The organism is Clostridium phoceensis (genome assembly GCF_001244495.1).
Lineage (GTDB): Bacteria > Bacillota > Clostridia > Oscillospirales > Oscillospiraceae > Lawsonibacter > Lawsonibacter asaccharolyticus.
Genome location: NZ_LN866274.1, coordinates 861,463 through 919,133, shown reverse-complemented (window position 1 = coordinate 919,133; position 57,671 = coordinate 861,463). Strand labels below are relative to the sequence as shown.

Here is a 57,671-nt window from a genome sequence, read left to right as displayed (position 1 = left end):
CCTCAATATCCTTGCCGTTGGAGCCCTCATAAGTCACCTCGCCGCTGCCATTACCGACCTTAACGGAGGTGGCAGCAGCCAGTTCCAGGTCCGCGCTCACAGTTCCGGTGGTGAAAGCGGTAGTGGCAAACTTGTTGTTGCCCTTGACCTCAATGACACTGGTCCCGGCGCCGGTGGCCACGGTCGCAGTCAGGGTCTGACCGTCAGCCACATAGGCCCCGATAGCCTTGCCGCTGATCGTCGCGGTCACATCGGTCAGCTCGACCTTCCAAGCGCCGTTCAGAACGACATCGTCCTTAGTCACAACGTAGGTAGTGATGGCGTCGCCAGTTGTACCCACAACAACACCAGACTTGCCGGCGGCAGTGACCTTCAGCTCAGTACCCAGTGCAACATAGTTGCCGTCATTGACAGCTGTGTTGCTCGTGCCATAGGTGGCAGCAGCACCCTGCTTCAGCTCGACCTTGGACGCGGCGTACACGGCTGTGTCAGCGGTAACAGTGACCTTGTTGGTGTCAGCAACACCAGTAGCATCAGCCACCTTGTCCTGGAGATAGTAACCAGTCTCAGACTCCACGGTCACCTGAGTTCCGCTGGCCACAGGACCAGTGATCTCGTTGCCGTCAGCGTCCTTCAGGACGATACCTTCGCCAGCGGTAAGAGTAAACACCGCAGCTCCCGTAGTAGGCGCGCCAGTCAGGGTCAGATTATCACTCATGGTGAAAGTCAGCTCGCCAGCATCGGTATCGATCAGGATACCGTTAATGCGCACAGTGCCCACATCAGTAATGTCACTATCCATGATGGTCACAGTGGCGTTCTCAGGGATCTTATACTCCATGGCGGTAACCTTACCGAACTCCTTGATCGGGGTGCCCTCGATCTCGGTGCTGGCATCAGTCCAGACAGTGGCAAGTGTGGGATCGATCAGGTTGCCCTTCAGAGTCAGGGTACGGGTCTCAGGAGCCGCAGGCTCATTCTTCAGGGTAATGGCGATGTCGGTCTTGTCCTTCACCTTGAAGCTGATGGCGACAGACTTCCCGTCCGCGGCTACGGTGTAGTCAGCGGCGGCGATGCCGGCCACGGTGTCGATCAGCTTGCCATCGGGGGCGGTGTAGGTGTAGGAGTAGGTCTCGCCAGCCTTCAGGGTGGCGGCGGCGGCGCTCACGGCGGTGCCGTCAACGGTCAGGGAGATGGCCTTGTACTCGGACTTCTCCTGCTTGACGATGTACACCAGCTCGGCGGGGTCATCGCTGTCGTCGGGCTTGGCAACATAGGCATAGGTGTAGTAGTCGTCGTCCTCTTCCATGTCCTTCAGGTCGCCAACGCGCACGTCAGCGGAGCTCTTCAGGTCCTTGCCGTTGTTCTTCAGCTCATAGGTGGCCACAACGAAGATGGTCTCGCTGTTGGCGGTCCACTGGTCGGCGTTGCTGTCGCCCAGGGAGAAGGCTCTGGAGCCCACCACCTCGGGGACCGCGCTGACCGCGATCTTGTCCGCGTCGGTGACCACGCCGGAGCCGTTGGTGCGGTTGACCACATACAGGCCGGACTTGCCGGTGGTGATCTCCTGGTGGGCATCGGCGGTGAAGATCAGAGTGGTCTTCTCGCCGTCCACATACACGGTGGCTTCCTTGTACATCTTGTTCTTGTCATAGGACTCATAGGCTTCCCAATCAGCCACATAGAAGTAGGTCTTGTTGCTGTTGGAGGCCTCGCCGGAGTAGACGAAGACCACGTCCAGGGCGCCGTCGCTGTTCTTGTCGATGGCCCAGAACTTCACAGGATCGGTGGCATCGTTGTCCACGTAGTCGGGGACGTTCTCGAAGCCGGTGTACAGGACCTTCTCATCGGTGTCGATGAAGGCGGTCTTCTCGTCCACGATGTACTTAGTGCCGTTCACATAGATGAAGGCCTTATCGCTGTTGATGGCGGCGGTGTTGTTTCCGTTGCCGACAGCGTGGTCCTCGGTATCCTTGTAGTTGTTGTCCTCATAGAGGTCGCCGTCATCGCGGTCGTTCACGTTCGCGTAGGGCAGGATCTGACGCAGGGTGTAGACGTCATCGGACACGGTCCAGGCGAAGACGTGCTCCTCCAGCATGGCCTGGACAGTATCCTGGTCCATGGTGAAGTCCTGTCTGTCGGAGTGCAGGTCGATGTACTCGTCATCGATCTCCACGGTCTTGGCGGTGCCGTCGGTGAAGACGACTTTGGCGGTGATGGTCTTCAGGGACACGTCAACGGCGTCCACATACAGATAGTTGGCATAGTAGTCATCCAGGGCGATGAAGCCGATGACATAGCCGTTGGGGTCCAGGAACAGGCGGTAGCCGATATCCAGGGTGGGGTGCTTCTCGTTGATGCCGTCCACATCACCCTCGGTCCACTTGGAGTAGTTGTACTGGTTGCCGTCGTCCAGCTTGACGTAGTTGCCCTGATCCTCCTCAGGATCGGCGTCCTTCTTGACGCGGGTCACAGTGCCCTCGGCGGTGGCGGGATCGTTGATGGTGGCCACGAAGGCGTCGCCGTCCTCGTCCACATCCACAGTGACGACAACATAGTCGTCCTCAGCGAAGCCCTTGCAGTAGATCTTCCGGGTGTCCACGGAGTCGCCCAGGGGGTCCTGGGTGCCCAGCATGCGGACGGTGGCGAACTCGCCGTCATCGTCGGAGCGGATATCGGTGATCTCGGCCAGGTAGTAGTTGATCTTCACCACGGTGACGGTCTCGTTGACCTCGTCAACATAGATCTCGGTGGTGGCACCCTTGTCGGTGTACTCGTAGGTGGGGTCCTTTTCGTTCTCGGGCCGGCCGGCAACCTCCTGCTCGGCGCCGTCCACATAGGCGACCCAGTCATAGACATAGTCGCCCTTCTCGGTGCCCTCGACGACCGTCTTGCCCAGGTCCTTATAGATCACGTTCTCCTTGGTCCCGGCAGTGTAGACATAGTCGGGGGTGTCGGCCACGGTGATGATCTCGTCATCGGAGGTCATCTTCACGTTCTCGGGCTTCAGGCTGCCGTCCTCGTTGAGGCCGTAGGAGTCATTGCCCTCGGTGGTGGCGGAGGTGCCCCGGTAGGAGCCGGTGCCCCAGGTGGTGCCGGGACGGCCGTAATCGGTGTTCTCGTTGGTCTTGTAGACCAGGTCGAAGTTCTTGTAGCCCAGGGTATCGGTGTAGTAGAAGGTCAGGGAGTAGATGATACCCTTGTTCTCGTTGTAGTACACGCCCAGCAGCTCGTTGTACTGAACGGGCACGGCCTTGGTCAGGGCGTTGAACACCAGCTCAGCCACGTTGTCGCGGGTCAGGCCCTCGTTGGCGGTCAGCTTCAGGTCGCCGTACAGGCCCAGAGCGGTGCCCTTGGCGGTGGCGGCCAGCATCCAGTTGTCGCCGAAGTCAGCGGCGTTCTGGAAATAGCCCAGGGCGCGGCACAGCATCAGCACGGCCTGCGCGGTGGTCACGGTGGCGTTGGGGTCAAACTTGCCGTCGCCCACGCCGGCCACGATGCCCAGGCTGGAGCACAGGTTCACATAGCCCTGCGCCCAGGCAGGGACGTCGGTGAACACATTGGTCTCCGCGAACTGGTTGACGTTCACGCCGGCGCCGTACAGCATGGTGCTGATGATAACGGCCATCTCGGCGCGGGTGACTACGTTCTCGGGGCCGAAGGACCCGTCCTCGTAGCCGTCAAAGAGGCCGATGGCAGAGGTGACCGCCACGGCGTCCTTGTTGACGATCTCAGCGTTGTCGCTGAAGTCGTCAAGGNGCTGGAGCCCACGACCATCATGCCCAGGAGCATAACGGAAGCCAGAGCCAGGCTGAGAGCACGCTTCAGGTTTCTCATTGGATATTCCTCCTTTTTATATTGACAAAAGTCGCTGTTTTCTGACAAACCGGGCCTTTTCTAGAACATTTCGGCCCACTATGCCTGTACAACACTTCTGACACAGGAGGAATTGGTTATAAAAAGGGGGAGATCAAGGGAAAAATCCCCGAGATTACGCCTAAAAAGTTTCCCTGGTAGACATTTGGTAGACACATGAAAACAGAAGGGGCAGCAAGGCCCTGAAACTCCAGGCCACCGCCGCCCTTTTTTGGTAGACTTTTGGTAGACATCGCGCTTTTTGTCAAGAATATGATTGGATCTCTTACAATTATAATATGCTGTTTTTCATTTGCAAGGGACCTCAATCTCCTTCTGCCATGCGGTAACCCACACCTACCTCAGTAAAAATATACTGGGGTTTCGCCGGGTTCTTTTCTAGTTTGCGACGGATCTTTGCCATATTGGCCCGCAGATTTTGAGTATCTCCTACAGCATTCGGCCCCCAGATCTCTCGAATGATAAAATCATATGTCAAAACTTTTCCGGCATATTGGGTCAACAGAGCAACGATCCTATACTCACTCTGAGTCAGATGCACGTTCTCTTCTCCCAGCCATACCAGATGGCTGTCAAAATCGACTCGCAGCCGGCCACACCGGTAGATCCCTGTACGCGCCAATCCAGGATCGGCGGCTTGCGTCCTGGTATGGCGCAGAGCGGTGCGGATACGCGCCAGCAGTTCTCCTCCGCCGAAAGGTTTGGTCAGATAGTCGTCCGCGCCAAGATCCAATGCTTCGATCTTGTCTCGTTCTCTGGTCCTGGCAGATACCACTATAATTGGAACAACGCTCCACCCTCGAATACGTCGGATGATATCCACTCCATCCATATCTGGGAGCCCCAGATCCAGAATAATCAAGTCAGGGCAGTAGGCGTCAAGCATCTGACACGCCTCTGTTCCGGTATAGGCCTTGATGACATCATATCCATTGGCTGTCAGGACCGTTCCGATCAGATAGTTGATACTTTTTTCATCTTCGATCACTAAAATTTTATCCTTTATGACCGCCATACTGCCGTTCCTCCTTTAAGGGAAGCGTGAACCAAAACTCCGTGCCTCCCTCCAGCTGATTTCTGCCTTCAAAATTTCCTCCGTGCACCTTGATAATATCGCGGCAGACGATCAGCCCAATGCCCATATTGTGTTTTTTATCTCCAGAACTGGTATCTGCCAATTCCATATAGTCCCCGCATAGATGCTCCAACTTTTCCTGCGGGATCCCCGCCCCGTCGTCACTGACAGAAAAACGGACCCAGTGCTTTCCCGCATCTATCCGAATCCGGATCTTCTCCGCCATCCCATGGATCACCGCATTTTCCATCAGGTTGTATAGCACCTGCTCGATCAGCATCGCATCCATAGGCACTTCCAGCAGGACGTCAGGCACCTCTACTTCCACTGTGGTATTGGGGAAGTGCTTTTGGAATTTTTCCATTACCTCACCCACTACTTCCTCTGGCATCTCCGGACTCTTTTTCAAGTGGTAAGACGCCCCGCCTACACGGGTGATAGACAATAAATTTTCTACCATACGGATCATCCACTCTGCTTCACTGCACACATTGCGGAGCAGGGTCCTGTTCTCCTCATCGCTCAGACAATTTCCCGGACTGAGGATCGCCTCTGCTGATCCGATGATGGAAGTCAGCGGAGTCCGCAGGTCATGCCCCACTGCCCGGAGCAGATTGGCGCGCAGTCGCTCCCGCTCCGCCTCGATCTGGGCCTCCTCCTGCTCTTTGATATGGGTAGTAAGCGCGCTGGTCACGATAGAGACACTAAACAGTGTGACAAATGTGAATGGGTAACCAGCCCCCCGCAGCTCAAACCGGTAATAGGGTTCCATAAAGGCATAATTCACGACCACTGCGGCGATCAGGCTCGCCGTCATCCCATAAAAATATCCATTGGTAGAACGGGCCACCACCAAGACACCTGTCACAAAAAGCAAGGCTGCATGGCAGTCATCCGCCCCTACGGGCTGGAGCAGCAGACCCAGGTCCAATACCACCGCCATGGTCACCACTAAAATCACGCTGTCCTGCCAGCAGAGGGGACACATCCGCCTTATCTTACCGAGCACAGGCCCACCTCCCCCCTTTCTAACCGGGTCAAAGTCAGTATATCATGGAACGCTGAAGCGTTCAAGCCGGACGTATAAGTGCAAAAATGCCAGACAGCCCCCGATCAGGGGCTGTCTGGACATTGGCCGCGCCTCACAGCGTGGGGATCCCTGTATCAAATTTGGGGCAGCGGACCCGGACTGTCTTCAAATCATTGACTACCTGACTGATCTGAATGTCACAAGTCGCACTTAGCAAACGGTATGCATCCGGAAAATCCAGTTCCAGTTTTTTCTCCAGAAAGGCAACTGTATCAGATACCGCCAATCGAATAGCATCGTCCAAAGTCACAGCGGATGCTGTAAAATAGAGGGCTTCCACTGTCTCGATGACCGGTCTGCTCACCGGCCGGTCCTTGTAAAGCGTGGTTTTGAGACAGATCCGGCCGGGTGTCTCGATCCCGGTCCCGCTTAATTCCCCGTCACCCATACAGGCGTGCAGGTCCCCCACTGCCAGGCCGGCTCCTGGGACCGACACAGGAAGATAGACACGGGCCCCCGCCTTCACCATCTTCGTATCCATATTAGAGCCGTGATCCCCCGGCACTGCACAGTGGATATCCAGCCCAGGTCTGGGGGCTACCCCGCACACGCCCACCATTGGGGTCAATGGGAGACGGATCTTGTCAGAAAAGCAGGCAAATCCATCCTCAATGGGAATCACCTTAGTGTCAGCCTCTGTAATCCGGTCCCCCAGTACGCCCAATCCCTTTGAGGTCACCATAACCCCCTGTCTGCCGAGCTCAATGGCCAGGATCTCCACACACAGGGTATCTCCCGGCTTGGCACCCCGCACCTCGATCGGCCCAACAGAGCAGTCCATGATCGTGATATCGATATCCGGACGCTTTACCGAGGCGTCTGTGATCTGGCCGCTGTAACAGTCATCTGTCTCCACCCAGAAGGTCTCCCCATCCTCGACGCTATATTGACAGGGATGCTCCGCATTGAAGCTGAAGATCACTTTGTCTTTGGGAATGACACGCATTGCATTTTCCTCCCTCTTTTACCAGCCTGAGGGCAGGATCCCCACCAGATCCAAAACCGCATAGAGGGCTGCCGCACAGAAGAGCGTGATGATGAGCACCTGGACCCACCGCGCAGAGTACCAGCCGCACTTCCAGGGCGGCTCCATGTCGCCGTTTTTCCGGGCACTGTTTACCATCAGCGCAGGCAGAATGGACATAATGACACCACCGAAGGTCCCAGCCAGGTAAATGGCGTCTACAAAGCTGACCAAGCCGCTGTAAGCTAAAATGAATGGAGGCAGAGCCACACATGCCAGCGAGATCAGGCGGGTCGGCACATGATTCTCGCTCTTGAACTTGAACATGTCCACAATGTTCGTCAGCATAGAGCCGCCCACTGCCCAGTAAGAGGTCATCATGGCGCACAGGGCAAAAATGTTGGCTACAAACATTGCCCAGCTGCCCAGCGCCTGGCCCCAGGCGAGCGTCGCTACCTCCGTGACATTGTCCGCTCCAGTAAGGGAAATGACAGCCAGAGGGACCAGTGCCAGCAGTATCCCGGTGATCAGCATGCCGATGGTGACCGCTTTGGGCAGTGCGCGAGCATTATGCCGCAGGCCGCGGGCCAGTTCAGGGACTGCATACTGGGCGATATAGCAGAAGATCGCCACGTTGAACACAGGCACCGCATAGGTCCAGTTGGTGTAGATCGCCTGGCTGATATCCGCTTTCCCAGATAAGAAGGAGACCCCGATAATAACGGCCAGCAAAACGATCATGCCGGTACTGATAAATTTTTCTGCCAGGCCGGTTGCTTTCAGTCCCAGCCACACTACTACTACGGCCGGCACAGTAAAGATCAGGCTTCCAAGTGTGGGGGAGATCCCCAGCAGCTCAGCCAAAATTTCTCCGCTGCCGCTGGTATAGGAGATCATGCAGCCAATGGAGTTGGCGCACACAGAAATAAAGACCAGTACCGCCCCCAATTTTCCCACATATCGTTCTGCCAGCCCCGGCAGCTGCATGGGCTTTTTCGTGCGGAGGGTAGTCTCAGCCACATACAGCATGGAGACCGTCGTAAATACCCCCGCGATAATAAGCCACATCAGCAGGATAGGCCATCCGGCCTTCCGGGAGGAATAAGCCAGTCCTAAAATACCGGCTCCGATATTTGCACCCACGATGATCATAGCTGCTTCCCAGAAGGTCAGCTTCTTCACGCTGAGTGCTCCTTCCTCTGTAATGACAACATTACTTTTTTCTTCGCCCATGTTCATCTCTCCTCAGCTTTTATTTTTTGCCGGAGTGGTATGATCTCATTATAGAAAGTCGGGCTCCAAAATTCAATTGATTTAGTTCACAATATTTTCACTAATTTTTATATAATAGCAACATAATCGCAACATTCATTTTCTGCTTTTTGTCTCCTTACAGGCCGCAGGCATAAAAAGCGCCCCTTAAGAGGCCCGAAAAGGGGAGAGATCCCAAACTTTTCAGGGCCCCTTAAGGGGCTGTCTGCTTGCATTTCTTTCAGGTCCTCTGGGCCCTGGCCGGGTCTCCGGCCCTCTTGGGAGGAAGCCCCGCCCATGCTGGGGACCAGCCAGACGCGGACCGGTGACGGCGGGACGGGTCATTCTGCTGTTCAGCACTCACCGGCCGCCAAATCCGCCGCCGCGGCCACCGCCGCCGCCAAAGCCACCTCCGAATCCTCCGCCGCGGCCACCGAAGCTTCCGCCACGACCGCCGAAGCTCCCACCAAAGCCTCCGCCGCGGGAACCGCCGAAGCCTCCGCCGCGGCTGCCGCCGAAGGAGCCTCCGAAACCACCGCTGCCGCCAAATCCGCCGCCACGTGATCCTCCGCTCCGCGGACGGCTGCCGCCGCCGATCCCGCCAAATCCACCGGGGTCACCTGGTCCTCTGGGCCCTCTCGGACCTCCGGGCGGTGGCGGCGGAGGACGGTGCCAATGGCGCCGGTACCAGCCGTATCCCGGACCATGCCAGAAGAGGATAGGCCGGAACACATAGGGTGGGGAGGCCACCCCATAAAAACGTGCCCGGTAGCTGTTGTAGCGCGCCCGGTCGATGGCGGAGAGCACCATCAGGGCCGCCACCAGAAGGACCAGCAGGGAGATCACCCCCATGGTCCGCTCATTGACCTGGTAGCTCCCTCCCCCTCCGGCGTTGCCCAGTCCGAAGTTGTCTATATATACCTGGTTCATCTCCGCAAAGAAGGACAGCACACCCTCTTCAAAGCGCTGGGCACCGAAGTTGCTGGAAAGCATCCCATCCAGCCGGGAAGTCACACTGCTGGTCAGGATGGTGGAGAAGTCGTTGCCTGTAGCCACGTAATAGAGCTCGTCATCCACCGCAGCCACCAGCAGGGCGTCGCCCTGGCCCAGGCCGATCTGGGTCCCCTGGTCGTAAGCATAGCTTTCGATGTCCTGCCCATCCAGGCTGTCCACCATCAGTACGGCGATCAGGCTGTTGTACCGATAGTCCCAGTTGGCGTTATAGAGGCTGATCTGCTCCTCTGCGGAGGAGGACAGCACCCCGGCCTGATCTGAGATCCAGGTGTCATACTCCGACGTGGACAGGGAGGTGTCCAGCGCGCCGGAGGCACTGTTGGATGTGTCTGTGGGCAGTCCGGGGGCGGGAGCCCGCAGCTGACCCACGCCGATAGCCGCCACGACCATGATCACAGTCAGCGCTATGGCCACCCAAGTCTTTTTCAAAAAGTTCATCGTTTCACCTCACGCAGCGGGACAGGACCGCCGGCCTCAGCCTCTCAGCTCCAGCAGCTTCTGCTTCAGCTCGCCCTCAATGCGGCCCAGCTCCAGCTCGGCCTCCTTCCGCTTCTGACTGCCCTCCTGCTGGATCTTCATCACCTCGTCCAGGGTGGAAATCAGCTGCTGGTTGGTGTGCTGGAGGGTCTGGATATCCACCACGGAGCGCTCAGATTCCCGGGCGGTCTCGATAGTGCCCATCTTCAGCAGGTCCGCGTTCTTCTGGAGCAGCTGGTTGGTCATGTCGGTAACTGCAGACTGGGCGGCCGTGGCCTGGCGGCTGTGCTCCAGCCCCAGGGCCAGCACCATCTGGCTCTTCCACAGGGGGATGGTGTTGACCAGGGAGGACTGGATCTTCTCCAGCATCAGGGTGTCGTTGTTCTGGATCAGCCGAGTCTGAGGGCCCATCTGGATGGAGATCATCCGGGTGAGCTCCAAATCGTGGAGCTTCTTCTCAAAGCGGTTACACAGGTTGGCATAGTCGTTGTATTTCTGTGCGTCCTCCTGGGCCCCGGTCTCGGCGGCCTTCTTCTTCAGCTCCTCCAAGTCGTGGGCCCGGACATGCTCCAGCCGCTTTTTCCCCGCGATGATATACATAGTCAGCTCTTTGTAGTATTTGGTGTTGAGGTCATACATCTGGTCCAACATGGCGATGTCCTTCATCAGCACCACCTGGTGGTTCTCCAGCACCCGCACGATCTTGTCCACGTTGACCTCGGCCTTGGCGTAGCTCGTCTTCATGGCCTCCAGTTTATCCCGCTTCTTCTTGAAGAAGCCCAGGAAGCCGCCCTCGTCTTCCTCCTTGCCGAAGCCCTTCAGTTCCACCACTAGAGAGGACAGGGCCTCCCCTACCTCGCCCAGATCCTTGGTCCGCACGTTGTTCAGTGCGTTTTCCGAGAAGCCGGCGATGTTCTTCTGGGCGGCGGCGCCGTACTGGAGCACCACGCTGGAGTCGGTGATGTCGATCTTCTGGGAGAACTCATCCACCATCTTCCGTTCCGCCTCCGTGAGCTGGCTCTCATCCAGCTTGACGGCGTGAGCGTCCCGCTCCTTCTGGGCGGCCGCAGCGTCAGCCGGGTCCGCCGCCGCGGGCTCCAGGGTCAGGGCGGGTGCCTCCGGGGCGGCCGGTGCCGCGGCCGCAGCGGTGTCCGCCTCCGGCGTCAGAGTCAGCTGAGGGGTCATATCCAGATTGTCGCTCATTGTCGTTTCCTCCTGTATCGTCACGTTTCTGATCTCATTGTCCTAGATATCACGGGACCTCGGTCCCCGCTTTCCAGAAGTCATATCCCGTCAGCACGGCCATCTCCATCGCCCCATGATCAGTTTCTCCACCTGTTCCACGGTCTCCCCCACTCTTCTCGGCTCACAGCTCCAGGGTCACGCCTCCGTCTCCGTCCTTCTTCTGGCCACCCAGCCCCTCCCGCTGGAGCATCTGCTCCATGACGGTGATATCGGTAGAGATGTCCAGTGCCTCATCCCCGAACAGGGCGTCCAGCTGCCTGTCAAAAGCCTGGGAGATGGTAGCCATCATCTGCTCTACCTTCTTCTTGGTGGCGTCGATATTTTCCCCCGAGATGCCGGCCGCATCCATACGGTCATAGGCATTCAGGATCTTCAGGGTGGTGGGCAGATAGTAATCCAGAAACCGGCGGATCTGGGGCAGCTTTTTAGGCTGCTTCACCACCAGGTCGATGATCTTCCGGGTGACCTCCTCCAGATGATCGATCTGGGCGGAGATCTCCTCGTCCTCGATGCTGTCGTTGAGGCGGCGCATCTCACCCACCGCCCGGTCCCGCTCTTTGATGAGGGCGTCGATCTCCGGATCTCCGGTACTTTTAGGAGGTTCCTTCTTCTCGGGCTCCTCCTGTTTGTTCTCCTCCGGCTCTCCGGGCACCTCATACACCTTATTGGGGAAGAGTCCCTTCCCCACGATGAAGGCCGCCGCCGACAGCGCCCCGCACAGCAGGTAATGGACCGGCTGGTACAGTGGGAACAGCAGCGCATAGGCCAGCCAGACCGCACCCACCAGATAGATGGGGACCACCGACCGCTTTACATGTTTTGCCATATCTGAACTTCCTCCACTTCCGCAGGCCGGCCCCTTCCCCGGTCCGGCCTGCAAAGCTGCCTTCATATGTCCTGTTGTGAGATATTGTACCCCCACGGAGATGGGGTGTCAAGGAAATTAGCCGCAACTTCCGGCCGTCCAATCTGGGTCTCAATTTTTTACATTCTCTGCGCCCTTTTCTAGAAAGACGAGAAATGCCGCCCCAAGTGGGGCGGCATTTCTCTGAAAAAACACACACAAGAAGGAAGTGCGGGGCAAACTTAGGCGTTGTGGGACTTGGAGTGGCTGGGGGCGACGTACTGGCCGTTCTCCTTCTTGACCAGCTTGCCCTCCTTGACCAGCTCGTTGGGGCTGTAAATGTCGTTGATGTTCCAGCAGCCGGGGGTGGGCACCACGATGTTCTCCATGGGGGCCTCCACCAGGAAGGGCTTGCCGGCCTTGTTGGCCTCGATGGCCTTCTCCAGGGCGGGCTTGAACTCGTCAGCGGTAGAGCAGCGGATGGAGTCCACACCGTAGGCCTTGGCCACGTCGGCCCAGCAGGGGCTGTAGGACTCCCCATCGGGAGTGTGGAACACGGTGCCGAACTTGGTCTTGTAGTTGGCGTTCTCCAGACCGGCGATGGTGCCGAAAGCGGAGTTGTTCATGACCACCCAGGTGCAGGCGATACCCTTCTCCACGGCGGTAGCCATGCAGGTGGGGTTGACGCCGAAGCCGCCGTCGCCGGTGAGGGTCAGCACGATCTTATCGGGGGCAGCCAGCTTGCCGCCCAGGACGGCGGAAGCGCCGAAGCCCATGGTGGCCAGACCGGAAGAGTGGTGGATGGTGCCAGGAACGGTGATGTCGAACTCCTGGGCCACGCCGTTCTTGTTCCAGCCCACATCGGTGAAGATGATGGCGTCCTCGGGGATGACCTCCTTCACGTCCTTCAGGATGCGCTGGGGAGTCATGGGGAAGCGGCCGTCGTTGGAGATGGCCTCGTTGCTGGCCTTGAACGCGGCCTTGGCGGCAGCAATCTGCTCACGCAGCTCGGGGTTGCTCTTACCCTCGGGGCAGATCTTCTTCACTTCCTCCAGGATCTGGGCCAGGCCGATCTTCAGGTCGCCGATGGCGCCGATCTCCACAGCGTAGTTGCGGCCGATCTCGTTGGGGTCGATGTCGATCTGCAGGAAGGTGGTCTTATCGGGATCGAAGGTGACGCCCTGATACCAGCTGGAGCTGTCGGCCTCGCCGAAGCGGGTGCCCAGGCCCAGGATCACGTCGGCATTGGTGGTCAGGGAGTGGGTGAACTCCAGGCCCCAGAAGCCGGTCTGGCCCACCATCAGGGGGTGCTGGTCGGACAGGCAGCCCTGGCCGGCCAGAGTGCGGGACACGGGGATGTCCAGGAACTCGGCCAGAGCAGCCAGCTCCTCGGAGGCCTGAGCCAGCAGGATGCCGCCGCCGGCGTGGAGGACGGGGTTCTTGGCCTCCACCAGCTTCTTGGCGATGGCCTTGGCGGCAGCGGGGTCCAGGGCGGGCTTCATGGTCACATGGCTGTCCTTGTAGGTGCGGGCCCACAGTTCCTCCTCCATCTCACGGGAGAACATGTCCATGGGCACGTCTACCAGGACGGGGCCGGGACGGCCGGCCTCAGCCAGACGGAATGCCTTGTCCAGGATGTAGGGCAGGGCCTCCACGTCGTCCACGCGCCAGCTGCGCTTGCACACGGGCTTGAGCATGCTGTACTGGTCGCCGTCCTCATGCATCTGGATCTCCTGATGGGGGTGACGGCCGAAGTAGTAGCTGGGCACATCGCCCGCGATGACCACCATGGGGATGGAGTCCAGGGAGGCGTTGGCCACGCCGGTGAGCACGTTGGTCAGGCCGGGGCCCAGGTGGCACATGACCACGGAGGCCTTGTGGGTGATGCGGGCGTAGCCGTCAGCCGCGGTGGAAGCCACGGCCTCATGCCGGGTGCCGATGTACTCGATCTTCTTACTGCGGGAAAGGGCGTCCAGCATGCCGATGACGGTGTGGCCGCACAGTCCGAACAGCTTGGTGACGCCCCGGCGCTCCAGGTAGTCTACCAACAGGTCAGATACCAGTTTCTTGCTCATTGTGTGAAATCCTCCATATCATTTTTTTGGATCAGCAATCTCTTATCAGGCTTTCGCCCGCTTCTCCCAAACAGTGTCTCTGCCCGGCGGTCTCTCCCCATTTCCTATGGAATCGATTCATAGATCAAGGGGATTTTTTGGTCCTTCCGCTTTGGCTATTTTCCAGCAACAGCCACAGGGCATCTCTCTTTTTTCTGTCTACTACTACCATACAAAGAATAGTATATTCCCTCTTATTTGTCAAATAGCTAGTTTTCATTCATTGTTCAAATTCCTGCATGGGATGTGCCAAAAAAGGCCGGCCTGCCCGAGGTGGGACAGGCCGGCCAAGTCTTTTGTCCGGTCATTTCGCTTCAGGAGCCCTCTTTCAGATTGTGCCGCTCCAAGAAGTGGTTGAAGATCAGGCCGCTGCGGATAATAAAATCCCGGAAATATTCGGCGGCGGGGGGCATATACTGCTCCTTGTTCCATTGGATATACAGCTTCCGCGCGGGGATCTCGTTTTCGATGGGCAGCACCTTCACATTGTAGGGGGTCCCGCCCAGGGGCCTGGGAACGATAGCGACGCCGTGATTGGCGGCTACCATTCCGTACATGATAACGTCTTGGGCTGTCTCCATGGTGATCTTGGGCTGGATGCCCAGGCTCCGGAACAGCTCGTCGGTGACGGAGCGCAGCTGGCAGTTGTTGTCGAAAGAGATGAAGGGCTCCCCGTCCAGCTCCCGCAGGTCCACCGACTCCCGCTGAGCCAGCCGGTGGCTCTCCGGGACCAGCAGGACGATCTGGTGCTCACCGATGAGGGCCCCTTCCACCCGGGGGTCGTCGATTTTAGTACAGAAGAGCAGGTCGATCTCCCCGGCCAGCAGCTTGTCCCGCAGCTGCATGAAGGTGGCCTCCTGGTTGAACTGGAGGCGCACCCCCACCCGGTTGGTCTCGGATAAATAGCGCACGATCAGCTCAGGCGCGAACTCCGCCAGGGAGGGAAAGCAGGCCATTACCACCGTGCCGCTGTTTGGGTTGATATAATCCTGGAGTCGGGCCACTCCGGTGTCCAGCAGGTTCAGGGCCTGGGAAACATAGGGGAGGAACAGCTCCCCATATTTGGTCAGTTTGATGTTGCGTCCCTTTCGAACAAAAAATTCCACATTCAGCTCGTCCTCCAGCTCCTGAATGGAGTGGCTCAGGTTGGACTGACTGACATACAGCTTTTCCGCCGCCCGGGTGTAGTGCTCCAGCTCGGCGATGGTCTTGAAATATTGCAGCTGCCGTAAATTCATACGGCGCTCCCCCTTTCTGTCCCGGATCTTAATATATTGATTCAATTATGCCATAATTCGATGAAAAAATCAAATATATTTTTCAGTTCGGGACAGAAAAAGCATATCTTATCGGTCTGACCCGGCCTGCGCCTGCTTTGCCAGCTTGCGGGTCTCCAGGGTGCTGAGGATGACATCAGCGGAGATGAGCACCAATCCCACCAGGAAGGAGGGGGTGAAAGTCTCGTTCAGCAGCAGTATGCCCAGCAGGGCAGAGAACATGGGCTGGAGAGGGTAAAAGAGGGAGCAGGTGCTGGCAGGCAGCTCGGCCAGACTGGCCGTCCAGGTGTACTGGGCCAGCCCGGAGCCCACCAGCCCCAGATAGAGCACCACCAGGATGTTGGCGGAGCTCAGGCCGGTGCCCCCTGCCTGCACCGCGGCCGCCACCCCCGTGGGGATGTGGAAGATCAGACTGATGACCATGCCGTAGGCTGTGACCAGAATGGGGGGATACTTGGCGGTGAGCTGGCGCATGAAGACAGAGGCCACGCTCCAGGTGACCACTGCCGCCAGCACCACCAGGATGCCCGCCATCTCCCCCTGGCCGGTGGCGCCGGTGGTGATGACGAAGGTGCCCACCAGTGCCAGCACCAGACACAGCACCTTGGTGGGGGTGATCTTTTCCTTCAGGTGGAGGGCAGCGAAGATGGTGACCCCCACTGGTGTCACCGAGTTGACCAGGGAGGCCATGGAGGCCCCGGTGAGGGAGATCCCCAGCTGGATGAGGAAGATGGTGAGGAAATAGCCCATGACCCCCACCCCGGCAAAGTATTTCCAGTCCGCCCGGTCGATCTTCACGCCGAAGTGCTTCCGGGCCATGAGCATCAGGGGAAATGAGGCCACAAAACACCGCAGGCAGCCCAGCAGGGGGGCGGGCACATCGTCAGAGATCAGCTTCCCCCCCACGTACACGCTCCCCCAGAAGAAGAAGGTGACAAACAGAAGCAGAAATGCCCGGCTTTTCTTCAGCAGCTCCATAGAAACGCTCCTCTCCAAAACACAGCAGTCTTTCAGCGGATCAGATCTGGCTGGACGCATGGGACCGCCTCCGGAATATTTCTCTGCCGGGAGCAGACCCACGGGGCCACCCAAAGGAAGAAACGGACCGGCGCCGCTGGGGCGCCGGCCCGTTTGAAATTCATGGGTACGCGCTTGTCCGCAGCTGGGGATCAGGCCCCGGCAACAGCGGCCAGCTCGTCCTGCAGGATGGTACCCAGACCGTCGACCTCGCCGTCGATCTTGGTGTACAGGTCCTTCACGCCCTGCAGGTTCAGGATCTCGTCATAGAACTCGGGAGCGTACTCCACCATCTCCATGCCGCCGGCAGCCAGAGTGTCCTTGCTGCTCTTATCCAGCTCGGTCAGAGCGGGACGCAGCTCAGCAATGGCTTCCTCCACGGCCTGAGTCAGGGCATCCTGATACAGGGGGTCCAGGCTGTTGAACTTGTCATTGTTGATGATGATCTGGTTCAGGTACAGGATGTGGTTGGTGAAGTTCAGATACTTCTGGACCTCCTGGAAGTTGGAGGTCATGCAGGTATCAGCGGCGTTCTCCTGAGCGTCGATGGTGCCGTTCTGCAGGGAGATGTACACCTCAGGCCAGGCCAGAGGAGTGGGGGCAGCGCCCAGAGCAGACCAGAAAGCCATGTGGTTCTGGTTCTCCATGGTGCGAATCTGCAGGCCCTTGAACGCATCCAGAGTGTCCAGCTTCACATTGGAAGTGGTCAGACGGTAAGTGGCGTTCTGCAGGTAGCCCAGGATCTTCATGTTCTTCTCTTCATACTTGGGGGCAATGGCCTTCAGGAACTCGCTGTCATCGCCGTTCAGCACCTGGTCGATGGTGTCGCCGTCATACTGAGCGAAGACCATGGGCAGATCGAACACGGCCACGGCGGGCACGAAGGAGACGGTGGGAGCGGTCTGCAGCACCACATAGTCCAGGGTGCCGTCCAGCATCTGCTGCTGGATATCCATGTCGCCGCCCATCTCGCTGTTGGGATAGTACTCAACGGTCAGCTGGCCGCCAGTGATGGCGTCCACCTTCTCGGCAACCAGCTCACCCAGCTGCTGGGCAGCGGCGCCCACGCCGGCGGAGTCAGCGCCGCGCAGGACCACGGGGTCCAGGCTGGCGTAGTCAGAACCGGTGCTAGCAGCGGGGGTGCTGGTAGCAGGGGTGCTGGCATCGGGGGTGGAGCTGGCGGCGGGGGTGCTGGTGTTGCCGCCGCCGCAGGCGGCCAGGCCCAGAGTCATGGCGCCAGCCAGGACAAGAGCTGCAAATTTCTTCATGTTTGTTTCCTCCTCTTAAATGGTATGTTTTATTTGTTCACTTGCCCGGCCGGCCAAGGGCCGGTCGGGTCAAGGGTGAACCGAAGTCAGTGGTCAGCGGCCCAACAGCGCCAGGCTGACCGGCTCCACATAAGTGATGAGAGCCAGGGCCAGCAGGAAGGAGATGATGAAGGGGACCGCCCGCTTGGCCACAGCCATGGGCGGCTCCTCCGCCAGGTTTCCGGCCACGAACAGGTCCAGGCCGAAGGGAGGCGTGGCCAGGCCGATGGACAGACAGCACACCAGGATGACGCCGAAGTGGACGGAGTCCACGCCCAGGGCCTGCACAGCGGGCAGCAGGATGGGGGCCAGGATGACGATGGCGGGGCCGGTATCCATGACCATGCCCAGGATCAGGAACAGGATGACCAGGACAGACAGGACGCTCCAGGAAGTGGTGAAGTTGCCCACGATGAAGTCCTCGATCACCTTGGTGGCGCGGGTCAGGGACAGCACGCGGCCGAAAGCGGTGGCAAAAGCCAGCACGAAAGCCAGGCCGCCGTAAGTCTTGACAGAGCTGGCCAGGAAGGGGATCAGGTCCTTCAAAGAGATGGAGCGGTACACCACCAGGGAGACGAACAGAGCGTAGAACACGGACACGCAGGCCGCCTCAGTGGGGGTGACAATGCCGGAGTAGATGCCGCCCAGCACGATGATGGGGCACAGCAGGGCGAAGAAGCTGTCAGCAAACAGCTTCAGGAAGCCGTTGCCCCGCAGCTCGGACATCTTGGCGCGGATGCGCTGCTTGTCCTCGCCCTTGGTGATGCAGAAGATCACCGCATAGGCCATCATGAACAGGCCAATCAGGATGCCGGGGATGACGCCGGCCAGGAACAGGTCGCCGGTGGAAACGCCGGTGGCCAGGGAGTAGAGCACGAAGGGGATGGAGGGCGGAATGATGACGCCCAGGCCGCCGGCCACGGCGATCAGGCCGGCGCTCCAGCGCTTCTCATAGCCCATTTCCACCATGAAGGGGATGCACATGGAGCCGACGGCGGCGGTGGTGGCCGGGCCGGAACCGGAGATGGCACCGTAGAACAGGCAGGTCAGGATGGCCGCGCAGGGCACACCGCCGGGGATGTTTCCTACGAAGTAGGAGAAGAAGTTGAACAGCCGGCGGGAGATGCCGCCCTCTGCCATGATGACGCCGCCCAGGATGAACAGAGGCACCGCCAGGATGGGAGTGGAGTCAGCGCCGGACAGTGTGAAGTTGATCAGCTGGTCCACCGGTGCTCCGGCGTTCATAAAATACTGGGGGAACAGGGTACCCAGGCACATGGCCACGCCAATGGGCACGGACACGGCGATCGCGATCAGAAATACGATAAATACCATTAATGCTGCCATTAGTTCGCGCCTCCTTCCAGATCACCCTTGGCCGCGGCGGCTTCCTCGGCGGCGTCCGCCATAGCCTGCTCCAGAGTGGTCAGTTCCTTCTTATTGAAGTTCATGACATGAAGCACGATCTGCTGGATGCCGCGGATGAAGCCCAGGCCGAAGCCGATCAGCAGGCAGATGTACACAGCGGCCATGGGCAGCTCCATGGCGGGAGAGGTACGACCGCTGTTCAGGGCGTTTTGGATCACGGTGATGGATCCGTTGAAAAACAGCGCCATCACCACGGTGTTGATGAGATCGATCACGATGTTGATCGCGTTGCGGGCCTTGGTGGGCAGCAGGTCCACCAGCACGTTCACGCGCAGCATGTTGCCCTTGCGCATGGTGTAGGGCAGGGAAATGAACACGCTCCAGATCCAGCAGTAGCGGCAGAACTCCTCCGGCCAGGAAAGGGCGGCGAAGAAGGTTCTAGCGATGATCTGCAGCATGGTGATGCAGGAGATGAGGACCAGGAAAAAGACCAGGAAGGTCTCTTCAAAGTGCTCATCCAGCCATTTGATGACTTTCATGTTTTACCTCCTCTTTACTACTTACAACGTCTTTCACCGGGCTGTTCCCGGCGGCAGACATGTCCGGCGGGGGGCCGGACTGCTCCGCATCCCGATCTCTTCTCCCCCCGGAACGCGGAAATACCCCAATGCGTGGTTTCCTCCTCTCTCTCTTCTTGTCTTCTCATTCAAAACAGCGCACAGCGCAGATGGGGGGTCCTTACTTGCTCTCCGCCAGGATGTCCATGAGCTCCTTGCGCATGGCTTCCACAGGGGCTTTCTCGCCAGTCCACAGTTCGATCTGTGCGGCGCCCTGATACAGGGACATGCCCAGACCGTTGAGCACCTGGCAGCCCTTCTCCTCCGCGTTGAGCAGGAACTGGGTCTTGTCGGGGTTGTAGCAGGCGTCAAAATAGAACTGACCGGGCTGGATGTGCTCCACGGGCATGGGAGTCTGGCCGATGGTGGAGCCCATGCCGATGCCGCTGGCGTTCATAACCACGTTGCACTCAGCGATCTTGGCGTAGTCGCCGTGGTGGACCAGCTCAGCCACAGGGGCAAAGTTCTCGTTGATGTCCATGACCAGGGACTCAGCGCAGGGCTCATAGAAATCGGTGATATAGATCTTCTTGGCTCCGTGATAGGCCAGCACGCTGCACATAGCACGGCCGGCGCCGCCGGCACCGAAGCAGAAGAAGGTGGACTCCTCCACGTTGATCTTGCCCTCTTCCACCAGGGAGGTGTAGAAGCCAACGCCGTCGGTATTGTAGCCGATCAGCTTGCCCTCGGGGGTCTTGACCACGGTGTTGCTGGCGCCCATCTTCTTGCACAGGGGGTCCAGCTCGTCCAGGTAGCGCAGCACGCGGACCTTGTTGGGCTTGGTCACGGCGAAGCCGGCAAAGTTCATGTAGCGCAGGCCGTTGACCACATCGCCCAAGTGGTCCTTGTCCACCTCGGTGTAGAAGTAAAGCATGTTCAGACCGGCGGCCTCATAACCGGCGTTCTGCATCCGGGCGGCGAAAGACTGGCCCAGAGGTTTGCCCAGCAGGGTGATCATTTTGGTGTTGATGTCGATCTTCATAACGATCCCTCTCTCATTCTCTTCAAAAAAGTTTTATTGCGGTGATATCAGACGGCAGGACTCAGTCGATGCCGTGCTCCTTAAAGTAAGCCTTGGCAGTATCCAGGCAGCGCTTGGCATGGCCGGCCACACCCAGCTCCTCGATCCGCTTCAGGTTGGGCAGCTCGATGGACAGGGGGATCTCGGGCATCCCCTTCACCATGCCGGCGATGTCCATGGCACCCTCTCCGGGGTACAGGCGGCCCTCACGTGCGGTGAAGAGCATCAGCTCGTCCTTGATGTTGTCCAGGACGGGGTCTCCGTCGGGCCCGGCGGGGCCGTCGCACAGGTGGATGAAGTTGAAGTATTTGGGATCGGTGCGGGCCAGCTCGGCACCGGTGACACCGGCGCGGCCGGCATGGAGGGTGTCCACCATGATGTACAGGTTGTCCGCCTTCACAGTGTCCACCAGCGTGATGGCCTCCTGGAGGTTGCGGACACCGGCCCAGGGCAGGAACTCCACGTTATACTTCAGGCCGTACTTCTTGGCCATCTCGGCGATCTTGGCCACCTGATCGATGTAGTAGGCCTTGTCCCGGGTCCAGATGCTGCCCAGCACGTCGGTGGCGCCCAGCTCGGCTGCCTTCTCAAACGCGGGGTCATACTCGTTGATGTCCAGGTCGGGGCGGACGCGGGCCAGCTCGATGTCCATCACGGGCATGTCGTACTCCTTCAGAGCCTGGCGGGTCTCCTCGAACAGCTTGGCGTCCTTGTGGAGCAGGAACTCCGGCTCTCCGGGCAGGTGCATCGGGATGGTGCGCAGGCTGACGAAGTCATACCCCGCCTCCTTGGCGATGCGGATCTGGTCCACAGGGGCGGTACCGGGGATGGTCAAATAGGCCAACGAAAACTTTCTGGACATACTGCATTCCTCCGAATTCTAATATCATATTGTATTCGGTCCCGCAGGGGCCGTTTCCCGGCCTTTGAGCTGGAGGCGGCGGGAACATCCGTCCCCCCTGCCCGTCCGGGCCGGCACGCCGATGGCTGCCATAAAAATAAACAATCCCGGCGGCAAACATGAGGAGAGGGCACTGGAAATATCACCCTTGTGGCACTATCACCAATTCCCTCTTTTCGTTGTCTCCCATTTTATTTCAAAACTACAAATTCGTCTACTGCGAACTCTTCATAATTTCATCAATACTTCGCATGCTTTACCCGCTTCTCATCCCAATTTATTGTTCCATTTGTATAGTTTTACCCTATCAAAATTGTGCACCCATACAGGAACCTTGGTTTTTTTAAGGATTTGGACATGCAAATTTTTCGATTGTGCAAATCGCTCAACTTTATTTAAGCTCCCCTATTTCTCCATGATGTCTGACGATTTTCCCCCTTTGGGGCCCTCCAAGCCCCTCCCGGTCCCGCTTCCAGGCCGCCGGCAGCCCCAGGGCAAGGGGCGCGGAGCTCTTTGACGGTCCGCCGCCGCGCCTCAACCATCGAAATTTTCCATAGTTTAATGTAAAACTTATATTGGAATAATGGAGACCAATACAGTATGATAATCGTATAAGATGCTAATGAATGTTCCGGCATCCGGCAGGCGTTTCGCACATTTTCCACAAAACCCCGCCGCCGTGCCGGCATTATCAAGGAGGTTTCCCCAGCTATGATGAATCTACCCTCTGAAATCACCATCTGTGAGGTGGGCCTGCGCGACGGCCTCCAGAACGAAAAGACCATCGTCTCCACCGAGGATAAGCTCTCCCTTCTGCGGGACTTGGTGGACGCCGGCTTCCCCGTGATCGAGGTCGGCTCCTTCATGCACCCCAAAAAGGTGCCCCAGATGGCAGATACGGATGACCTGTTCAAGGCTCTGGTCAATGAATTCCCCGGCGTGGAGTTTCGCGCTCTGATCCCCAATCTGCGGGGCGTCCAGCGCGCCGCGGACTGCGGCTGCAAAAAGGTGAAGCTGAATGTCTCCGCCAGCCGTGAGCACAACCTGAAGAATCTGAATATGACTCCTGAGGAGAGTGTAGCCGGTTTTGCCGACTGTGTCAAGGCCGCCGCGGAGCACGGGATCGAGGTCTCCGGCTCCATTTCCATGCCCTTCGGCTCCCCCTGGGACGGCCGCATCCCTCAGTCCGAGATCGACTCCATCATCGATGCATATCTGGACGTGGGCATCACCGAGATCTCCCTGTCCGATACCTCTGGCATGGGCGTCCCCAACCAGGTCTATGAGATGTGTTCCCATGTCCACACCAAATTCCCCACTGTCTCTTGGTGGCTCCACTTCCACAACACCCGCGGCGTTGCCATGGCCAATATCATGGCCGCCATGGAGGCCGGCATGACCCGTTTTGACACCTCCTTTGGCGGTCTTGGCGGCTGTCCCTTTGTCCCCGGTGCTGCCGGCAACATCTCCTCTGAAGATGTGATTCACATGTGCGACGAGTCCGGTATCACCACCGGCATCGACGTGCGCAAGGTGATGGCCATCTCCAGAAAGGTGCAGACCATTCTGGGCCACACCACTGACAGCTACCTCCTGCGGGCAGGCTGCTCCAGCGACCTGCTCCAGACGGTCAAGTAAGGGGACCCCTGTTACTTTCGCTTCCTGTCTTCTTATTCTCTTCTCCACAACGCCCGGCCTGTGTAAACAGGCCGGGCGCTGTGGTTCCAGCCCATTTCCGGAACAAAACAGCGCGCCCCGGGGAAACTCCCCCCGGCGCGCGCTGTTTTTTGTGTCAGGCCAACGGATTTCCAGGTGCCTCCTGAATGTTGTGCTTCTTGGCATATCCAGTGAGCATCAGGGTCAGCGCCCCGTCTCCGGTGATGTTGCAGGCGGTGCCAAAGCTGTCCTGAAGCGCAAAGATGGTCATCATCAGGCCGGTGCCGTCATTGTCGAAGCCCACTACGCTGATGATCAGGCCCAGGGAGGCCATCACCGTGCCGCCGGGCACGCCGGGCGCCCCCACCGCAAAGACACCCAGCAGGAAGCAGAAGAGGATCATTGTGGGCAGGGAGGGCAGCTCACCGTAGAGCACCTTGGACACCGTCATCACGAAGAACACCTCGGTGAGCACTGAGCCGCACAGGTGGATGTTGGCAAACAGGGGGATGCCGAAGTCCACCATGTCCCGGCGCAGCACCTTGGATTTCCGTGCTCCCTCCAGGGCCACGGCCAGGGTGGCCGCGGAGGACATAGTGCCCACCGCGGTGAGGTAGGCGGGCCCGTAGTGGCGCAGGACCTCCCAGGGCTTCTCCCCGGAGTAGAGCCCCGCCAGCAGATACAGAACTGCCAGCCAGAGGTAGTGTCCCACCATCACGATCAGGATCACGATGAGGAAGACGGGCAGCTGGCGGGTGATGCTGCCCTCATAGGCCAGCCCGCAGAAGGTGCCCGCGATAAAGAAGGGCAGGATGGGGATCACCACCCGGGAGACCACCGCCAGCACCACCCGCTGGAACTCCTCCAGCACCTGGGTGATGACCTTGGCCCTGGTCCAGGTGGCCGCCAGGCCCACCAGCACAGAAAAGACCAGCGCGGACATCACCGACATGACGGGCGCGATGTCCAGGTTGAACAGCAGCTCCGGCGCCTCCCTCAGCCCCTCCGCCGCCGACTGGATGGACAGGCCGGGGATGATGGCGTAGCCGGCCCCCATTGACATCAGTGCGGCGCATACTGAGGAGGTATAGGCCAGTGCCAGCGCCAGGACCAGCATCCGGGAGGCATTGCTCCGCAGACGGGTGATAGACGGGGCAATAAAGCCGATGATGATCAGCGGGACACAGAAATTGATCAGTGAGCCCAGCAGGTTTTTCAGCGTCAGTACCACCTGCATGATCGTGCCGCCCACGTCGGTGCCTCCGATCCACAGGTCCGCAGAGCCCAGACCGATGATGATGCCGATCACCACGCCGATGATCAGACGGACGGGAAGACTGCTCAGTATTTTTTTCATACTCTCCACACTCCATTTCCCAGTTCAGAAGCCGCCCCGCCTTCACACAGCACGCGGAGCGCCGCTGTCAGGACCACTATACCACATTATGCTTCCCTGTACAAGAATGGAGCCTGTCTTTCTCTCCCCTCAGCCAAGGAACCCCAGATGCTCCAGCAGGATCTTGCTCCCCATTAGGACCAGGATCACCCCGCCGGCAAGCTCCGCTTTGCCCTGGAAGCGGTCCCCAAAAGCTCCGCCGATATACACGCCCGCCGCCGACAGCAGGAAGGTGATGACACCGATGCAGGAAACGGCCGGCCCGATCTCCACCCGTAGAAAGGCGAAGGTCACTCCCACCGCCAGTGCGTCGATGCTGGTGGCCACCGCCAGGGGCAGCATGGACCGGGGGCGGAAGGAGCTGTCCACGTGCTCTTCCCCGCCCCGGGACTCCCGGATCATATTCGCTCCGATCAGCCCCAGCAGGAGGAAGGCGATCCAGTGGTCGACTCCTGCGATGATCTCTTGAAAGCGCACCCCCAGCAGATAGCCCAGAAGAGGCATCAGCATCTGAAAGCCGCCGAAATAGATTCCTGCCGTCACGGCGTGGCTTCCCCTGACCCGCCCCACCGAAAGTCCCTTGCATATGGCCACTGCAAAGGCGTCCATAGACAGTCCTACCGCAATAACAAACAATTCCCACAGGCTCATATTGTGGTTCCTCCTCACACGCAGCCGGTCCTCCCCGACCCTGGAACGGGCAAAAGAAAAGACCTATCTGTCCCCACGACAGATAAGTCTCATCGTTTCATGCAGAGCCAGGAGGACTTTCCTCCAGTTTGTTGACTCTGCCGCGCGGCGCGCCGACTACTCCCTTATATGTTTATCTAGCTTACCACGCGGGACCACGCTCTGTCAATCATTTTTATTGTACTGCTCCTCTCTTTATGCACCCATCTTTTTTCATTTCGGCTGACGTTTTTCCGCAAAAAGTGTTGACAGCAGGACCAAGTTATGCTAATATATCACCTGCACTGAGCGTTTTCTGTGTGCCGCCAATATGCGCGAGTGGTGGAATTGGCAGACTCGCTAGATTCAGGTTCTAGTGTGCATTACGCACGTGCGGGTTCAAGTCCCGCCTCGCGCACCAAAAAGAAAGACACGACTTTTGTCGTGTCTTTCTTTTTGGGTGCCGCTCCCTTTGGCATTTCGATGCCCTGTCGGTCAAAGCCCTCCCTGCGCAATTGTTTAGTCCTGCGGACCTGCGAATTTACGGCGCATCAGCGCCGCCGGTCAGAAGACCGGTCTGACATCTCTATAGCCCAGATTTTAACCGGCCCCTCCACGTCGGAGCAAGTTTTGTATCGCTTGCTCCGACTTATTTTATAAGTCAGGGTACGCTCGTTTTGCTGTCCTTTCTTTCCCACTGCATCCCGCTTCGTCGGGCTCGCAGTGGGCGGGGCCGGCCTGCGGGCGGTATTCCCCGACTGTCTCATCAAGAAGGAAGGTATCTGCGTCCACAGATGCCTCCCTTTTTGCGGGGTCCGATGTCCTCATCGGGCCGTATCCCAGCACTCCCCTCAAAAAATGCCCGTGAGCCCTGCACAGGCGGGGCAAAATGAGCACAGTTTTGCTTTGCTTCCATAATTTGTATTGAAACGTCTCACAAAATAACTTTTCCCTCCGGTTTTGAGCAGGTCCGGATCTGCCGGGCCCAGTCAAGACAGGAGGGAATTTTTATGGCAAGGGGACAAACGCAGTATTATGGACTGAATCAATGGGAGGCTGCGGACCAGGTGCTCCAGACGGAGTTTAACGCGGATAATCAAAAGATCGACGGGGCGCTGAAAGCCATGCGAGATCTGATCGTCAGCCCCAGTGTTCTCAATGTGGTGCTGGATAAGCTGCGCGCCGACATCAACGCCCTGTCTTCCCGGGGGGAGAAGCTGGAGGGGAAGTGAGAGAGCCCCCCGGAGCATTTGCTCCGGGGGGCCGTCAATTGCACTTTACAAGATAGTTATCTAATTATGATTAGAAACCAATCGTAAAGCCCTCGCCCTCTACCTTCATGGCAATAGACGCACTGGCACAGTAAATATTTTTTATATTGTCAGGGCCATTGAAGGTGCAGCCCTCAACGGTCAGGACACCGGACAGGCCATCAACATTCATAGCATTCATAGTGCCAGAATAGGTGAACTCACAGTTCTTGACGCTGCCCTCGCCACCATTGAACCAGATACCGGAGTACAGATCATCGAACACGCAGTTCTCAATCACAACCTCGCTGCTACCGTTTACGGTCAGACCATGCTGGCTTGCGGTCTTACTGCCCTTAAAGGTGATGTTCTTGATAGTCACCTCTCCACCGGCAATCAGCAGGCTATCCTGGCTTGAACCATCAGCAGCGAACATCCGGGTGTTCTCAGAGCCGATGATGGTCAAATCACGATTGATCTGATTGTTGCTAGTGGTCAGCTGGTAGTTGCCATCGGCCAGATAGATGGTGTCCACATCAGTGTCGGCCAGAGCGGCGGCCAGTTCATCGCTGGTGGTGACTTCGGTCGCACCGGCGGCCACCTCGACCTTAACAACGACGGTGTTCTTGGACTTGCCGTCCTCGGCAGTGATCACAGCCTTCAGATAGAAGGTGCCCCAGCCGGCGACAGACTCAGTCTTTGTGTTGTCATAGGCGGTCCAATCGTCATCAGCAAACTGGGTGGCATTTCCAACGTACAGAGCAACGGAGGCATTGGGATTGTTGGCGGTCACATCAAAGACCACTTTGCTGCTGGCCGCAACAGTGCTGGACAGGCTGATCTCATAGTCTACGCCGTCCTCAGAAGACGCCTCGGTAACAGGCTTTTCTTTGACCTTAATGGACTTCACAGAAGCGTCATCAGAGAAGACAGGGGCCTTCTCCAGCCAGATGTAGACCAGCTCGGCGTACTCCTCATCCTCCTCGATGACAGAGACATAGGAGATCATGCCGTCGTCGTCCACACCCTCAAACATGTCGTTGATGTCGCCGTCGTCGATGACCAGCTTATCCTCATCGCCGTTCTTCTTATAGGTCTGCTCCACCACGACAAAGATGGTCTCGCCGTCGGTGTCGTACTTGACCTGTTTGTCCTCGGCGTAGTTGTGATTGTCGGTGATCCAGAAGGCGTCATGGGCGACCTCGGTCACAAACTCGTTGTCCAGCTTCACGGGCCGGATGGCGGTGAAGTAGCCGTCGTCGTTGCTCTTGACTGCCTTGTACAGCACGCCGACCTCCAGGACCTTGTTCACCTTGCTGGTATCCTTGACCCACTCGCTCTTGGCAGCATCCCACATCTGGACCGCGTCATAGGCCACGGTGATGGTCTGCTTCTGGCCGTTCACATAGGCCTTGCTGTACTCCCAGAAGTCCTCGTCCTTGTTCAGGGACTCACGGGTCTTATCGGTGAGCATGAAGTAGGTGCTGTTCTCGTCGTAGATCTCGCCATTGACGATGAAGACCACCTCGGCGGTGCGGCCGTCCTTGACATAGGCGATGTCGGCGTCATCCACGTTGGGGACCTCATCATAGCCGGTGTAAGCCACGTTGTTGTCTACGTCCACGAAGATGGTATCCCGGTCCACGATGATGCTGTTGGCACCGGTCTCGATGTAGGCCTTGCCGTTGTGGATCTGGACACCGGTCACGGTAGTCTGAGTATCCACGGTGTCATAGCAGAGATGATCGGCCTCGGTGAGGGTGTACAGGCCGGCGTCATTGACGGTGTAGGCGAAGACATGCTTGTCGATGTTGGTGCGGACCTTCTGGATCTGGTCGCTGGGACCGTAGTCGGTACCGTCGTCCTTCACCCACTTGATGTCGTAGTCACCGTTATCAGACTTGACGTAGTCGTTCTTCAGCTCCACCTTGGAGGAGGTGCCGTCCTCCAGGACCACCTTAGCGACCCAGTCGCCCAGCTCCTCGTCGGAGTCCTCCACGTACAGGTACTGGTCGGGGGACTGGTCAGCCAGAGCATAACCCAGAATGTATCCCTCGGGAGTCAGGTACAGAGTGTAGTTCTCGTTCAGAACGGGGTGAACATTCTTTCCCTCGTCCAGATCATAGACGTTGTGGTTCTTGCTGGCGTAGGAGTATTTGTTGCCGTCGATGCGGACATAGCTGTCGTCGTTGTCGTTGTTGGCGCTGTTGGATTCAGCGTCTTTATCCACGCGGGTGACCTCACCGCTGACAGTCTCGGGGGCCATCAGCTCGCAGATGTAGAAGTCCTCGTCGTCGTTGTAGTCCACGGTGAAGACAACATAGTCGTCCTCCTCGAAGTCAGCGGTAGCAAAGGTGCGGTCGTCCAGCTTAGCCTCGGAAGACAGAGCACGGACATTGATGGTGCCCTCGTCTCCGTCCACCTTGGAGACCTCGCCCAGGTAGTAGTTGATCTCCACCACGGTCACGTCCAGGGTGTAGTCATCGATGTACACCTCTACGACAGCGCCCTTATCGGTGTAGACCCACTTGTCGTCCTCGTTCTCAGTAGGAATGACAGCTTCATCCTGCTCCTCACCGTTGATGAAGGCAGTCCAGGTGTACTTGTCGTCGCCCTTGGTGTCGTTGCAGACGGTAGAGCCCAGATCGTCGTACACGGCCTCTTCCTTGGTGTTGGCGGTATAGACATAGTCGGGAGTGTTAGGGACAGTGATGATTTCGTTCTTATCCAGCATCCGGACCTTGTCGGCGATCAGGCCGCCGTTCTCAGTCAGATACTCGTCCTTCTGAGTGGTGCCGGCGTTGGTGGGCACGTTGTAGGAGCCAGTGCCCCAGGTAGTGCCGGGACGGCCATAGATGGTCTCGGTGTCGGTGCGGTACACCAGGTCGAAGTTCTTGTAGCCCAGGGTCTGCAGGTAGTTGAACTCCAGGGAGTAGATGATGCCCTGGTTCTCGTTGTAGTACACACCCAGCAGCTCGTTGTACTGGACAGGCACAGTCTTGGTCAGGGCGTTGAACACCAGCTCAGCCACGTTGTCGCGGGTCAGCCCGGCGTTGGCGGTGAGCTTCAGGTCGCCGTACAGGCCCAGAGCGGTGCCCTTAGCGGTGGCGGCCAGCATCCAGTCATTGCCGAAGTCAGCGGCACTCTGGAAGTAGCCCAGGGCGCGGCACAGCATCAGCACGGCCTGCGCGGTGGTCACGGTGGCGTTGGGGTCAAACTTGCCGTCGCCCACGCCGGCCACGATGCCCAGGCTGGAGCACAGGTTCACATAGCCCTCCGCCCAGGCGGGGACGTCGGTGAACACGCTGGTCTCCGCGAACTGGTTGACGTTCACACCGGCACCGTACAGCATGGTGCAGATGATGACCGCCATCTCGGCGCGGGTGACTACGTTCTCGGGGCCGAAGGACCCGTCCTCGTAGCCTTCGAACATGCCGATGGCAGAGGTGACCGCCACGGCATCCTGATTGACGATCTCGGCCTTGTCGGTGAAATCGTCGATACCCTTAGCGCTGGAACCCACGACCATCATGCCCAGGAGCATAACGGAAGCCAGAGCCAGGCTGAGAGCACGCTTCAGGTTTCTCATTGGATATTCCTCCTTTTTATATTGACAAAAGTCGCTGTTTTCTGACAAACCGGGCCTTTTCCAGAACATTTCGACCCACTATGCCTGTACAACACTTCTGACACAGGAGGAATTGGTTATAAAAAAGGGGAGATCAAGGGAAAAATCCCCGAGATTACGCCTAAAAAGTTTCCCTGGTAGACATTTGGTAGACACATGAAAACAGAAGGGGCAGCAAGGCCCTGAAACTCCAGGCCACCGCCGCCCTTTTTTGGTAGACTTTTGGTAGACATTTCGCTTTTCTACCCCAGTGTGCGCATCTCGCAAAACAGTCCTATGCTCCGGCTGTCAAATTTTGTCCAAGAATGGTATTGACACTGGGAAGCCTTCCCCCTTATAATATCATTGCAGAATATTCCGGTATTGAACATGGTCTTGATGTGGAACCCTGTTGGTACAGTTTTCAAGCATAGCCCGCGCCGATCATCTTATGATGTGGGTTATGCTTTTTCCATGCCCTTTGTTTCGCTCCTCTCGGCGGAAGCTGTGTTGATTGAAGGAGGAATCCCTATGTCTGTTTCAGGCCTTCTGAGTCTTTTGGGCGGTCTCGCGCTGTTCCTGTACGGCATGCAGATGATGAGCTCCGGCCTGGAGGCCGCTGCCGGCAGCAAGATGAAGCTGATCCTGGAGCGGCTGACTGCCAACCGTTTTCTGGGCGTCCTGGTGGGCGCGGGCATCACCGCCGTGATCCAGTCCTCCTCCGCCACCACAGTCATGGTGGTGGGCTTCGTCAATTCCGGGATGATGACCCTGAACCAGGCGGTCTGGATCATCATGGGCGCCAATATCGGCACCACTATCACCGGACAGCTGATTGCTCTGGACGTGGGCGCCCTTGCCCCTCTCTTCGCTTTCATCGGCGTGGCCATGGTGGTCTTTGTCAAGATGCCTAGGGCCCACCACATCGGCCAGATCATGGCCGGTCTCGGCGTGCTGTTTATCGGCATGGAGATGATGAGCTCCTCCATGATGCCTCTGCGTGACTCCCAGGCCTTTGTGGACCTGATGACCAGATTCTCCAACCCCCTGCTGGGCATCGCCGTGGGCGCCCTGTTTACCGCCCTGATCCAGTCCTCTTCGGCCTCAGTGGGCATCCTCCAGGCTCTGGCCACCAGCGGTGCCATCAGCTTTTCCAGTTCTGTGTTCATCCTCTTTGGCCAGAATATCGGTACCTGTATCACTGCGGTCCTGGCCTCCATCGGCACCAGCCGCAGCGCCAAACGTGCTACTATCATCCACCTGATGTTCAACATCATCGGCACGGTGCTCTTTACCATCCTCTGCATCCTGTTTCCCTTGGCCGATCTGGTGGCCTCCTTTACCCCTGATGCGCCGGCTGCCCAGATTGCCAACATGCACACTATTTTCAATATTGTCACTACCCTTCTGCTGCTTCCTCTGGGCAATCAACTGGCCAGCCTGGCGGTGCGTATCCTGCCCGAGCAGCCGGAGGAGAACCGGGACGAGATGCACTTGGAATACCTGACCCCCGTCCAGGTCAGCAGCAAGGACGGCAACCTGGGCGCCTCCGCTATCCACATCGGCCAGCTGCAGCAGGAGCTGGATCGGATGCTGGATATGGCCCAGGACAACATCGAGACCAGCTTTGACGCGGTGCTCAGTCGGGACAGCAGTCTTCTGACCAAGGCCGAGAAGATGGAGAGCTACTTGGATTTCCTCAATAAGGAGATCTCCAAGTATATCTCCCGTCTCATCACCTATGAGACCAACGAGCAGGGTTCCAGCATCGTCAGCAGCTATTTTACCATCACCGGCAATATCGAGCGCATCGGCGACCACGCCATCAACATCTGCGGCTACTCCAAGCTGCTGGAGGAACGGCACATCCAGTTCTCCGCCCAGGCTCAGGAGGAGATCTGCCAGATGCGGGACATCTGTCTGGAGGCGCTGAACGCCCTGCATCAGCGGGAGGCTGGCGACCTGCTCTGGCTGACGGACGTCTCTGCTCTGGAGCAGCGCATCGATGACATGACCGACCTGTTCCGCAAGGATCAGCTGGAGCGGATGAAGGCCGGGACCTGTTCTGATGAGGCCTGTATCCTTTACTCTGAGCTGCTCACCGACTTCGAACGCATTGGCGACCATGTCCTGAACATCGCCCAGGAGATGTCCAGCATCCGGGAACACAGCTGAATGACAAAAGCGCGCCGCCCCTGTTTTTGGGGGTAGCGCGCTTTCTTATTTCTCTAAAGGATCTCCCAGTACATAGCGGCCGCTTCGGTCTTGCCCATGTGCTCTGCCACTACCAGCACCTCCACCTTGACCGTTCTCTCTCCGAACCGCAGCTCCAGCACATCCCCCTCCTTTACGTCATAGCTGGCCTTCACCGGCCGTCCGTTTGCCATGACCCGGGCGTTGTCACAGGCCTCATTTGCCACGGTCCTCCGCTTGATCAGGCGGGATACCTTCAGCCATTTATCCAATCGCATCGTACTCCTCCATGGAGAAAAGGGGGTGCCGGAGGCACCCCCTTTTTCTATAATCCTGCTTACTTGGAGACGGCGTCCTTCAGGGCCTTGCCAGCCTTGAACACGGGAGTCTTGGAGGCGGGGATGGTGATGGTCTCCTTGGTCTGGGGGTTGCGGCCGACACGCTCGGCACGGGCCTTCACCTCAAAGGCGCCAAAGCCGACCAGCTGGACCTTCTCGCCTTCCACCAGAGCGCCGGTAATGGCGTCGATCATGGCGGTCACGGCGGCCTCCGCGTCCTTCTTGGACAGCTCAGCCTTCTCAGCCACGGCATTGATCAGTTCGGTCTTATTCATTGTGATTTCCTCCTAAAGCATGTTTCGGCGCCTGTGCGCCAGTCTTTTGAATAATATTACTTAAAGCTTTTCAGCCTTTAAGCCTCATCCTGCTTGGCCTGCTGCCACAGCTCCTCCAGCCGGTGCAGTCCCAGGCTGTCCAGCGGCCGTCCTCCGGCCAGCTCCTCCACCCGCCGGAAGCGGCGGATAAACTTTTCACAGGTGCCGTGCAGGGCCTGCTCACTGTCCAGCCCTGCAAAGCGGCCCACCTTGACGGCGGCGAAGAGCAGGTCGCCCAGCTCCTCCTCCACATTGGCCCCCTGTTCCACGGCCTGGCGCAGCTCACCCATCTCCTCCTCCGCCTTGTCCAGCGCCGGCCCCATCTCCGCCCAGTCAAAGCCCGCCTTTCTGGCCTTGTCCTGGATCTTCTCCGCCCGCATCAGGGCAGGCAGGGATCTGGCCACGCTGTCCAGGGTGTCGGCAGCGGTGCGCTGCCCCTTCTCCTCCCGCTTCTGGGCGTCCCAGGTGTTCAGCGCCTGGCCGGAGTCCCGGGCGTCCACTGTGCCAAAGACATGGGGGTGTCGGAACACCAGCTTTTTGCAGATGCCGTCCACCACATCGTCCAGGGTGAAGAGCCCCTCCTCCTCCGCCATTCTGGCGTGGAAAACCACCTGGAGCAGCACATCCCCCAGCTCCTCCTTGAGGTGTCCGGGGTCCTTCTCGTTGATGGCTTCCACCGCCTCATAGGCCTCCTCCAGCATGTTCCGCCGGATGCTCTCGTGGGTCTGCTCCCGATCCCAGGGACAGCCGCCCGGCTGGCGCAGCAGCGCCATGATCCGGTTCAGGTCCTGGAAGCTGTATCGTTCCATACTTTGAAAATTTACCACAGTTTCTCATCCTCTGCAAGGTATTTTCACTAGAAATCAGCTCATAGCCTCAAAATTTTCGCGATTTTGTCCCCTTTGGGCATGAGGGAGAGGTCCTCCCGGGAGATAGCGCGGAGAGCCACCACCAAAACCGCATAGATGATGACCGCGATCAGGATGGCTCCCATCACCGCGATCCCGTTGCCGGTCTTCCCCAGGGTCTGGATCGTCTCCCCCGCCTGGGTGACCTCCTCATAGCTGAGCAGCTTGGACAGCAGGCCGTACACCGCCCAGGCCCCCAGCCCCATCACGCCCGCCGCGGCTGCCGGCTTGGCCAGCAGAGGCAGGTAGTCCGGCCGGCCGTGGATCACCCGGGCGATGACCACCAAGTCCAGTACCATGCACAGTCCGAAGCAGAGCACATTGCCCACTGGTGCCCCGGAGATGCCGATGGTGGGCACAGCTACCAAGTTGTAGTTGGTGACGATCTTCACTACGCCCCCCAGTGCCATGATGACCACTGGCAGATTGATGAAGCCATGGGCCTGGAGGACAGAGTTGCACACCAGCATCAGGCAGACGAAGATGGAGGCGATGCCCAGGGTAGACAACAGGGGCCCCGCCACAGAGGCGTCCAGCTCCGGAAAGATCAGTCGGATGATGGGGGTGCCCAGCACGAAGAGTCCCACCCCCATAGGGAAAGCCAGCAGAGCCGTGATCCGCAGGGCGGAGCCGGTGATCCTGGCCGCCCCCCGGCGGTCCCGCCGGGCCAGGGCCGCGGAGACTGCGGCGATGACCGAGGCGGTGATGGCGGCCATCAGGGAGAGGGGCAGGTTATAGATGGTCAGTGCGCCGCTGTAATTCCCATAGAGGCTACGGCTGATATTTTCCGCCGCCAGCTCCACCGCCCCGTAGAGCTGGGAGACCGCCTCCGCCGCCGCGCCGGAGCTCACGGCCTGCTGCCAGGCGTCCCGTGCCGCCTCCAGGGGGGCGAAGTCCACCACCTGCTGGTACAGCGCCCAGCTGTCCGGGTCGGAGATGAGCACCTTCTGGATCTGTCCCTGGACCAGGGCGGAGTCGATGACGGTGACGATGCCCACCATGGAGGAGCTGATGGTGATGGGGATGGCGATCTTCATCAGGGTGGACAGGATGCGCCGGGCGGAGTCCGGAGCGTCCTGGGTGTCCTTCTCCTCCCGCATGCGGGTGGAGACGAAGTTGAAGATCATATAGGCCAGGGCCAGGATGGTGCCCACCGTGACGCCGGTAATGGCCCCCGCCGCCGCCACATGGCTGGGCTGGCCTGCCCGCACCAGCCAGTAGGCAAGCCCCAGTCCGATGACCAGCTTGCACAGCGCTTCTAGGATCTGGGAGACCGCGGTGGGCGTCATATTCCCGTGGCCCTGGGCATAGCCCCGGAAAGCGGACAGGCAGCCCACGCAGATCACCGCTGGCGCCAGCGCGCGGATGCCCGCCGCCGCAAGGGAGTCGTGCATCATGCCGGCCAGCTGCTCTGAGCCAAAATACATGATCAGGAAGGATACCACACCCAGGGTCAGGAAGGCTGCCAGGGACAGGCGGAACACCTTGTGCACCTGGTTCTGCCGCCCCAGGGCGTTGGCCTCCGACACCATCTTGGACACCGCCACCGGCAGGCCGGCGGTGGAGATGGTCAGCAGCACTGAGTAGATGTTGTAGGCGTTGTTGAAATCGGCGCTTCCCTCGCTGCCGATGATGTTGACCAGCGGGATCTTATAGAACAGGCCGATGACCTTTACCACCAAGATCCCCATTGCCAGGATGGCGGCTCCTCCAAAAAATGTATTCGGTTTGGCCGCTGCCATTCGGCGGGGCGCTTGGTCTTGTCGGGTCATAGTGTATCCTCCTCAATTTGTGAGACTGGGTCCTCACCCGAAGATCAGCGGGAGGGCGTAGTGCTCCACTTCCCAGCGGACCCGCTCCAGGTCCAGGGTGAGAAAGCTCCCCTTCTCATATATGACCTGTCCCCGGGCCATATTCATCTCCACATTAGAGCCGTGGGCGGAAAAGACCAGGTCCTCCACCGGGTCGTGACAGGGGATGAGATTTGGGGCGGAGAGGTCCACCAGGATCAGGTCCGCCGTCTTTCCCGGGGCGATGACCCCGGTATCCCTGCCCAGGACCCGGGCGCCGTTGACGGTGGCCATCTCCAGGGCGGCCCAGGCACTCACGGCCATGGGGTCCCGCTCCACCCCGTTGTGCAGGACGGCGGCCAGCTTGATATCGGAGAAGAGATCGGCACTGTTGTGGGAGGACATGCCATCGGTGCCCAGGGCCACGTTGACTCCCGCCCGCATCATGGCCGGGATAGGGGCCACCCCGGAGCCCAGCTTCAGGTTGGACCAGGGGTTGTGGACACAGGAGATCCCCTTCTCCGCCATGAGAGCCCAGTCCTCCTCCGTGGTGTAGACGCAGTGGGCCGCCAGGGAGCGGCCGCAGTCCCACACCCCGCACCCGTCCAGGGCCTGGATGGGGGTCTTGCCCCACCGCTCCAGGCTGGCCTGGTGCTCCGACTGGGTCTCAGAGACGTGGACGTGCATCCCCAGTCGGTGCTCTGCGGCGTACTCGGCCATCCACCGCCACAGAGGGGGATTGGAGGTGTACTCCCCGTGGACCGAGGCGTCCACCAGGATCTGGCCCGCCCCCGCCCCATGCCACTCCTCTGTCAGGGCGGCCTGGTTCCGGCAGTCGCCGCAGGTCTCGGGGGAGAAATCCTCTGGCGCGCCGAAGTACACCCCGCCGCAGGACAGGTTGGCACTGATGCCCGCCTCCAGGATCTGCTCCGCGATGGTCCCGGTGTGCATATACATATCAGCTACACAGGTGACGCCGGAGGCGATCATCTCCGCCAGGCCCAGCCCGGTCCCCGCCGCCACCGCCCGGCTGTCCAGGCGCGCCTCGGCAGGAAAGATATACTGGTTGAGCCAGGTGTGCAGGTCGCATCCCCCGCCGTAGCCCCGCATCAGGGTCATGGGCAGGTGGGTGTGGGCGTTGACAAAGCCGGGGAGGAGCACCTTCCCGGCGCCGTCCACCACCCGGTCAAAGGTCCCCTCGGGGGGCTCGGTCCCCACGGAGGCGATCTTCGTCCCCTCTACCGCCACATAGGCGTCCTGGATCACAGGGATTTCCCGGTCCATGGTGACGGCGGTGACATGCTCAAATAGGGTCGTCATCTTTCCTGTTTCCTCCTCGTCCATGTATGCGCCTCGGTACGCCGCTTTTGTCCGCTCTTCCCCAATCCTTATACGATGGCATTATGGATCAAACCGCCTGCCTGGACAATGGCATCGGCGATCTGCATCCCGGCGATGATAATGGCCCCACCGATGATGACCGCCGCGATCACGACTGCGATCAGATCAAAGTGATGCTTCATTTGTCTCCTCACATCTTCCTCAGGCAGGCCCGGATCAGCCCCGAGAACTTCTCCTTCGCCGCCTCGGCGGCGTCCAGCACCTCCCGCTCGGAGAGGGGCTGGTCCAGGATGCCGGCGGCCATGTTGGACAGCAGGGTGATCCCCAGCACCTCCATGCCGCAGTGTCCGGCCACGACGACCTCCGGCGCGGTGGACATGCCCACTGCGTCACCCCCCAGGATGCGGGCGGCCCGCACCTCCGCAGGGGTCTCGTACTGCGGGCCGTAGCAGTAGAAGTAGACCCCCTCCCGCAGGGTGAGGCCCTGCTCCTGAGCGGTCTGCCGGGCCAGCTCCTGCAGGCGGGGCGTATAGAGCTTGGAGGCGTCTGGAAAACGCACTCCGAATTCCGGCAGGTTCTCCCCCCGCAGGGGTGACTGGGAGAACAGCTTGATGTGGTCAGTAATGAGCATCAGGTCCCCCGCCTGCCAGCCCGTATGGACGCAGCCGGCGGCGTTGGTGACGATGAGGGTGTCGCACCCCAGCAGCCGGAGCACCCGGACCGCGTAGGAGACCTCCTCATAGGAGTAGCCCTCATAGTGGTGCATGCGGCCCTGCATCACCGCCACCCGCTGGCCCTCCAGAGTGCCGAAGACCAGCCGGCCCTTGTGCCCCGGGGCGGTGGAGGATTTGAAATAAGGGATCTCGCCGTAGGGGACCGTCACCGCCCCCTCTACCTGGTCCCCCAGGTAACCCAGGCCGGAGCCCAGGATCATAGCCACTTTGGGCGCGAAGCCGCCCAGCCGGGCGCGGATGGCCTGGGCGCTCTCTTCATACTGTTGGAATGTGAAGTCCATCTCCGTCTCCTTACAGAGGGGCGCCGCAGCCCCGGCAGTATTTGTCCTCTTTGCCGCAGGAGGCGCCGCAGGCAGGGCAGGTCCGGCTCTGGCGCAGATCGGAGATGCGGGCCTTCACCTCTCTGATCTTTTCCGAGACCTCGTCCGCCCGCTCCAGAAGGCCGGCCACGTCGGCACTCTCTCCGCCCTGGCCCCTGTGGGTGTCGTACATCACCTGTCCCAGCTTTTTCAGAATGTCCGAGAACTCTCCGTTCAGGTCAAAGAGCTGGACGTTCAGCTTGGCCACGTCTACCATCTGGCCGGCCTTCCGTCCGGCCACCCGGGCGGTGTCCGCCGCGGTGTCGGCGGCTGCGGAGGCGGTGTCTCTGATGCGGTCCAGCAGTTCTTTTACCTTGTCATCCATAGATGTTCTCCTCCTGACAATAAAATGATACCCTAGTTTACACCAAATCGAGGAAAAAAGCAACGACAAAGGGGCCCCGCCCCTTGAAAAGTCCAGCCTCCCGGCACGCTCCGCCCCCTGCCCCGGAGAGAAAAGACGCCCTCTCATCCCCTGCGCATGCGCGGGGCACCTCCCCTCCACGGAAAAGGTATTTCAGGTCCACCCCTCAGCATTTCCGTCCAGGCGGCCCCTGCTCCTCCGATCTATGGCTCTCCATATCTTTTTCAATTTTTCATGACAAAGCCCCGGCCATATGTTAAAATAATAATCACTGTGTATGCAGAACATCCCGATCTTTGGAGGTAACGCTGTGCACTCTGTCCGATTCTTGTTCCTGCCCATGGTGCTGTCCCTGCTGCTGTCCGGCTGCGCCCAGACCAGGGAGACCTCCTCTACCATATTTGCCATGAACACCGTGATGGAGCTCACCGCCTATGGTGACAGCGGCCAGCAGGTGCTGGACCAGGCTACGGAGAGGATCTACCAGCTGGAGCATCTGCTCTCCGTTACCGACGAGAACAGCGACATCTCCGCCATCAACCATGGGGAAGGGGCCTGGGTCCCGGTCTCTCAGGAGACCTTTCAGCTGCTCTCCCTGGCCCTCTCCTATGGCCGGGAGACCCAGGGGGCTCTGGATATCACCGCCTACTCCGCCGTTCATGCCTGGGGCTTCACCACCGGCGAGTACCGTGTCCCCGGACCGGAGGAGCTGGCGGAGCTGGCCGCCCGCATCGACTACACCCAGGTGGAGCTGGACCCGGAGGGCTGCCGGGTCCGCCTGCCCCAGGGGATGCAGCTGGATCTGGGCTCCATCGCCAAGGGCTGGGCCAGCGATCTGCTGGCGGAGCTGGCCGGCGGGGAACCCGCCATCTTCAATCTGGGCGGCAACGTGCGGACCGCAGGGGACAAGCCGGACGGCTCTCCCTGGCGCATTGGCATCCAGACCCCGGAGGCGGGGAGCTCCGGCTACCTGGGGGCCCTGGAGCTCACCGGCAGCCAGGCGGTCATCACCTCCGGCGGCTATGAGCGCTACTTTGAGGAGGACGGCCAGACTTACTGGCACATCATGGACCCGGAGACCGCCGCTCCCGCCCGGTCCGGCCTGAAGAGCGTCACCATCGTCTCCCCTCTGGGGGTGTACTGCGACGCTCTCTCCACCGCCGTGTTCGTCCGGGGGGCAGACTGGGGGGCCGATTTTTGGCGGACCCATCAGGACTTTGAGATGGTGCTGGTGCTGGAGGACGGTTCCCTGTGGGTCACTGCCGGTCTGGCTGGTTCCTTCACGCTGGCAGAGGACTATCAGGACCTGGAGGTGACGGTGATCCAGCTATGAAACGCACGAGATTCTGGGTAGGCGTGCTGGCCGCCGCCGCCCTGCTGTCCGTCGGCGCCATCCTCCTGCTGGGCCGCTGGTCCGGGGGCGGGCACATGGCCCGTATCTATCAGAACGGTGTCTTGATCCGGGAGATCGATCTGGACAGTCTCTCCGCCCCTCTCACCTTTACAGTGGAGTTCCAGGGACGGACCAACACCATCACCGCCCAGCCGGGCCGGATCAGGGTGGAGTCCGCGGACTGCCCGGACCAGGTCTGTGTGGACCAGGGATGGATCTCCGACGGCACCGTCCCCGTGGTCTGCCTGCCCAACCGGCTGGTCATTCAAATCGAGGGAGGAGGGGATGGTCTTGACTCCGCCACAGGATAAGCGCCCCTCCCAGGCCCGCCGCCTCACCCGGGCCGCCCTTCTCACCGCCATCGCCCTGACCATCTTTCTGGCTGAGGCCCAGCTGCCCCCTCCGGTCCCCATCCCCGGCATCAAGCTGGGGCTGGCCAACATCGTCACCGTCTACGCCATGTTCGTCCTGGGGCCCCGGGACACCCTGCTCATCCTCCTCTCCCGGATCTTTCTGGGCGCGGTGTTTTCCGGCCAGATGATGACCCTGCTGTACAGCCTGGGGGGCGGCCTGCTCAGCTATCTCGCCCTGCTCCTCCTGCGCCGGGTGCTGGGCCGGGGCCAGCTCTGGGTCAGCAGCCCCCTGTCCGCCGTATGCCACAACCTGGGCCAGCTGCTGGCCGCCGCCGCCATCGCCAAGAGCTGGGTGGTGCTGGTCTATCTCCCTTATCTGGTGCTGGCCGGGCTCATTACCGGCACCCTCACTGGCCTGTGCGCCCAACTGGTGGTGGGCCGCCTGTCCCGGAATTGATCTCCTTCCCTCCTGTTTTTGTCCAATTCCCTTTTCTTTTTCTCATTTCTGTGCTATCATAGATGTGTCTGTCCTGTTGGGCGGGCCTGCCATCTGTTTTCTACTACACTATGAGAGGAGCTCTCCCATGAACCCCATGTACGACGTCGTCATCCTGGGCTGCGGCGAGGCGGGCATCTTTGCCGCCTATGAGCTGGCACGCCTCCATCCCGACCTGAAGATCACCGCCCTGGACCAGGGGCGGGATATCTACCACCGCAGCTGCCCCATCGTGGCGGGCAAGGTGAAGGAGTGCATCCACTGCCCGGTGTGCGACACCATGTGCGGCTTCGGCGGGGCCGGGGCCTTCTCTGACGGAAAGTTCAACTTCACCACCCAGTTCGGCGGCTGGCTCACCGACTTCATGGACGCCCGGGAGGTGATGGAGCTGATCGACTATGTGGACTCCATCAACGTGGCCCACGGCGCCACCACCGAGTGCTTCTCCACCTCCACCCCCGAGGCCAGGGCCCTGGAGCGCCGGGCGCTGGCCTATGACCTGCATCTGCTCCAGGCCCGGTGCAAGCACCTGGGCACAGAGAACAATCTGCGCATCCTCCAGAACATCTATGAGGGGCTGAAGGACAAGCTGGAATTCCGGTTCAACACCCCCGTCACCCACATCGCCCGGGAGGGCGAGGATTTCCGCCTGACCCTGGGCAAGGGTGAGGAGCTCTCCTGCCGCTGGCTCATCGCCGCCCCCGGCCGCTCCGGCGCCGAGTGGTTCGCCGAGGAGTGCAAGGGCCTTGGCATCCACCTCATCAACAACCAAGTGGATATCGGCGTACGGGTGGAGCTGCCCGCCCAGGTCTTTGAGCACATCACTGACGTAGTCTACGAGTCCAAGCTTGTCTACCGCACCAAAGGGTACGGGGATCAGGTGCGCACCTTCTGCATGAATCCCTACGGCCACGTGGTGGCGGAGAACGTGGAGGGCATCAACACCGTCAACGGCCACTCCTACGCCGACCCCAAGCTGCGCAGCGAGAACACCAATTTCGCCCTTCTGGTGTCCAACCGCTTCACCCAGCCCTTTAACGAGCCCTACCGCTACGGCAAGCACATCGCCTCCCTGTCCAACATGCTGGCAGGCGGCGTGCTCGTCCAGCGCTTCGGCGATCTGGTGAAGGGCGTGCGCACCAACGAACACCGGTTAGGCAAGTCCTTCACCCGGCCCACCCTCACCGCTGCCGTCCCCGGGGACCTGTCCCTGGCCCTGCCCAAGCGGCAGCTGGATGACATCATTGAGATGATCTACGTCCTGGACAAGATCGCCCCGGGCACCGCCAATCACGACACCCNCGTGTGCTCTCCCGATCTATCCAGGGCGATGCTGATGGCCTCATACTCCTGTCTTTTATACCCATCTAGATGTGTATAAGAGCCACCCTCCGGCGTCCAGGCCGCCCGGCCCATCAGCCGCCGCATCTCCCAGCAGGTCTGAGCATCCCCTCACAGTCAGGACCGCCGTATTCGCCGCATGGCGGACACGGCGGTATTCTTTCATTTTTTCCTCGCTCTTTTTTCCGCTCCGTCCCTGTCCTCACTCCGCCCCCGGATTTTTTGACATGCGGATATACAGGGCGATGCATACCCCTGGAAACTGCCTCTCCCTCCTTCTTTTCCACCGCCGGGCGGGTTTTCCACAGTTTCCACAGGGTTTTCCACAGGGTGTTATGTTGACTCTCTGCTGTCCGTATGCAGCCCGGCGGTTTTCATAACGCCTGTCAAGGGATTTTTTCCTCCCAGTTTGCACAAAAATATTTTTTGCAGGAACCGCTGCNGGGGCTCCCTCCTCCCCCCGGGGGCCACACGGGGCGGGCCGGGGGGTTCCCCCCCGCCGTGCCTTTCTTAACGGCCGTCTGGATCTGGTGCAGGCGGAGGCGGTGGGCGATCTGCTGGAAGCCTCCAGCCGGGAGGGGGCCCGCCACGCCGCCGGGCAGCTGTCCGGGGCCCTGTCCCGGCGGATCGGCGGCATCTACTCCGCCCTGGTAGACGTGATGGCCCACTTCCACGCGGTGCTGGACTACCCGGACGAGGACATCGACCCCTTCCGGGAGAGCGAACTGGAGGTGGTCCTGTCCCGGCAGGCCGCCCAGCTCCGGGCCCTTCTGGCCAACTGCCGCCGGGGCAGCCAGATCCTCCACGGCCTGCGGTGCGCCATCGTGGGCCGCCCCAACGCGGGCAAGTCCTCCCTGCTCAACGCCCTGCTGGGCTACGAACGGGCCATTGTCACTGAGATCCCCGGCACCACCCGGGACACCGTGGAAGAGACCGTCACCGTAGGGGGCACCCTGCTGCGGCTGATCGACACTGCCGGCCTGCGGGACACCCCGGACCGGGTAGAGCAGATGGGCGTGGAGCGCAGCCGGGCTGCCATGGAGTCGGCGGAGCTGATCCTGGTGCTTTGGGACAGCTCCTCCCCTGTGACACAGGAGGACGGGGAGCTTCTGTCTCAGGCCATGTCTCTGGCCCCCACCGTGCTGGTGCGGAGCAAGTCTGACCTCCTCTCCGCCCCCCTCCCCCTCCTGTCCCTGGACCCCATGCCCCCTGTGGTGGAGCTGAGCGCCAGGACAGGACAGGGCCTGGAGGAGCTGGAACAGGCCATCCGCTCCGCACTGCCCCGACAGACCGGGGAGGAGGCCTATGGGGAGCTGCTCACCAACGCCCGCCAGGAGGAGGCGGCCTCCCGGGCGCTGGAGCGGCTGGAGGGCGCCCAGGCTGGACTGTCCGCCGGCGTCACCCCGGACGCCCTGCTTACCGACGTGGAGGAGGCCCTCTCCGCCCTGGGGGAGCTCACCGGCGCCTCCGTGCGGGAGGACATCACCGACCGGATCTTCCAGCGTTTCTGCGTTGGAAAATAAGCTGAGCGCGCGGACCTTCCGGTCCGCGCGCTGAGACTGTCGAAAAAGGCACAAGTGCCTTTTTCGACAAGAGGCTGCATGGCGTGCGGGACTCGATTTCTTTCGAAATAGTCGCCCCACCCGCCATGAGAAGTGTCATTTCCGAGGCTCATGTCCTCGGAAATGACGGATTTTGATTTCATTCCGTCGCCTGCAGGCGACGGAACTCTGCGAGGCTTCACGTGGGGGAAGTTTTTCGATAAGCTGAGCGCGCGGACCTTCCGGTCCGCGCGCTCAGCTTATTTCCCCGTTACAGCAGGCCGATCCGGCCCAGCGGCCACAGCACCGCCACCGCCTGTCCCAGGATATAGTCCTCATCAATGGCGCCCAGCCACTCGTGCCGGCTGTCGGTGGAGCCGTTGCGGTTGTCTCCCATGACGAAAATGGAGTCCTCCGGCACCTCGAAGTGGGTCTCCTGCATGTGGCTGGAGGAGGGCCACAGCATCTCCTCCAGAATATAGGGCTCGTCCAGCACCTGTCCGTCCACCGCCACTGTGCCCGCGTCGTAGTCGATGTCCACCGTCTGTCCCTCCAGGGCGATGACCCGCTTGACGATGGCCTCCCCCTCCAGGAAGTCGGCGGTGGTCTTGTTCAGCACCACGATGTCCCCCTGCTCCGGCTCATAGCCCAGGGACCACACCGCCAGCAGCTCTCCGTCCGCCAGGGTGTCATCCATGGAGTGGCCCACCACCCGGGTGATGCGCCCCAGGAAGGTGAACACCAGTACGATGCACACGATGGCAGTTACCAGGGTCTGGAGCCAGTAGAACAGCTCCTCCTGGGGCAGCTTCTCCTGCTCCTCCGCCCCCTCCTGAGGGGGCTGCTGGGGCGCTCCGGCCCGGGCCTCAAATTCTTCCGACATTGGCAAGCTCCTCCTGCTCCGACGGGCGGAGCGCACTGTGTTGATCGGTCTCTTATTATACCGGCTCCCGGCCGGGATTGCAAGGGAAATTCCCGTCACAGCAGCCGGAGGTGGTCCAGAGGCCAGATCACCGCCACCGCCCGGCCCAGCAGGCAGTCCCGGTGCACGCTGCCCACCCCGCTGTGCCGGCTGTCGGTGGAGCCGTTGCGGTTGTCCCCCAGCAGGAACAGGGAATCCGCCTCCACCTGGAACCGCGTCCCCTGCATCTCCGGCTTTTGGGGCAGGGCCATGGGCTCCAGAAGGTAGGGCTCCGCCAGGGCCTGTCCGTCCACCAGTACCCGGCCCTCCCCGTAGTCCAGCTCCACCGTCTGCCCCGCCAGAGCCACGGCCCGCTTGACGACGGCCTCCCCCTCCAGGGGTTCCGCCGTGGTCTTGCTGGCGATGACGATATCCCCGGCCCTGGACTCATAGCCCATGGACCAGACCAGCAGCAGCTCCCCGTGGGCCAGGGTGGGGTCCATGGAGAGGCCGTCCACCCGGACCACCCGGCCCACAAAGGTGAACAGCAGCACGATGCACACAACGGCCGTCATCAGGGTCTGGAGCCACTCGAACAGCCCCCTTCCCGGCTCCTTCTCCGCCATTGCTCCCCTCATGCGCCTCCTCCCCTCAGGGCGGTGCGGGTCACCCCGGGCCTGCCCTCCAGGTAGTTTCCCTCCCGCTCCTGGCAGGTGAACAGCAGGATCTGCCGCTCCCGGCCCAGTTCCGCCAGGGCGTCCAGGGCCAGAGCCATCCGCCGGTCGTCAAAGGTGACCAGCGCGTCGTCCAGCACCAGGGGGGCAGGGTCCTCCCCGGGCAGACAGAGCTGGCACACCGCCAGCCGCACCGCCAGATACAGCTGGTCCACTGTCCCTCGGGACAGTGCCAGGGACCGCCGGGGCAGCACGCTGTCCCGCTCCAGGGCGGCCGCCTCCAGTTCCCGGGTGAGGGAGACGGCAGCGTACTTTCCCCCCGTCAGGCGGGCCATCCACTCCCCCGCCCGCCGGTTCAGCTCCGGGGAGAAGCGCTCCTGGAGCTGGGTGTTGGCCCGCTTCAGGGCATCCAGGGCGATGCTGATGGCCTCATACTCCGTCTTCCGCCGGTCCAGCTCCCCCTGGAGCTCCTCCCGGCGGGCGGCCAGGGCGGCGGGGTCCCCCACCGCCCGCTGCTCCCCCAGGGCCATGCTCCTCAGCCGCTCCACCCGCTCCAGGGCGGCGGTGACGGCCGCCAGCTGCTCCTCCGTCTCCTCCGGGGGGCGCTCCGGCCGCGTCAGGCCCTCCGGCATGGCCTCCAGGGCCTGCCCGCCCTGGGCCGCCAGCTCGTCAAACAGCCTTCTGGCCCCCTCCAGNGGGCCAGGACTGCGGCCAGGGCCAGCGCCCCGCAGCAGGCCGCGCCGCCCAGGAGCCAGGGCAGGAAGCTGCCGTCCAGTACGGCGCCCAGGGCTGCGGACAGGACCAGCAGCGCCAGGCCTACACTCAGAAGGAGGGGAAAGCGGCGCTTCTCCCTACGGGCGCGCTCCAGTGCCTCCCGCCAGAGGGCCCCGTCGGCGGCCGCCCGGCTGACGGCCTCCTCCCCGCTCATCCCGTTGAAGCGGTCGTCCAGAGCCTCCCGCCGGGCCTGCTCATAGGCCTCCTCGGCCTCCCGCAGCGCCCCCTCACCCTGGCGTATCTCCTCCTCCAGCACCTTCAGGTATTGCAGCTCTCCCTGGGCCCGCTTCAGCTCCTCCCGCTCCGGCAGGGCGCCGTACCGGGCCTGCTCCCGTTCCAAAGCGTCAGCCTGCCGCCGGGCAGCCTCCAAATCCTGCCGTGCCTGGGTGTACCGGCGGTCCAGCTCCAGGGCATCCAGCCTGCGGTGGGTCCGCCGCTCCGCCTCCAGGACAGTCTTCCTGCCCTCCAGCTCCGCCTTCTCCCCCTCCAGGCGGGACAGGGTCCGGTTGGCCTCCTCCAGCCGGGAGAGCACCGCCCCGGTCTCGGCCAGCTCCCCCTCCAGTCTGGGGATCAGGCCCACGCTCTTGTTCACCTTCCTCCGGTTCAGCCACTCCCGCAGCTGCCCCTCCGCCTGGGAAAAGGACACGTCCTCCTCCCCGGAGGAGACCAGGGCGGCGATGCGCCGCTCCAGCTCCGGCACGGAGGTGACGGCCAGGGAGCCCCCCTGGCCCACGAAAGCGGAGCGTTCAAAGACCTCCTGCCCCACCCCCAGCAGGAGCTGGCCGCAGGTGTCGCCGGTCAGGCCGGGCACCGGCTCCTCGGTACCGGTGTAGACGGCGGAGAATGCCCCAAAGGGGCTGTTCCCCTGACGCCCCCGGCGCAGGGTGATGTCCCGCCCGTGCCAGGTGAGGACCAGCTCCCCCTCCATGGGGGCCCCGGACCAGGGCTGGTAGCGGTTCTTGTCCGCCAGATAGCCCTTCCGGTCCCTGTCCCGGGTATCGATGCCGTAGAGCATGGCCTTCAAAAAGCCCGCCCAGGTGGATTTTCCCCCCTCGTTGGGGGCCTGGATCACATTCAGTCCGGGGCCCAGCTCCAGCCGCGCCCCCTCCAGCCCCCCGAAGGAGGCTGTCATGCGTTTGATCTTCACAGTGCCACGTCCTCCCCATGCTCCAAAGCGGCCAGTCCGAACCGGACCGCCAGCTGCACCGCCTCATTCTCCGGCTCCGCCTGACAGCGCCCCTCCATCTCCCGGAGGAACAGGCCGGTGAGGGTGTCCTCCCCCTTCCGCTCCCACAGGGCCCGGGCCGCCCGGGTATGGTCCCGCAGGGTCAGGCCCCAGAACCTGGGGGAGAGCTCCCGCTCCAGCTCCCCCAGATCCAGCCCCTCCAGTCCCCGCTCCCCGGTGAGGAGGAGGCGGTAGATGTCCTCCCCCGTCTGTGGGGGCAGCGCGGCCAGCACGGCGGCGGCGGGGTCCGCCTGCCCCGTCAGGTCCACGGACAGGATCTGATACCTCCGACGGCACAGGGGGACGAATTCCGCCTCTGTCCGCCCCTTCTCCACCTCCAGCCAGAGCACGCCCTTTTCTCCCAGCTCGTCAAAGCCACGCCCCTCGGGGCAGCCGGGGTAAGCCCAGAAAGTCTCCCCTGCCCGGCGCAGGCCGCTGTACTGGTGGACATGGCCCAGGGCCAGGTAGTCCAGCCCGCTGGCGGTGATGTCCTCCTCCGAGATGGGGCCGTAGTCCCCCTGGGCGGCCACCTCCCCGTGGAGGACGGCCAGCTGGACCCCCTCCGCCGGGGCATGAAAGCCCCGCAGGGGGGAGGTGCTCTGCCGGGGGGCGCAGAAGGCCGCTCCCCACACCGTACAGCCCAGCTCCGGTAGCCGCACCGCCCCCAGCTCCGGGCCGGTGAACAGGTGGACGTTCCCCGGCCACTCCAGCGCGGCATAGGGGGACTGGGGACCGTACCAGTCGTGGTTGCCCGGGGCCAGGAATACGGGGCAGGGGATCTCTCCCAGGGCCCGGGCCAGGGCCTGGACGGTCTCCCGGAACACCAGGTCCCCGTCCAGCAGGTCCCCGGAGAGGAGCACCAGGTCGGCCTCCCGCTCCCGGGCCAGATCGGTCAGCCGGGCCAGCAGCTCCCGCTGCTCGCCCCGCCGCCGGGCGGCCGCATCAGGCTTCAGGCCGGAAAAGGGGCTGTCCAGATGGAAGTCAGCCCCGTGGAGCACTTTCAGCATGGTTCCATTCCTTTCTTGGTCGTTCAAAATGGGCCGGTCCGCCGGCATCACTCCCAGAGGTCCGCCCGGCGCACCTCCACGCACCGCTTCTTCTCCGTGTCGATGGTGAAGCGGCAGGCCTCCAGCTTGCAGGGGCCCTCCGCCTCCTCATACCGGCGGGGCAGCCCGCCCAGGAACAGGTTCATGGAGTGCTCCGGCCGGATGCCCAGCACCGAGCGGTAGGGGCCCGTCATGCCCAGGTCGGTGACGAACCCCGTCCCCTTGGGCAGCAGCTGGCAGTCCGCGGTGGGCACGTGGGTGTGGGTGCCCCACACCGCCTGAGCCCGGCCATCCAGATACCAGGCCATAGCCCCCTTCTCACTGGTGGCCTCCGCGTGGAAGTCCACCAGCACCACGTCGCAGGGGGCGCCGCGGAGCAGCCGGTCCGCCGCCTGGAAGGGGCTGTCCAAGTTGGAGTTGAGCTCCAGCCGCCCCATCAGGTTCAGCACGCCGATGCGCACCCCCGCCGGTCCCCGGAATACACCGAAGCCCCGGCCCGGCACCCGGCCGGCGTAGTTGGCCGGCCGGAGGATATGACCGTCGCTGTCCAGGAAGTCCGCGATCTGAAGGCGGTTCCAGGTGTGGTTGCCCAGGGTGATCACGTCCGCCCCGGCCTCCAGGATGCCCCGGGCCTGCCGGGGGGTTATGCCCACCCTGGAGGCGTTCTCCCCGTTGACCACGGTGAAGTGAATGTCCTCCCGCTCCTGGATCTCCCTCAGGCGGCGGGACAGGATATCCTGTCCCCCCTCGCCCACCACGTCTCCCACCGCCAATATGTGAAGCAGCATGTTCGTCTCCTCCCTGGAGCGCAGCTCCGCCGCCCGGCGGCCCGCCTCCCTCCCCTTTCCGGGGCACTGTTTTTCCTATTATACGGCATGTTGCCCCAAAGCGCAAACATCTGTTTGGCCGCGGCACCTTTTCCGGCCTCCCCCCTTCGAGCGCCGCCTTTGTACACAAAGCGCCCCCGCCGGACTTTTCTGCCCGGCGGGGGCGCTGTCTCTTATTTAGAGCTGCCGTCTCAGATGGACAGCGCCGCATCCAGGGCGTCTCCGGTGGCCCGGACGGCATTTCCAGGGGCGCTGGCCGCCTCGCCCACCACCAGGACCTGGGGCACAAAAGCGGCGATACGCTCCCTCAGCTCCTCCCGGCTGCGGGTCCCCATGGCCAGCACCACGCTGTCATATCCCCGAAGGGAGCCCTCTGTCCCGTCGGCCAGGACATAATCCACCCCGTCGGGGTAGAACCGCTCCACCCGGGCGCCGGTGCGCACCAGCACCTGGGATTCCCGGAGGTTTTTCAACAGACAGCGGCGGTGCTCCGGCCGCACATCGGAGGCAATGTCCTCTTTCATCTCCACCACCGCCACCCGGTGGCCCCGCTCGCCCAGGAACTCGGCGGCCTCACAGCCGATCATGCCGCCGCCCACCACCAGGACCCCGGCGCCCACCACTGCCCTGCCCTCCAGCATGTCCTGGGCGGTGACGAAGCCGCAGCTGTCCAGTCCGGGGATGGGCGGGATCAGCGGCCCGGAGCCGGTGGCCAGGATGGCAGCGTCGGGGGCCAGCTGCCGCAGCAGCTCGGGTGTGGCCCGGGTGCCGGTCCGGATCTCCACTCCGGCCTGCTGGCAGCGGACGATCATGGACCGCACCGCTGCGGAGATCTGCCCCTTTCCGGTGGGAAAGGAGGCGATGCGCAGGGTGCCGCCCAGCTGCTCCCCCTGCTCCAGAAGCACCGCCTGGTGCCCCCGCCGGGCGCAGGCCCAGGCGGCGTACAGTCCCCCGGGACCGCCGCCCACTACGGCCACCCGCTTTTTCTGCCCTGCCGGGCCCCACTCCAGCTCCCGGCCCACCAGCGGGTTGACCGCGCAGGTGATGGGCCTGCCGGAGAGCATGTTGGGCACGCAGCCCAGCAGACAGCCGATGCAGGGGGCCAGGGTCTCCAGCTGCCCGTCCCTGGCCCGGTTGGGCAGCTCCGGATCGGCAATGCTCTGCCGCCCGAAGGCGATCAGGTCGGCCCGCCCCTGCCGGACCAGCAGCTCGGCGTACTGGGGCTCGGTGAAGCGGCCCACCGCGATGACGGGCACCGTCACCGCCCGCTTGATCTCCTCCACCAGCGGGGCGCTGAAGCCCCCGTGGAACTGTCCCGGCGCCCACATGAACTCGTCCCGCAGGTGGACCGCCCGGGAGACATGGATGGCATCCACACCGCACTCCTGCTCCAGATAGGCGGCCACCGCGGCGGCGTCCTGGACGCTCTGACCGCCGTCCAGCTCGTCGCTGGCGTTGATGCGGCAGAGGATGGGCATGATCCCGCCCGTCTTGCGCCGGATGTTCTCCACGATCAGCCGGGGCAGGCGGAGCCGGTTCTCGAAGCAGCCGCCGAACTCGTCGGTGCGGTGATTGGTGCGCTCAGACAGGAAGGTGCTCACCAGATAGCCGTGGGCACAGTGGACCTCCACCATGTCCAGCCCCGCCAGCTGGGCCCGGCGGGCGGCGTCCCCATAGCACTCGATCAGGCGGTAGACCTCGTCCCTGGGCATCTCCCGGGGGATCTCCCGCCCGCAGGCGGCGGGGACAGGGCTGGCCGCCTTCAGGGGGTGGCCGGTGAGGGCAGAACTGCCCTCCGGCCCCGCGTGCTGGAGCTGGACGGATACCTTAGCCCCATAGCTGTGGCAGGCCTCCGCCACCCGGCGGAAGCTGTCGATGGTGTGGTCGGCAAAGAGACAGGCCTTCCGCGGACCGCCCTTGGCCTGCTCATAGACCACAGCGGACTCGATGGTGATCAGCCCGAAGCCCCCCCTGGCCCGGGCGGCGTAGTAAGCCAGGGACCGCTGGCTGAGGCACCCGTCCGGGTCGGAGAAGTTATTGGCCATGGGGGGCACCACGAACCGGTTGGGCACCGTCACGCTGCCGATCTGAATGGGCGAAAACATGGTGGGGAATCTCATCGTTCAGCCCTCCTCTGCTGCGGCCGCCTGACGGCGGCTCAGGATAGAGACAAAGCTCACCCTGCGGTCCATCCACCCGCCGATGAGTCCGATGCACTTGCCCATGGTGAAGGCCGCCAGCACCGTGCCCACACCCAGCCCCATGATCCGGCCCAGGCCAAAAAAGGTAAGGACCGCCGTCGTCAGCAGGCAGATCACGTCAAAGGAGATCTTGATCCGGGAGTAGGCCGTTCCGGTGATCTCCGCCAGCTCCCGGGGAAACAGGTCGGTGGGGATAATGGGCATCCTGCAGCGGTTGGACAGGGCGATGCCGAAACAGATGACCAGGTAGCTGATGCAGAAGTACAACACCCGCAGAGGCAGGGTCTGGGGCAGCCAGCTGATCCAGAGCTCGTGGAAGTCGATCATGATGCCGAAGAAGAAGCCCACCACAAAGCTGAACAGGTACTCCGGCACGAACCGCTTCCGCAGGACCATCAGGCTCAGCACCAGCAGCCCCTGGAAGATATAGGTCCAGGTCCCCATGGAGACCCGGGGAAAAAGCTCAGAAAATGCATAGGGCACGCTGGAAATGGCGGAGATCCCTGAGCCCGAGCGGAGCATCAGCACCACGCCAAAGCTGTTGATCACCACCGCCAGCAAAAGGGCCAGCTCCCCCCGGAGCACCGTCTGTCTCTCTTCCATCATTGTCATCCTCCCGCGCCGGAGCGCATGTTTTTCTTACCTACAATGTAGCGCAGGGCGGGAAAATAAACAAATCAATTCTTTTTATCAAAAAATAGATTTTTTCTATAAAATATGGTACACTGGCCCAAAGGAGGGGTCCTTTGTGAATCTGTCACATCTGCGCTACTTTGTGGAGCTGGCCCACACCCGCCACTACACCCGGGCGGCGGAGCACCTGTTCATCACTCAGCCCAGCCTGAGCCACGCCATCGGCCAGCTGGAGTCGGAGCTGGGGGTCCCCCTCTTCGAGCGCAGCGGCCGCAACACCACTCTCACCCGGCTGGGGGAGGAGTTTCTGGTGTGCGCGGAGCGCACCCTCTCCACCTTGGACTCCGGGGTGGAGTCCCTGCGGCGCAGCGCCCAGGGGGAGGGGCTGATCCGCCTGGGGCTGGTGCGCCCCCTGGGGGTGGACTTCATACCCGACCTGGCCGCCCGCTTCCTGGCGGAGAATCCAGGGAAAGAGATCCACTTCACCTTCGGCACCGGGGTCACTCAGCAGCTGCTGGACGGCCTTCTGGCGCGGCGCTACGACCTGGTCTTTTCCTCTATGCCTCCGGCGGAGCTGGGGCTGAGTGCCCGGCCGGTGGTCCGTCAGGACCTGGTGCTGGTGGTGCCCCCGGACCACCCTCTGGCCGGGCGGAAGTCCATCGATCTGGAGGAGACCCTGTCCTACCCCTACGTCTCCTTCTCCAGGGGCTCCGGGATGCGGGACACGGTGGACGCCCTGTTCGGCCAGCTCCAGGCCCGCCCCCGCATCTCCTGCGAGACGGAGGAGATGGAGGTGGTGGCCGGTCTGGCCGCCCGGGGCTTCGGCATCGCGGTGGTCCCCCGGATGGACCTGCTGGACCAGCTGCCCCTGAAAGTCATCTCCATCGCCCGCCCCGCCTGGGAGCGGAGCATCTACATGGTCAGCGACGAGCGGATCTACCTCTCTCCTGTGGTCCGCAACTTCCAGCGGTTCGTGCTGGAGCAGCAGGGCGGGGAGACGGAGACCGTGCAGAAATGCTGATCGACAGTCTACACGGCCGCCCCCGCCAAAACGAGGCCAGCCGCGCTCCCTTTCTCCTCATATCCCGGCGGCCAGCCGGATCACGCCGATGGTCAGCAGGTGAGCCGGGTAAAAGGCGTAAAAGAACCATTTGGGGACCCTGATCCCCGTCCGGGCGGGGAGGAAGATGAAGGGAGCCGCCAACAGGGCAAAGGCGGTCCAGTCCACCGCGTGCCCTGCCGCCAGCAGGGCACGGGGGTCCTCCGGGCTCCCGCTCCACAGGGCGGGCAGCCAGAACAGGATATAGAGCCCCGCCCCCAGCCCCGGCCGCTCCCGGCACAGGAAGAAGATCAGCATCAGCAGGATGCCGTTGCCGGAGTAATCAAAATTGAAGAGGCTGACGCACAGGAATGCTGCGGCAAAGAGCCACCACCGCCGCGTCTGGAAGCCCCACATGGCCAGCAGACTGAGGAACAGAGTGAAGAAGATGTTCCAGTTCATCCACTCCGTCTGCCAGTCCCAGGGGTGGGTGGCCAGGATGTAACAGGGCTGGGAGATGAGAGCAAAGAGGCCCAGCCGGCCCAGATATCGCTTGATATCCCGGGTGTAGAGCAGCCCCACCGTCATGCAGTAGCAGAAGATGGGGAAGGCCAGCCGCCCCACCCAGCGAAAGGCGGGGTGCTCTGGAAAAAACACGGCCCCTATGTGGTCCAGCAGCATGGACAGGATGGCGATCAGCTTCAAAAAATCGGTGTCCAGGTTGGTGCGCAGCCGCGGGGCCGGCTGACGCTGCGCTGTCCTTTGGTCCATTTCTCTTCCTCCCCCCCGCTCTGGCGCCCAATGCCGGAGCGTCTTTTGTAGGTCCAGGATAGCACAGGCCGATAAAAGGCAGGTCAAAGAGAGATGAAAGTTTTCTGAAAATGGGACAAAAATCAGGGCGCGCTTCCAAAGAAGCGCGCCCTGCTCTTATTTCGCGTACTCGATGGCTTTGGTCTCCCGCAGCAGATGCACCTTGATCTGGCCGGGGTACTCCAGCTCGTCCTCGATCTTCTTGGCAATGTCCCGGGCCAGCAGCACCATCTGGTCCTCGCTGACCACCTCGGGCTTGACCATGATGCGGACCTCCCGGCCCGCCTGGATGGCGAAGGACTTCTCCACCCCGGGGAAGGAGGAGGTGATCTCTTCCAGCATCTCCAGACGCTTGATGTAGTTCTCCAGATTCTCCCGCCGGGCTCCGGGCCGGGCCGCGGAGATGGCGTCGGCCGCCTGGACCAGGCAGGCGACGATGGTCTTGGGCTCCACATCATTGTGGTGGGCGTGGATGGCGTGGATGACGCCCTCGCTCTCCCGGTACTTCTTGGCCAGCTCCACGCCGATGGTGACATGGGAGCCCTCCACCTCGTGGTCGATGGACTTGCCCAGGTCGTGGAGCAGTCCGGCCCGCTTGGCCTCGGCCACGTTGGCGCCGATCTCGGCGGCCAGCAGGCCGGCGATGTGGGAGACCTCGATGGAGTGGTTGAGCACGTTCTGTCCGTAGCTGGTGCGGTAGTGCATCCGGCCCAGCAGCTTGACCAGCTCGGGGTGCAGACCGTGGACATTGGTCTCAAAGACCGCGCGCTCCCCTTCGGCCTTGATGGTGGCGTCCACCTCCCGCTTGGCCTTCTCCACCATCTCCTCGATGCGGGCGGGGTGGATGCGGCCGTCCAGGATCAGCTTCTCCAGGGCCAGCCGGGCGATCTCCCGGCGGACGGGGTCAAAGCAGGAGACGGTGATGGCCTCCGGCGTGTCGTCGATGATGAGGTCCACCCCGGTCAGGGTCTCCAGGGTGCGGATGTTGCGGCCCTCGCGGCCGATGATGCGGCCCTTCATTTCGTCATTGGGCAGAGGGACCACAGACACGGTGGCCTCCGCCACGTGGTCGGCGGCGCAGCGCTGGATGGCCAGGGAGATGATCTCCCGGGCCTTAGTGTCCGCCTCGTCCTTGAAGCGGGCCTCGATCTCCTTGATCTTCATGGCAGACTCGTGGGTCACATCGGCCTCCAGCTGATCCAGCAGATACTTCTTGGCCTCCTCGGCGGTGAAGCCGGAGATCCGCTCCAGGACCTCCATCTGGCTCTGCTTGATCTCCTCCGCCTCGGCCTGGGTGGCTTCCAGCTTGGCCAAACGGTTGGAGAGATGCTCCTCCTTGCGCTCCATGTTCTCGGTCTTGCGGTCCAGGTTCTCTTCCTTCTGCTGCAGCCGGCGCTCCTGCTTCTGCAGGTCGGCCCGGCGTTCCTTCTCCTCCCGCTCGTACTCGTTGCGGGCCTTCAGGATCTCCTCCTTCGCCTCTACCAGCGCCTCGCGCTTCTTGCTCTCGGCACTCTTGTACGCCTCGTTGACGATGCGCTTGGCCTCCTCTTCCGCGGAGCCGATCTCCCGTTCCGCCGTCGCCCTGCGCCGCTGGTATCCGAACAGGCCGCCCAGCACAAAGGCCAGCACAGCCACGACGCCCCCGATCATATAGGGTAACATTGGGTTTTTACACCTCCATAAATTTCAGATCTTGGAACCTGCGTTCCCTGCGGCGGACCGCCGCGGCTGCCTTTTCGGCATAAAATGAGCCGCAAGGCGCGCCGTGCCGCACAGCGGCGGAGCATCCTTGCGACAACTGAAAAACTTCCCCCATGTTTTTCATTTGTGTCCTGTTCATATTGTAAAGGCAACTGCGGTCTCTGTCAAGATTTATTCACATTTACCACAAATTTATTGTCAGACATTTTTACTCTTTTCATAACGTGCTCCCATATTTCGACAAATTTTTTATTTATTTTGCCATCATTTCTCTCATATTTTTTGCTTGGGGGATTTTCCGCTCCGCCCGGAGGGCAGAAAAAGGCCCGGCACGCCGGATGGGCGCGCCGGGCCTTCCCGCTCAGACCTGCTGGGGCAGGGAGTCATCCTCCCGGACCCAGTCCTCCACATGGACTACGGAGTACTCCCGCTCGGTGTTTCGGATGACCACCCGGTCTATGCCCGCGTTGATGATGAGGCGCCGGCACATGGAGCAGGAGGTGGCGTCATGGAGCAGCTCGCCGCTCTTGGCCTCCCGTCCGGCCAGATAGAGGGTGGCCCCCAAGGTGTCCCGCCGTGCGGCGGAGATGATGGCGTTCATCTCCGCATGGACCGAGCGGCACAGTTCATACCGCTCTCCGCTGGGCACATTCATGGCCTCCCGAGTGCAGTAGCCCAGATCCATGCAGTTTTTCCGCCCCCTGGGCGCGCCGTTGTACCCGGTGGAAACGATCTCGTCGTTCTTGACGACGATGGCTCCGTAGCACCGCCGCAGGCAGGTGGAGCGCTCCAGCACCGTCTCCGCGATGTCCAGATAGTAGTTCTCCTTGTCGATCCGCTTCATGGCCGCCCTCCTTTTTTCGACAGTATAGCCCAATTTGTCCGTCCGCGCAAGACAGTTTACATTTTGTTTACGATTGGTTCCTTGACCGCCGCCATTTCCCGCGGTATCATATCAACATGCCAAATTGGCGGTTCTCGCTTTCCAGAGGAGGCTCTTTCATGATCCGGAATGCCATTCAGCGCTTTATGTACGGCCGGTACGGCGGCGACCAGCTCAATGTTTTCCTGCTGGTCCTGTATCTGATCTTTTATTTTATTTCTATCTGGACCAATTTTCTCCCCCTGTACTGGCTGTCTCTCGTTGTGATCGTCTGGGGACTTTTTCGAATGTTGTCCCGCAACCTCCCACGCCGGCGGGCGGAGAACGCCAAGTTTATGCAGCTGGCCGGACCGGCCATCAACTGGTTCCACCTCCGCCGCACCATGCACCGGGACAAGGAGCACCGCTATTTCCGCTGCCCCAGCTGCGGTCAGCAGCTCCGGGTACCCAAGGGCAAGGGAAAGATCACCGTCACCTGCCGCAGCTGCGGCGCCGTCTTCCAGGAAAAAAGCTGAAGATACACGTACCGCCCAGGCCCTTTCCCGGCCTGGGCGGTCTTTTTCTCTAAAGCTGTTTCTTCCGCAGGAGCCGGATGTCCTCCCCAAAGAAGTGGAGCAGGTGGTACTCCCCCTCCAGCCGGGAGGCGATCTGGGGGGAGTAGCGGACAGCAGCCTCCTCCATAGACAGGTTAGAGGAGATGACGGTGCGCTTTCCCCCCACCAGCCGCCCGTTGATCAGCTCGTAGAGGGCGGACTGGGTGAACTGGGTGGTCAGCTCGCTGCCCAGGTCGTCCAGGATCAGCAGGTCACAGCCCAGATAGCGCCGGGTCTCGTCCCGGGCCTCCCGGCCGTCGTCGCTGTCCCGGAGGAACTTCCGGGCCTCGAACTGCGCGAACACGTTCCCCGCTGTGTCATACACCACCGAATGTCCGTTCTCCGACACAGTGCGGGCGATGCAGGCAGATAGGAAGGTCTTGCCCAGCCCGGGGGCCCCGCTGAGGAAGAGGTTTTTGAAGTAGAAGCGGCCGAACTTCTGGGCATAGTTGAGACACACCTCGTACACCAGCTCCATGTTCTCCCGGGGGGAGGTGCCCCATTCGGGCCAGAAGCTGGTGCTGTAATAGTCCATCCGGAAGGTGTCGAAGGACTGCTCCCCCAGGTCCAGCAGCTTGGACAGCTCCCGGATCTGCTCCTGGGCGCACAGCGCCCGCAGGCAGCGGCACATCTCAGTGCCCCTCCAGCCCGTGTCCCCGCACAGGGGGCAGGCGGGCTTGTCATCCAGGGCGTCCTCCGCCAGATCCATGCGGGCCAGCAGCTCCGCCCGCTCCTGCTGGAGGGCCAGGTTCTTCCGCCGCACCTCCTCCACCGTGGGAGCGCCCCCCTCCCCCCGGCGCAGGGAGGCGGCAAACAGCTCGGTCATGGTGCCCCGCAGCTGCCGGTCGATCTCCGACAGCCGG

At 61.4% G+C, this 57,671-nt stretch carries 48 protein-coding genes, 1 tRNA gene and 1 pseudogene (1 of these 50 running past the window's edge); 11 read left to right on the top strand and 39 right to left on the bottom strand.

Annotated elements, in window-relative coordinates:
- From BN1969_RS05220 to BN1969_RS05145, 16 genes are all read right to left on the bottom strand, one after another.
- Positions 1–3,712, bottom strand: partial view of an S-layer homology domain-containing protein gene (locus BN1969_RS05220; RefSeq protein ID WP_050623339.1) — the 5' portion only. The gene continues 161 nt to the left of window position 1, outside the view; 3,712 of the gene's 3,873 nt are visible here — the first part of the coding sequence; its start codon is at positions 3,710–3,712; the stop codon falls past the left edge of the window.
- Between the two features lie 468 nt (positions 3,713–4,180).
- Positions 4,181–4,891, bottom strand: coding sequence for a response regulator (locus BN1969_RS05215; RefSeq protein ID WP_050623338.1), 711 nt, complete (start codon positions 4,889–4,891; stop codon positions 4,181–4,183).
- On the bottom strand, positions 4,872–5,960 hold the full coding sequence (locus BN1969_RS05210) for a sensor histidine kinase (RefSeq protein ID WP_147577006.1): 1,089 nt from the start codon (positions 5,958–5,960) through the stop codon (positions 4,872–4,874). Before BN1969_RS05210 ends, BN1969_RS05215 begins: the two co-directional genes overlap by 20 nt.
- Positions 5,961–6,093: 133 nt before the next feature.
- A complete protein-coding gene (locus BN1969_RS05205) occupies positions 6,094–6,987 on the bottom strand; it encodes an acetamidase/formamidase family protein (RefSeq protein WP_050623336.1) in 894 nt (297 codons plus the stop codon).
- Between the two features lie 18 nt (positions 6,988–7,005).
- Positions 7,006–8,238, bottom strand: a complete 1,233-nt coding sequence (locus tag BN1969_RS05200; protein ID WP_050623335.1) for an aromatic amino acid transport family protein — start codon at positions 8,236–8,238, stop codon at positions 7,006–7,008.
- Positions 8,239–8,616: 378 nt separating this feature from the next.
- Positions 8,617–9,708 carry a TPM domain-containing protein gene (locus BN1969_RS05195; RefSeq protein ID WP_050623334.1) on the bottom strand — a complete coding sequence of 364 codons (1,092 nt, stop codon included), beginning with the start codon at positions 9,706–9,708 and terminating at the stop codon, positions 8,617–8,619.
- 36 nt (positions 9,709–9,744) lie between these two features.
- The gene (locus tag BN1969_RS05190) at positions 9,745–10,950 is read right to left on the bottom strand and encodes a toxic anion resistance protein (protein WP_082203506.1); all 1,206 of its coding nucleotides are present in this window, start codon (positions 10,948–10,950) and stop codon (positions 9,745–9,747) included.
- Between the two features lie 163 nt (positions 10,951–11,113).
- Positions 11,114–11,818, bottom strand: coding sequence for a 5-bromo-4-chloroindolyl phosphate hydrolysis family protein (locus BN1969_RS05185; protein WP_050623333.1), 705 nt, complete (start codon positions 11,816–11,818; stop codon positions 11,114–11,116).
- 260 nt (positions 11,819–12,078) lie between these two features.
- Positions 12,079–13,911, bottom strand: a complete 1,833-nt coding sequence (locus BN1969_RS05180) for a thiamine pyrophosphate-binding protein (RefSeq protein WP_050623332.1) — start codon at positions 13,909–13,911, stop codon at positions 12,079–12,081.
- A 353-nt stretch (positions 13,912–14,264) separates the two neighbouring features.
- On the bottom strand, positions 14,265–15,188 hold the full coding sequence (locus tag BN1969_RS05175; RefSeq protein WP_050623331.1) for a LysR family transcriptional regulator: 924 nt from the start codon (positions 15,186–15,188) through the stop codon (positions 14,265–14,267).
- Between the two features lie 108 nt (positions 15,189–15,296).
- Entirely contained in the window at positions 15,297–16,205 is a 909-nt protein-coding gene (locus tag BN1969_RS05170; protein WP_050623330.1) for a DMT family transporter, read from the bottom strand.
- A 191-nt stretch (positions 16,206–16,396) separates the two neighbouring features.
- Complete coding sequence (locus tag BN1969_RS05165; protein ID WP_050623329.1) at positions 16,397–17,512, bottom strand: TRAP transporter substrate-binding protein; 1,116 nt, start codon at positions 17,510–17,512, stop codon at positions 16,397–16,399.
- A gap of 93 nt (positions 17,513–17,605) precedes the next feature.
- Positions 17,606–18,898, bottom strand: a complete 1,293-nt coding sequence (locus BN1969_RS05160; protein WP_050623328.1) for a TRAP transporter large permease — start codon at positions 18,896–18,898, stop codon at positions 17,606–17,608.
- A complete protein-coding gene (locus BN1969_RS05155) occupies positions 18,898–19,458 on the bottom strand; it encodes a TRAP transporter small permease (RefSeq protein WP_050623327.1) in 561 nt (186 codons plus the stop codon). The genes BN1969_RS05160 and BN1969_RS05155 overlap by 1 nt, the downstream gene beginning before the upstream one ends.
- A 199-nt stretch (positions 19,459–19,657) precedes the next feature.
- The gene (locus BN1969_RS05150; RefSeq protein WP_050623326.1) at positions 19,658–20,518 is read right to left on the bottom strand and encodes a shikimate dehydrogenase family protein; all 861 of its coding nucleotides are present in this window, start codon (positions 20,516–20,518) and stop codon (positions 19,658–19,660) included.
- 61 nt (positions 20,519–20,579) lie between these two features.
- The gene (locus BN1969_RS05145) at positions 20,580–21,419 is read right to left on the bottom strand and encodes a sugar phosphate isomerase/epimerase family protein (protein ID WP_050623325.1); all 840 of its coding nucleotides are present in this window, start codon (positions 21,417–21,419) and stop codon (positions 20,580–20,582) included.
- A gap of 750 nt (positions 21,420–22,169) precedes the next feature.
- Between BN1969_RS05145 and BN1969_RS05140 the strand changes: the two genes are divergently transcribed.
- Positions 22,170–23,096 carry a hydroxymethylglutaryl-CoA lyase gene (locus tag BN1969_RS05140; protein WP_336454703.1) on the top strand — a complete coding sequence of 309 codons (927 nt, stop codon included), beginning with the start codon at positions 22,170–22,172 and terminating at the stop codon, positions 23,094–23,096.
- Positions 23,097–23,250: 154 nt separating this feature from the next.
- Here the strand turns inward: BN1969_RS05140 and BN1969_RS05135 are convergent, their stop codons facing one another.
- Positions 23,251–24,471 (bottom strand): dicarboxylate/amino acid:cation symporter, encoded by a 1,221-nt coding sequence (locus BN1969_RS05135; protein ID WP_050623324.1) that lies wholly within the window; start codon positions 24,469–24,471, stop codon positions 23,251–23,253.
- A gap of 129 nt (positions 24,472–24,600) precedes the next feature.
- The gene (locus BN1969_RS05130) at positions 24,601–25,161 is read right to left on the bottom strand and encodes a manganese efflux pump MntP (RefSeq protein WP_050623323.1); all 561 of its coding nucleotides are present in this window, start codon (positions 25,159–25,161) and stop codon (positions 24,601–24,603) included.
- A 351-nt stretch (positions 25,162–25,512) separates the two neighbouring features.
- On the opposite strand from BN1969_RS05130, the gene BN1969_RS05125 reads away from it, so the two are divergent.
- A tRNA-Leu gene (locus BN1969_RS05125) sits at positions 25,513–25,600 on the top strand.
- Positions 25,601–26,189: 589 nt separating this feature from the next.
- Positions 26,190–26,411, top strand: a complete 222-nt coding sequence (locus BN1969_RS05120; RefSeq protein ID WP_050623322.1) for a hypothetical protein — start codon at positions 26,190–26,192, stop codon at positions 26,409–26,411.
- Between the two features lie 70 nt (positions 26,412–26,481).
- On the opposite strand, the gene BN1969_RS05115 is transcribed toward BN1969_RS05120, so the two are convergent.
- Positions 26,482–30,018 carry an S-layer homology domain-containing protein gene (locus BN1969_RS05115; protein ID WP_050623321.1) on the bottom strand — a complete coding sequence of 1,179 codons (3,537 nt, stop codon included), beginning with the start codon at positions 30,016–30,018 and terminating at the stop codon, positions 26,482–26,484.
- A 549-nt stretch (positions 30,019–30,567) separates the two neighbouring features.
- On the opposite strand from BN1969_RS05115, the gene BN1969_RS05110 reads away from it, so the two are divergent.
- Positions 30,568–32,211: a Na/Pi cotransporter family protein gene (locus tag BN1969_RS05110; protein WP_050623320.1), complete on the top strand. Its 1,644-nt coding sequence runs from the start codon at positions 30,568–30,570 to the stop codon at positions 32,209–32,211.
- Between the two features lie 53 nt (positions 32,212–32,264).
- Here the strand turns inward: BN1969_RS05110 and BN1969_RS05105 are convergent, their stop codons facing one another.
- From BN1969_RS05105 to BN1969_RS05075, 8 genes are all read right to left on the bottom strand, one after another.
- A complete protein-coding gene (locus BN1969_RS05105; RefSeq protein ID WP_050623319.1) occupies positions 32,265–32,507 on the bottom strand; it encodes an RNA-binding S4 domain-containing protein in 243 nt (80 codons plus the stop codon).
- A gap of 59 nt (positions 32,508–32,566) precedes the next feature.
- The gene (locus BN1969_RS05100; protein WP_050623318.1) at positions 32,567–32,842 is read right to left on the bottom strand and encodes a non-specific DNA-binding protein Hbs; all 276 of its coding nucleotides are present in this window, start codon (positions 32,840–32,842) and stop codon (positions 32,567–32,569) included.
- 77 nt (positions 32,843–32,919) lie between these two features.
- Positions 32,920–33,708, bottom strand: coding sequence for a nucleoside triphosphate pyrophosphohydrolase (mazG, locus tag BN1969_RS05095; protein ID WP_050623317.1), 789 nt, complete (start codon positions 33,706–33,708; stop codon positions 32,920–32,922).
- 41 nt (positions 33,709–33,749) lie between these two features.
- Positions 33,750–35,561 carry a putative polysaccharide biosynthesis protein gene (locus tag BN1969_RS05090; protein WP_242850280.1) on the bottom strand — a complete coding sequence of 604 codons (1,812 nt, stop codon included), beginning with the start codon at positions 35,559–35,561 and terminating at the stop codon, positions 33,750–33,752.
- 33 nt (positions 35,562–35,594) lie between these two features.
- A complete protein-coding gene (locus tag BN1969_RS05085; RefSeq protein WP_050623315.1) occupies positions 35,595–36,899 on the bottom strand; it encodes an amidohydrolase family protein in 1,305 nt (434 codons plus the stop codon).
- A gap of 68 nt (positions 36,900–36,967) precedes the next feature.
- The gene (locus tag BN1969_RS18845) at positions 36,968–37,102 is read right to left on the bottom strand and encodes a hypothetical protein (RefSeq protein ID WP_272867221.1); all 135 of its coding nucleotides are present in this window, start codon (positions 37,100–37,102) and stop codon (positions 36,968–36,970) included.
- Between the two features lie 8 nt (positions 37,103–37,110).
- Positions 37,111–37,935, bottom strand: coding sequence for a purine-nucleoside phosphorylase (locus BN1969_RS05080; protein ID WP_050623314.1), 825 nt, complete (start codon positions 37,933–37,935; stop codon positions 37,111–37,113).
- 10 nt (positions 37,936–37,945) lie between these two features.
- Entirely contained in the window at positions 37,946–38,338 is a 393-nt protein-coding gene (locus tag BN1969_RS05075) for a zinc ribbon domain-containing protein (RefSeq protein ID WP_050623313.1), read from the bottom strand.
- 349 nt (positions 38,339–38,687) lie between these two features.
- On the opposite strand from BN1969_RS05075, the gene BN1969_RS05070 reads away from it, so the two are divergent.
- From BN1969_RS05070 to BN1969_RS05050, 5 genes and pseudogenes are all read left to right on the top strand, one after another.
- Positions 38,688–39,710, top strand: coding sequence for an FAD:protein FMN transferase (locus tag BN1969_RS05070; protein ID WP_050623312.1), 1,023 nt, complete (start codon positions 38,688–38,690; stop codon positions 39,708–39,710).
- Positions 39,707–40,081 (top strand): NusG domain II-containing protein, encoded by a 375-nt coding sequence (locus BN1969_RS05065; RefSeq protein ID WP_050623311.1) that lies wholly within the window; start codon positions 39,707–39,709, stop codon positions 40,079–40,081. Before BN1969_RS05070 ends, BN1969_RS05065 begins: the two co-directional genes overlap by 4 nt.
- Positions 40,062–40,580, top strand: a complete 519-nt coding sequence (locus BN1969_RS05060) for a Gx transporter family protein (RefSeq protein ID WP_242850279.1) — start codon at positions 40,062–40,064, stop codon at positions 40,578–40,580. The genes BN1969_RS05065 and BN1969_RS05060 overlap by 20 nt, the downstream gene beginning before the upstream one ends.
- Positions 40,581–40,707: 127 nt before the next feature.
- Positions 40,708–41,919: pseudogene (locus tag BN1969_RS05055) on the top strand (NAD(P)/FAD-dependent oxidoreductase); the annotation flags it as partial.
- A gap of 571 nt (positions 41,920–42,490) precedes the next feature.
- Positions 42,491–43,483 (top strand): tRNA modification GTPase, encoded by a 993-nt coding sequence (locus BN1969_RS05050; RefSeq protein WP_077138700.1) that lies wholly within the window; start codon positions 42,491–42,493, stop codon positions 43,481–43,483.
- Positions 43,484–43,772: 289 nt separating this feature from the next.
- On the opposite strand, the gene lepB (BN1969_RS05045) is transcribed toward BN1969_RS05050, so the two are convergent.
- From lepB (BN1969_RS05045) to BN1969_RS05010, 8 genes are all read right to left on the bottom strand, one after another.
- Positions 43,773–44,384, bottom strand: coding sequence for a signal peptidase I (lepB, locus tag BN1969_RS05045; protein WP_050623308.1), 612 nt, complete (start codon positions 44,382–44,384; stop codon positions 43,773–43,775).
- 95 nt (positions 44,385–44,479) lie between these two features.
- The gene (lepB, locus tag BN1969_RS05040) at positions 44,480–45,040 is read right to left on the bottom strand and encodes a signal peptidase I (RefSeq protein WP_077138699.1); all 561 of its coding nucleotides are present in this window, start codon (positions 45,038–45,040) and stop codon (positions 44,480–44,482) included.
- Positions 45,037–45,708, bottom strand: coding sequence for an ATP-binding protein (locus tag BN1969_RS18470; protein WP_050623306.1), 672 nt, complete (start codon positions 45,706–45,708; stop codon positions 45,037–45,039). Before BN1969_RS18470 ends, lepB (BN1969_RS05040) begins: the two co-directional genes overlap by 4 nt.
- Complete coding sequence (locus BN1969_RS18840; protein WP_423243656.1) at positions 45,693–46,982, bottom strand: ATP-binding protein; 1,290 nt, start codon at positions 46,980–46,982, stop codon at positions 45,693–45,695. Before BN1969_RS18840 ends, BN1969_RS18470 begins: the two co-directional genes overlap by 16 nt.
- 11 nt (positions 46,983–46,993) lie before the next feature.
- Positions 46,994–48,082 (bottom strand): metallophosphoesterase family protein, encoded by a 1,089-nt coding sequence (locus BN1969_RS05025; RefSeq protein ID WP_050625394.1) that lies wholly within the window; start codon positions 48,080–48,082, stop codon positions 46,994–46,996.
- A 47-nt stretch (positions 48,083–48,129) separates the two neighbouring features.
- Complete coding sequence (locus BN1969_RS05020) at positions 48,130–48,909, bottom strand: TIGR00282 family metallophosphoesterase (RefSeq protein ID WP_050623304.1); 780 nt, start codon at positions 48,907–48,909, stop codon at positions 48,130–48,132.
- Positions 48,910–49,139: 230 nt separating this feature from the next.
- Entirely contained in the window at positions 49,140–51,068 is a 1,929-nt protein-coding gene (locus tag BN1969_RS05015; protein WP_050623303.1) for an oxidoreductase, read from the bottom strand.
- A gap of 3 nt (positions 51,069–51,071) precedes the next feature.
- Entirely contained in the window at positions 51,072–51,755 is a 684-nt protein-coding gene (locus BN1969_RS05010; RefSeq protein ID WP_336454702.1) for a DUF6198 family protein, read from the bottom strand.
- Positions 51,756–51,897: 142 nt separating this feature from the next.
- Between BN1969_RS05010 and BN1969_RS05005 the strand changes: the two genes are divergently transcribed.
- The gene (locus BN1969_RS05005; protein ID WP_050623302.1) at positions 51,898–52,803 is read left to right on the top strand and encodes a LysR family transcriptional regulator; all 906 of its coding nucleotides are present in this window, start codon (positions 51,898–51,900) and stop codon (positions 52,801–52,803) included.
- 57 nt (positions 52,804–52,860) lie between these two features.
- On the opposite strand, the gene BN1969_RS05000 is transcribed toward BN1969_RS05005, so the two are convergent.
- The 3 genes from BN1969_RS05000 to BN1969_RS04990 form a co-directional block, all read right to left on the bottom strand.
- Positions 52,861–53,592, bottom strand: coding sequence for a TraX family protein (locus BN1969_RS05000; protein WP_050623301.1), 732 nt, complete (start codon positions 53,590–53,592; stop codon positions 52,861–52,863).
- 156 nt (positions 53,593–53,748) lie between these two features.
- Complete coding sequence (gene rny, locus BN1969_RS04995) at positions 53,749–55,293, bottom strand: ribonuclease Y (protein ID WP_050623300.1); 1,545 nt, start codon at positions 55,291–55,293, stop codon at positions 53,749–53,751.
- Between the two features lie 400 nt (positions 55,294–55,693).
- On the bottom strand, positions 55,694–56,176 hold the full coding sequence (locus BN1969_RS04990) for a deoxycytidylate deaminase (RefSeq protein ID WP_050623299.1): 483 nt from the start codon (positions 56,174–56,176) through the stop codon (positions 55,694–55,696).
- 158 nt (positions 56,177–56,334) lie between these two features.
- Between BN1969_RS04990 and BN1969_RS04985 the strand changes: the two genes are divergently transcribed.
- Positions 56,335–56,730 carry a hypothetical protein gene (locus BN1969_RS04985; protein ID WP_050623298.1) on the top strand — a complete coding sequence of 132 codons (396 nt, stop codon included), beginning with the start codon at positions 56,335–56,337 and terminating at the stop codon, positions 56,728–56,730.
- A gap of 49 nt (positions 56,731–56,779) precedes the next feature.
- On the opposite strand, the gene BN1969_RS04980 is transcribed toward BN1969_RS04985, so the two are convergent.
- Positions 56,780–57,671 (bottom strand): ATP-binding protein (locus tag BN1969_RS04980; protein ID WP_147577147.1); only part of this gene is annotated, 892 nt, incomplete at its 5' end.

Coding starts and splice junctions, on each gene's coding strand:
- BN1969_RS05215 (WP_050623338.1), bottom strand. CDS start 4,891: ATGGCGGTCATAAAGGATAAAATTTTAGTGATCGAAGATGAAAAAAGT.
- BN1969_RS05205 (WP_050623336.1), bottom strand. CDS start 6,987: ATGCGTGTCATTCCCAAAGACAAAGTGATCTTCAGCTTCAATGCGGAG.
- BN1969_RS05200 (WP_050623335.1), bottom strand. CDS start 8,238: ATGGGCGAAGAAAAAAGTAATGTTGTCATTACAGAGGAAGGAGCACTC.
- BN1969_RS05195 (WP_050623334.1), bottom strand. CDS start 9,708: ATGAACTTTTTGAAAAAGACTTGGGTGGCCATAGCGCTGACTGTGATC.
- BN1969_RS05190 (WP_082203506.1), bottom strand. CDS start 10,950: ATGAGCGACAATCTGGATATGACCCCTCAGCTGACTCTGACGCCGGAG.
- BN1969_RS05185 (WP_050623333.1), bottom strand. CDS start 11,818: ATGGCAAAACATGTAAAGCGGTCGGTGGTCCCCATCTATCTGGTGGGT.
- BN1969_RS05180 (WP_050623332.1), bottom strand. CDS start 13,911: ATGAGCAAGAAACTGGTATCTGACCTGTTGGTAGACTACCTGGAGCGC.
- BN1969_RS05175 (WP_050623331.1), bottom strand. CDS start 15,188: ATGAATTTACGGCAGCTGCAATATTTCAAGACCATCGCCGAGCTGGAG.
- BN1969_RS05170 (WP_050623330.1), bottom strand. CDS start 16,205: ATGGAGCTGCTGAAGAAAAGCCGGGCATTTCTGCTTCTGTTTGTCACC.
- BN1969_RS05165 (WP_050623329.1), bottom strand. CDS start 17,512: ATGAAGAAATTTGCAGCTCTTGTCCTGGCTGGCGCCATGACTCTGGGC.
- BN1969_RS05160 (WP_050623328.1), bottom strand. CDS start 18,898: ATGGCAGCATTAATGGTATTTATCGTATTTCTGATCGCGATCGCCGTG.
- BN1969_RS05155 (WP_050623327.1), bottom strand. CDS start 19,458: ATGAAAGTCATCAAATGGCTGGATGAGCACTTTGAAGAGACCTTCCTG.
- BN1969_RS05150 (WP_050623326.1), bottom strand. CDS start 20,518: ATGAAGATCGACATCAACACCAAAATGATCACCCTGCTGGGCAAACCT.
- BN1969_RS05145 (WP_050623325.1), bottom strand. CDS start 21,419: ATGTCCAGAAAGTTTTCGTTGGCCTATTTGACCATCCCCGGTACCGCC.
- BN1969_RS05140 (WP_336454703.1), top strand. CDS start 22,170: ATGATGAATCTACCCTCTGAAATCACCATCTGTGAGGTGGGCCTGCGC.
- BN1969_RS05135 (WP_050623324.1), bottom strand. CDS start 24,471: ATGAAAAAAATACTGAGCAGTCTTCCCGTCCGTCTGATCATCGGCGTG.
- BN1969_RS05130 (WP_050623323.1), bottom strand. CDS start 25,161: ATGAGCCTGTGGGAATTGTTTGTTATTGCGGTAGGACTGTCTATGGAC.
- BN1969_RS05120 (WP_050623322.1), top strand. CDS start 26,190: ATGGCAAGGGGACAAACGCAGTATTATGGACTGAATCAATGGGAGGCT.
- BN1969_RS05115 (WP_050623321.1), bottom strand. CDS start 30,018: ATGAGAAACCTGAAGCGTGCTCTCAGCCTGGCTCTGGCTTCCGTTATG.
- BN1969_RS05110 (WP_050623320.1), top strand. CDS start 30,568: ATGTCTGTTTCAGGCCTTCTGAGTCTTTTGGGCGGTCTCGCGCTGTTC.
- BN1969_RS05105 (WP_050623319.1), bottom strand. CDS start 32,507: ATGCGATTGGATAAATGGCTGAAGGTATCCCGCCTGATCAAGCGGAGG.
- BN1969_RS05100 (WP_050623318.1), bottom strand. CDS start 32,842: ATGAATAAGACCGAACTGATCAATGCCGTGGCTGAGAAGGCTGAGCTG.
- BN1969_RS05090 (WP_242850280.1), bottom strand. CDS start 35,561: ATGACCCGACAAGACCAAGCGCCCCGCCGAATGGCAGCGGCCAAACCG.
- BN1969_RS05085 (WP_050623315.1), bottom strand. CDS start 36,899: ATGACGACCCTATTTGAGCATGTCACCGCCGTCACCATGGACCGGGAA.
- BN1969_RS18845 (WP_272867221.1), bottom strand. CDS start 37,102: ATGAAGCATCACTTTGATCTGATCGCAGTCGTGATCGCGGCGGTCATC.
- BN1969_RS05080 (WP_050623314.1), bottom strand. CDS start 37,935: ATGGACTTCACATTCCAACAGTATGAAGAGAGCGCCCAGGCCATCCGC.
- BN1969_RS05075 (WP_050623313.1), bottom strand. CDS start 38,338: ATGGATGACAAGGTAAAAGAACTGCTGGACCGCATCAGAGACACCGCC.
- BN1969_RS05065 (WP_050623311.1), top strand. CDS start 39,707: ATGAAACGCACGAGATTCTGGGTAGGCGTGCTGGCCGCCGCCGCCCTG.
- lepB (WP_050623308.1), bottom strand. CDS start 44,384: ATGTCGGAAGAATTTGAGGCCCGGGCCGGAGCGCCCCAGCAGCCCCCT.
- lepB (WP_077138699.1), bottom strand. CDS start 45,040: ATGAGGGGAGCAATGGCGGAGAAGGAGCCGGGAAGGGGGCTGTTCGAG.
- BN1969_RS18470 (WP_050623306.1), bottom strand. CDS start 45,708: ATGCCGGAGGGCCTGACGCGGCCGGAGCGCCCCCCGGAGGAGACGGAG.
- BN1969_RS05025 (WP_050625394.1), bottom strand. CDS start 48,082: ATGCTGAAAGTGCTCCACGGGGCTGACTTCCATCTGGACAGCCCCTTT.
- BN1969_RS05020 (WP_050623304.1), bottom strand. CDS start 48,909: ATGCTGCTTCACATATTGGCGGTGGGAGACGTGGTGGGCGAGGGGGGA.
- BN1969_RS05015 (WP_050623303.1), bottom strand. CDS start 51,068: ATGAGATTCCCCACCATGTTTTCGCCCATTCAGATCGGCAGCGTGACG.
- BN1969_RS05010 (WP_336454702.1), bottom strand. CDS start 51,755: ATGATGGAAGAGAGACAGACGGTGCTCCGGGGGGAGCTGGCCCTTTTG.
- BN1969_RS05000 (WP_050623301.1), bottom strand. CDS start 53,592: ATGGACCAAAGGACAGCGCAGCGTCAGCCGGCCCCGCGGCTGCGCACC.
- rny (WP_050623300.1), bottom strand. CDS start 55,293: ATGTTACCCTATATGATCGGGGGCGTCGTGGCTGTGCTGGCCTTTGTG.
- BN1969_RS04990 (WP_050623299.1), bottom strand. CDS start 56,176: ATGAAGCGGATCGACAAGGAGAACTACTATCTGGACATCGCGGAGACG.
- BN1969_RS04985 (WP_050623298.1), top strand. CDS start 56,335: ATGATCCGGAATGCCATTCAGCGCTTTATGTACGGCCGGTACGGCGGC.